The sequence below is a fragment of the Chryseobacterium sp. BLS98 genome (genome assembly GCF_001045445.1).
In the GTDB taxonomy this organism is placed as follows: Bacteria; Bacteroidota; Bacteroidia; order Flavobacteriales; family Weeksellaceae; genus Chryseobacterium.
Genome location: NZ_LFNF01000005.1, coordinates 461,372 through 519,042 on the forward strand (window position 1 = coordinate 461,372; position 57,671 = coordinate 519,042).

Here is a 57,671-nt window from a genome sequence, read left to right on the forward strand (position 1 = left end):
AGAAGTGTTGAGGAAAATAAAGCAATTGCTTATGCTTCATTAGTTCTTAAAAAAGATTCAGTAATAATCTCAGAAATCATATCCGACAGTATCGGCAACTATAAGTTCAGTAATCTTACTTCGGGACATTATACTCTTTACGGAAGTTATCTAGGAATTAATATCCAAAAAGAAATTAACCTTACACAAAATCTGATACAGGACATAAACTTTCCTTCCGGAACCAACCAGATAGAGGAAGTAAGGATGACAGGAAAAAAGGCTTTGATCGAGAGAAAAGTTGACCGTTTGATCTTCAATGTGGAAAATTCCACTGCTGCTGCGGGAGGTGACGTAATGGATGTTCTGAGAGTCGCTCCAAGAGTGAAGGTTCAGAATGACCAGATCTCAATGGTTGGTAAAAGCGGCTTATCCGTTATGGTGGATGAAAGAATCATCCAGCTTACCGGTGATGATCTCATCAATTATCTAAAAACCATAAAGTCTGAAAATATAAAGAGTATTGAAATCTTTACCCTGCCGCCTTCCAAATATAATGCAGAAGGAAACAGCGGAATCGTCAATATAAAAACGAAAAAGGCAAAATCCAATTCATGGAATGGGAATATCAGTACTACTTATAAGCAGGCAACATATGCTATAGGTTCAGGTTCTGCATCATATAACATGAAAAAAGACAAAATAACATTAAGCAGCTCGGTTTCATACATATACGGTTCGCTGGGTCCTGTAGAAAGCAATAAAATTTACTATCCGGACTTGATATGGCAAGAAACAAATAACAGAAAGGACCGGACTAATTCCGCTTCATTCAACCTGGGGCTGGATTATGAAATCTCCAAAAAATGGTCTATGGGATTTGTATTCAACCATGCCAATAACAAACCTGTCGTATTTGACAACAATACAAGTCAGCTGACTGATACAGCAGGCCGTACCATAGATTCACTTTTTATAACAACAGGTAGAAATGAAAGAAAAAGAATTTCCAACCAGTTAAACTATCATGCTGTTTATTTGATGGATTCTGTAGGTCGAAAGCTTTCATTTGATTACGACTTTTTTAATTATGTCAATGATTCTTATCGACCGTTTAATACAATAAAAACATTCTCGGGAAATTCGGTTCCTTTAACTTCTGCCATTAATAAAGGGGAACAGAATATCCGCAATAATTCCATCAATATCGATATGGAGCATCCGCTGGAGTGGATCAAGTTAAACTATGGCGCTAGAGCATCTTTTATCACAACTGAAAATGATTTTAAATACTTCAAGGTTAACGATAATAACACTGAACTTGATACTAATCAAAGTAATCTTTTCAACTATACAGAAAACACACAGTCGTTATATTTTTCAGGGTATAAAAAGATAGCTGATGAATGGGAAATTAAATTAGGAATGAGAATGGAAAACACTCAGACCGAAGGTATTTCCGCAACATTACAGGAAAGAAACAAAATGAAATTCACTAAATTTTTCCCAACTCTGTATGTTGTATACACCCCTAATAAAGACAATTCCCTTTCCATTAATTATGGAAGACGGATCCAAAGACCTTCCTATAATTTTTTAAATCCTTTCCGATGGATAACCTCACCATATATGTACTCAGAAGGAAATCCTTTTTTACAGCCTTCATTTACCGATAATATCGAATTGGGATACAGCTATAAAAATAATTATAACACAAATCTGTATTTTACTTATATAGATAAAGGTTTCGGGCAGGTTACATTTTTAGATTCAAGTACAAATATTCAGCGTATATATCCGATTAATTATTTAGTGAACAAAACGTTAGGTCTCAACCAGACATTTTCGATAAATCCTGTTTCCTGGTTAAGCGCTAATTTAATTGTTGATGTTTATTACAGTTATGCAAAGTCTGAGGTTGAAGCATTACTCCCATCACTAAAAGGCTGGAATGGTGAATTTACTTTCAACACAGATATTATTTTTAATAGAAACAAAACTTTTTTTGCAAACATTAATTTTTTATATGTCACAGCAGGAACACTGGGCCTTGATAAAAATACAGCTTATAATCAACTTGATATTTCACTTAAAATGCTCTTGCTAAACAAAAAGCTTGTTTTGTCTCTGCATTTAAACGATATACTCAGCTCCAACCGTCCTACATATACAACATATACCAACTCGATTAAAAATTCAATTACCAATTATTACGATGACAGATTTGTAAGGCTTTCAATGTCTTACAATTTTGGAAAATCTTTCAGTAATAAGATGAGAAAAGAAAAAAATACTGAAGAATTTAATCGGGTCAGATAAAGATATTTCTTGCAAGAAAAGACCCATAAGAGCTCCATGTCTATAAACTACAGCTCATAATTTTAATTTTAAATTTTATAACAATGAAAAACAAATCATTCAACGCAAAGAGTTTTCTAAATGCAAAAACTTTGTCACCACTAGACGAAAGCAAAATCAGAGGCGGATTATCTGCTGACGGAGTAAAGGTAAGTGTTAAAGAAACTGTTAAAGAAACAGTTACTGAGACTAACTAATCAGCTTTATATTCAGGGCAATAGAATCTTATATTCTATTGCCTTTTTATATTTATACTCAAATCAAAAAACAAAATAAAACTATGAACCTGGATAAACAATGGTGGGAAAATTTTACCCAGACCAATCAAAATTTTAGGAAAACATGTGTTATTAATAATGTTCTTTCTGCAGAAGAGGTTGAAGATCTGACTAATGCAATAAACGAAGCGTTGCTTGAAAAGCTGAAATCCGGAGAAAAGGGAGGGTTTCGTTTATATTTCCCCGAGGAAAACGCTGCCAAAGTAAACAATAAGTATAAGGACAAGATGTTTACGGATCATCCTCAGCCTGGTGAAACACTACAGGAGTATTTTAAAAGATCCTTTGGTCAGAAATTCGGTATCATATTTAATGCAGCGGAAAGATATTCCCCATATATTGCTGAAAAATTAATGATGTTTACCAAACCGCTGATTGATGCCATCGGTTTACCAGCTGCCGGAATGCATGCTACAGTATTTATTGGAGATTACGGATGGACTCCCCTTGGCATACACCAGGATCACAAAGGAGCCAATGTTATTCATTTTCATCTGGGACCAGGTGAAAAAACCATGTATACCTGGGAAGAAAATAAGTATAAAGAGCTTACAGGAGGAAAGCAAAATAACCACGATATAACCCCGCTTTTAGAAGAAGCAGAGGTATATACTTTTGGGACCGGAGATTTATATTATATGCCATGGGATCAGTTCCATATCGGTAAGAATGATGAATACTCGATTGGTATTACTTTCTGGTTCAACAATCCAACCAAAGCCACTTATTTTGACAATGTGATGAATACTTTCTATACTCAATATATTGATGATAATAATGAAGAAGTAATTAATCCGCAGAAAGAGTATGCCGAAAACCCAACCACATTTGATGATGTGATGGGACTTTTTAAGTCTGATGAGATCATGAGCATGTCTGTAAAAGATTTTTTTCAGCGTATCCACTCAGATTATAAATACAGCCTTATCAGCAACCATGGATGGGAAAATACTCCGCAAACACGTAAGCAACTTGATCAATATGAAATTGATGATTACGATCACCTAAAATCGAAAACAATCAAAGCTCCTCAGCCATTTAAAATTATTTACGATAATTCAAACGAAGATTCATTTGTATTTTTTGTAAGGGGGTACAAAATGGAAATCAGAAAAAGCAATTTCCTTCCCGAAATCATTGATAAAATAAATTCGTTTCAACACATAAATACCGAGGATTTGCTTGCCAATATAAATTCCGAGTGGCCTGAAGAAGCAGGACTCTATTTCTTATCCATGATTTACGATAAAAGAGGATTCGATGTAATACATTAAGCAGCATTTTTATACTGTGAAGAGATTTTAATACCCGACATTAACTATGCATTTTATTCCACAAAAAGATCAGATGGATTGTGGACCAGCATGTCTTGCCATGATAGCAAGACATTATGGTAAATCTTATTCTTTAAACTATTTACGGGATCATTCTTTCATTTCCCGCGAAGGGGTCTCTTTATCAGGTATAAGTGAAGCTGCAAAATCTATCGGTATTGAATCCTCATCTTACTCCATTTCATTGGATGAGCTGAATCAGCATCAGAGTTGCCCCAGTATTATTCACTGGAATCAAAATCATTTTGTAGTACTTTACGCTATCAGAAAATCTCTGTTTACGGGAAAGAAAATATATAAAATTGCCGATCCTTCCCATGGATTGCTTTCATTATCTGAGGACAGGTTCAAAAAATCCTGGATATCAACAGATAATAAGGAGGGTATTGCTATGTATCTATTCCCTACCGATCGTTTTTTTTCTGCAAAAGGTCATGATGAAAAAGAATTATCCATATCATTTTTATATAAATACCTCGTACCTCACCGGAGTAAAATAGTATTATTATTTCTTTTACTGCTCGTAGGTACACTCATAACACTGATATTTCCGATTTTAACGCAAAAACTAATTGATGACGGGGTGGAGCCAAAAAATCTCGAGATCATTACCTATATTTTACTTGGCCAGCTTGCTTTTTTCCTTGGAAATATAGTCCTCAGTATCCTTAGAAACTGGATTCTTTTAGCAGTGGGAACTCAAATTAATATCCAGATTATCTCAGACTTTTTCAAAAAACTACTGTTGCTTCCGGTCAAATTTTTTGATACAAGAATGATGGGAGACTTCAATCAGCGGATTCAGGATCACGAGCGGATTGAGCAGTTTTTAACGTCACAAGGTATCACTACCCTCTTTTCAATCCTTGTCTTCTCTGTATTCTTCGGAGTGCTCTGGTTTTATGATTTCCGGATTCTTGTTGTCTATGTAACCCTTACTTTTTTATCTGTAATATGGTCTTTAATCTGGATGAAAAAGCGTAAATCTCTTGATTATTTCCGTTTTCAGCAGCAAAGCCAGAACCAGCAGTCTAATTTTGAAATATTAAACGGGGTTACCGAGCTTAAGATAAATCAGTATGAAACATTAAAACTCCGCCAGTGGGAAGAAATTCAGCACAAATTATATGACATCAATATGCGGATCCTTAAAAATGATCAGATACAGGTAGCAGGGTTCGACTTTCTGAATCAGTTAAAAAATATTCTGGTCACTTTTCTTGCCGCATCATTTGTTGTAAGCGGAAAAATGACATTAGGTGGACTTTTGAGCGTTTCTTACATTATAGGGCAGATGAACTCACCGGTCGCTCAGCTGATAGCCTTCTTCCGGTCTTTACAGGAAGCCAAATTAAGCTTATCGCGTCTGAATGAAGTTCAGGATCATCCCAATGAGGAACAAGCCAATTTAAAACCATTGGATTTAAATATATCAAACTATAACGGAACTGAAGCAAAAAAGGGAATCCGACTGAATAATATTTCATTCCAGTACGAAGGTCCAAAATCTCCTTTCGTATTAAAAGACATCGATATTTTTATCCCTGAAGGAAAAATTACAGCTATCGTAGGATCCAGCGGCAGTGGAAAGACAACGCTTATGAAACTGCTTTTAAGATTTTATGACCCCACAGCCGGCGAAATCTTATATAACGATGATAATATACTTTCGTTATCTCCCAAAAGTATCCGGGAAAACTGCGGAGTCGTGATGCAGGACGGCTATATTTTTTCAGATACTATAAAAAGGAATATTGCAACGGGTGATGAACATATTGATACGCAAAAGCTTCATAATTCAGCCCGGATTGCGAATATTGAATCTTTTATTCAAAGTAATCCGCTGGAATATGAAACCAAAATCGGAGCTTCAGGAAACGGGATATCGGGTGGGCAAAAGCAGCGAATTTTAATTGCAAGAGCGGTGTATAAAAATCCTCATTACATTTTTTTTGATGAGGCAACGAGCGCACTGGATGCGGATAATGAAAAAATCATACACAATAATCTTCAATCTTTTTTCAAGGATAAAACAGTGGTTATTATTGCCCACCGTCTGTCAACGGTAAAAAATGCGGATCAGATTATTGTTTTAAAAGACGGGCAGGTTTCCGAGCTGGGACACCATAACTATTTGGTGGAAAAGAAAGGAGAATATTTCAGCTTGGTTAAAAACCAACTGGAACTGGGAGCATAAAATCGTATACCATCTTGCTTTCCGCGTTACATTATATTGATAAAAATATTTTTACAGATTTTCATAGGTCTGATCGACTAAAAACGATACTGCTTTTTTTATTTTTTCGCGTCCTTCGGGTGTATTCAGATCGATACCGCAGAAAATACTGCCATTTACTGAAGCATACATATTAAGATAATAAAGTCCTGAAACCATAATCGCCGCTATTGCGCGAAAATCCCAGGAGCGTTCACCAAAATAAGGGTCAATAATCAGCTTCAAAAGACTTTCTCCGCTTTCCTCCTGCATATTAGTCAGTTTCGTTAAAGATTTCCTGGATTCAGATAAACGCCAGAGCAACAGCTTCTGAAATTCTTTATTAGTATGTACATAGTCAAATTGCTGAAGTAACATTTTTTCCATAAAAAACTTTCCGCCATCTCCGATATCCGGCATTATCTGATCGGTAGTTACATTACTCCAATAGTCTTGTGACCTGATGTATTCATCCATCAGTCCATCCATTCCGCCAAAGTAGGTGTAAATCATTTTTTTATCTACTCCTGCAACGGCTGCAATATCATTTACTTTCAATGCTGCATATCCTTTCGATTTCAGAATTTTTCCAACGGCATCCAAAAACTTTTTTTTACTGCGCTCCTTGTTGCGGATACTGCCTGCTGCTGATTTTCTTTCCATTATTACAGATTCGATTATACAAGTTTAAGAAATTTTTAATTATTTTAGACACTTCATAGTGTCTTGTTTTGTATATTTGCACAAACTAAACCATTCTATATATATTTTTAAAAACTATTTATGTTTTGAAAACAACTAATGATGAGGTATTTAAAAAGGAAAAGTGATTATCATATACCATTTCAAATACCAAGTAAAGGTAAGAACACTAAATGTAAACAGCATCATTAAATGGTGCTGTTTTTTGTTTTTTTAAAACAAATACCCAATCCTCTTTATTTAAGTTAAACTTCAAAATCTACTGACACCCTCTTGTCACAACTTCACTTTAATTTTACAGAGTAATTTAAAATTTTAAAGAAATGAATTTGGTATCAATACGTATCATTACTTCCAGCACCGAAAGTTTAGTAGAATTTTATGAACAGATAACAGAAATTTCAGCAATACGGTACACCCCGGATTTTGCTGAACTGAAAACCCAAAATACTACTCTTGCTATCGGAAGTACTAAAACCCTGCAGTTTTTTGGCGGAGAAAGTGTGGCCCAACCTGCAGAAAACCGCACTGCAATAATAGAATTTCTAGTAAATGATGTAGATAAGGAATTTGAAAGGTTAAAGGATTTCCTGTCATCTAAAATTGTTCAAGAACCGACCGTAATGCCCTGGGGCAATAAATCATTGCTTTTCAGAGATCCTGATGGCAATCTGGTGAACTTCTTTACTCCGGCCACAAAAGAATCAATAGAAAAATTTACGGCTGGAAATGAGTGAATATTGCTAAAATAAAGCGAGAATATACCTTAATCCCGTTCAATAATTTGAATTTATATTCTTAAAACAAAAGTGACCATTTAGCAAATGGCCACTTTTATTGATCTGGTCAGCTGAAGGTATTAACTTAATAGAAAAATATATTTTTATATAAATGATTTGGTATTCATTAATGATCAAAATAGCAATACCCAGACACCGGACCAGGTTATCTCGAAACCGAATATTCTTTCTTACTGGAAAAAACATCGATCATTACCTTTGCAATTCTTTCTTTTTCCTCATCAGAAAGATTGGATCCTGAAGGCAGACACAAACTGTTTCCGAACAGCTCCTCAGCTACTTTTCCTCCGTAATACGGCGCATCTTTGAATATCGGCTGCAGGTGCATCGGCTTCCAGATAGGCCGGGATTCTATATCATCTTTCAGAAATGCCAGACGCAGGTCTTCATAATTTTTGGATGTCTTTGTTTCGTCTATTGTAATAACAGACAGCCAGTGATTGCTATAAAAATCAGAGCTGGGTTCTGAAAATAATTCTACTCCTTCTAAATTTTCACAAAGTTCAGCGTAAAAGCTGTGTACGCTTCTGCGGCCTTCCACTCTTTCTTCCAAAACTTCCATCTGCCCGCGCCCGATTCCTGCACTGATGTTACTCATCCTGTAATTATACCCTATCTGAGAGTGCTGATAATGCGGGGCTTTATCTCTGGCCTGTGTAGAGAGAAATACAGCCTTGTCTTTATCTTCCTGGGAATGACACACCAATGCGCCTCCTCCTGAAGTTGTAATAATTTTGTTCCCGTTAAATGATAAAATACCAAAACGCCCAAAAGTACCACAAGCCTTTCCTTTATAGGTGGAACCCAACGATTCGGCAGCATCCTCAATTAAAGGAATATCATATTTTGCAGCAATTGATAAAATTTCATCCATTTTTGCAGGCATCCCGTAAAGGTTCACCACAATAATCGCTTTCGGTTTTTTACCTTTTGAAATCCTGTCTTCTATAGCTTCCTGTAAAGCTTCCGGACACATGTTCCAGGTATCTTTTTCGGAATCGATAAATACGGGAACAGCTCCCAGATAGACAATAGGATTAGCAGAGGCGGAAAAGGTCATCGACTGGCAAATAACTTCATCTTCAGGACCTACATTGCACTCAATTAATGCCAGGTGTAAAGCAGCGGTTCCTGCAGAAAGTGCAGCTACCTTAACATCTTCATTCAAGAATTTCTCCAGATCTCGTTCAAAACCATCAACATTCGGCCCTAAAGGTGCTACCCAGTTAGAGTCAAATGCCTCTTTGATGTACTTTAATTCGCTTCCTCCCAAATGGGGAGATGACAGCCATACTTTTGATTTCATATTTCTACTTTTACTATTCTATATTTTTAAACTTCTACTCTTTATTACTTTACCGGGATTGCCTACTACGGTAGAGCCATCCGGGACATCGCTAATAATAACAGCTCCTGCACCAATGGTGCACCACTTTCCAATTTCTATTCCCTGTATTACGCTGGCCCCAATACCAATATGGGTTCCTTCGCCTACATATACATTTCCAGCCAGTGCCACATTGGGAGAAATATGGACAAAATCTTCCAGAATGCAGTCGTGATCAATGGAAGCATTGGTATTGATAATACAGTGCTTTCCTATTTTTACAGCCGCATTTACAGTAACGCCAGGCATTGCAACAGTACCCTCCCCGATTTTTACCCTTTTGGATATAACCGTCCTGGGGTGGATAAGGGTAACATAATTAAACAGCTCTCCTTGGTTTACTATTCTTTTGCGCGTTTTATTATTTCCTATAGAAATAAGGATATCTATTTCATGCTGGGGAACCTCATGAAGAACAGGATAGCTTAACACCCTCTCCTTCAAAGGATTTTCATCGATATAAGCTTCAATTTTGTAACCGGTTTCTTCAGCTACTTCGGCTACAACTTTGCCATGACCACTTGCTCCGTATAAATACATATTCTAACTACATTTAAATTAATTACTCCCATTAAAAATTTCTGCAGTTGCCTGCCCTGCCTGGTTGATTCCTTCTTTTTTTATTACTTTTTTTAAAGTAAGAAGGACTACCCTGCAGTCTGTTTTAAATGACAAATGATCTATATACCATATGTCTAATTCAAATTTTTTAGTCCACGAAATAGCATTTCTTCCATTCACCTGTGCCCAGCCTGTAATTCCCGGCCGTATATTATGTCTGCGTTTTTGAGATTCATTATATAAAGGGAGATATTGTGGCAGCAGGGGTCTCGGACCTATAAGTGCCATGTCTCCTTTCAATACATTGATCAGTTGTGGAAGCTCATCCAGGGAAGTCTGACGGATAAAACTTCCAACAGGGGTCAAGCGTTCCGAGTCGGGCAGAAGATTGCCCTTTTTATCCTTCCTGTCATTCATCGTCTTAAATTTGATGATATGAAATATCTTTTCATTAAGTCCCGGTCTGGCCTGAAAAAAGAATGGTTTCCCCTGGTTGGCAAAATACAGCAGGATGGTAACCACAATAAAAACAGGCGATAATAAGATCAGTCCTATTAAAGCGATCAGAAAATCTATCATTCTTTTAAAAAACAATTTATACACGATATTCTCTTTCTTTAACCAGTTTATTGTATTCTCCTAACAAAGCTTCCCAAACCAATGACTGCTCATACCGGGACTGAATCATAGATCTTGCATTGATTTTCAATTGATCATAATAATTCTGATCCGACATCATTCTGGCCATAGCTTCTCCAAGCTTTTCACTATCTTTTACCGGAACAATTACTCCGTTTTGATTTTCTATAATAATTTCGTTGCATCCGTTGATATCTGAGACAATACTTGGCAGGCCCATCGCCCCGGCCTGTATCACTACATTAGGGAAACCTTCCCGATAACTTGGAAAAGTCAGCGCATGGGAAACCGCGAAATAAGGACGGACATCCTTCTGAAAACCTACAGAAAGGATATCGGGATTATTTTCTATTTCTTTCAGGGTATCCGGATGCAGCGGATCCATTTCCTGTTCCAAAGGGCCTACCAGTAATAATCTGGAGCGGCGCTGCGGGCTTTCTGTCTTCTTCAAAAGGGAGAACGCATCCACTAATTCATTAATTCCTTTATCTCCTACCAGACGGCCTACAAACACAAAAACAAAATCTGTATCCTGTATGTTCAGTTCTTTTTTTAAATTCTCTTTCTGCTCTTCAGTAATTTGTTCAGGTGAGAAATAATTCAGGTCGATTCCATTCACATTTCCGTTCCCAATTACTTTTAAGGGTTTTGTGGTGATCCTGTAGTTGATCAAATCCTTTTTAACCCCTTCTCCTTCAGGATAAATATGGGTAGCCGCCCAGCATAACAACTGATCCATGCTGATAAGAAGCTTCTGCACAGCACCTTTCCTTGTCGGAAAAATAAGCCCCGTAAAAGTGTGGATACGGATGGGCACACCTGCAATTTTACCTGCCAGCATGGTCAAAAGTCCGGCTTTTGGGGTGATGGAATGCACAATGACCGGTTTTTCAACTTTTAAAATTTTATACAATCGGCATAGAGAAACAAGGTCTTTCCAGGGACTGATTCCTCTTTCCATATTGACTTCAATCGTTTTTATACCTTCTCTCTGCCTCAGCTCTTCAAGCAACTGCCCTTCAGAAGTTATTCCCACAACTTCATAGAACTCATTGAGGAACCTTAACTGTCCTTTTAACAGAACATTTAAAGACAATGGTATGGTTGATGTCCGAATTAGTTTCATAATCAGTATAAGGATTGAATGTCTTTTAACAATCTGTTTCTGCTTTCTGTAACCAGGCTCATCGACTGGTCCAGCTTCGATTTTATATGATCGTATTCTGAAATGGCCTTATCAAACATATTGATCAGCAAATCAGGCTGCACATCCTGAATCTGAACCACATAATCGTCAAGATTAAAATCTCCCATGATTCCCAGCGCTTTATTACCTCCATACCCTATGGCAATGGAAGGAACCAGAGAAGTCAGTGAAAATATAATGGAATGAAAACGGGTTCCCACGAAAAAGTAGAAATTGGAATACACCGCTTTCAGTACATCGCAGGATAAGTTCTCATTGATCCAGATGATATCAGGATCCTGAATCTTCTCAAGTAAATCTCTTATGGCATTACGGTCATCTTCATGGGAATTAGGTCCTAATGATTGGTTACACAGCGCAACTTTATATCCTTTATCTAGCAAATGCTTTGTAAGGGCTACCACTGAATCTATATATTTTTTATACAGTGCTTCCGGATTCGAAAGTCCCGGGAAGCGCCATGGACGGATGGTAACTCCGACGATTTTGTCTTCTTTTTTCAGATTATATTTCTGCAATATTTTCAGTGCTTCTTCCTGGCTTCCTTTTTCCAGGAAAAATCCAAGGTCCATTTCTACTGGGATATTTTTACCCAGTAATGCGCCTAAACTTTTTGAAGAAACATTTTCACGTGCATAAACCAAATCCAGCTGGTTGAATACTGTGCGTACCTGTTGTTTAACCGTCAGCCCAATAAAAGGCCCATATGAATTGGGCAGGAAAACAACTTTTTTGCCTAATGCTTTGGCAAGCCTTACATAAAACAAGAAATACCACATTAGGTAAGGTGCTGTTTTTTCGCCGTAAGCATGAATAAACCCTCCTCCTTTTACAAAAATGGTTTTTGCTTCGTGAAACTGTTTAACCGTCTGGTAAGTCTTATCATCAAAGTTTTTCTTTACTTTTTCCAGGTCATTGCATATTTTAATAAGATACCTGGTATTTTTAAAATCCATTCCTGCATTTCTAATCTGCTTTAAAAGCTCAAGTTTGGATTCTTTTATATGCTGGTCGGCCTTGTGCTGCCCTCTTCTGGGATGCTTTAAAATATTGGCTAATAACTTAAAACCATGATCTTCGGACTGTTTGCACAATAATGCTCTTTCTTCTTCATTTTCGCCTGCATCCAGTATATATACTTCATCATAAAGTCCGGTATCCTTTGCCAGCCTCCAGCTTTCCCAGACCAATGCCTGATCTCCTTTATTCAAATCCGTTACTCCCGGTACTATTATAGCATTATTCATTCTATATCAATTTTCCTTGTTTAATCCTGTGTGTATTTTGCTTTACCTTGCGGCTGATGTATACGTTCAGCAATATGCCAAAAGGAACGGCTATGAACGTATAGAACTTATTGGGTGAGCCTTTGAAAAAATTCCATTTTTTGGCAAAAAGACAAGAGGATATATAGTGTATTGAGTTCTTCAGTACTACTTTTTTATTAATCCCATACTTCATTTTTATTTTTCTGTATTCAATAAATGAGTTGGGGCTGTCTTTGTATCTTTTATACAATCCGTTGGACAATCCGTCCTGCTGGTATTCTATGATACAATATATTTCGTTCGAAAGAAGAAATTTATGATTCTGGTCAATCAGGGTAAAGATCCAGCTGACCTCATGAAAGATTTCGTTTTCAAAATAGGGATACGGGAGGTACTTTTTGTATACTTCCGTATCAAAAATATATTTTTTGTCACCTTTGATTTTGTAGAGGTCTACCAATTCCGAATAGGTGGATTCTTTTACATCAGGTAATTGCTCGCCAGCTACAGATCCGTCTTCATAAGCATCCAGACCGATAATTCCGGCAGAATTGTCTTTTTTATTGGCCTTCCAAAATCTCAGTATTTTTTCAACGGCATCATCCGGCATATAATCATCTGAATCGATGCATGTAAACAGTTCAGTATCAATATAGTTTAATGCTAAAATCTGAGCTGCCAGCTTTCCTTTATTCTTCTGATAGTAGTATTGTATCTCTATTTTGTCTTCTTCTATCCATTGCTGAACCTGTCCGGAAGTACGATCACCGGAGCCGTCATCCACAATGATCCATTTGAAATCAGAATTACTTTGATTGCACAAAGAGTTATAAAGTCTTGCTAAAGTCTTTTCTCTGTTAAAAGTTGGTGTAAAAATGGTGATAGACTTCATGATGTACCCAATTTTTTAAAGATTTTATCAAACTCTTCTACCTGGTTTTTCTTATCATAATTATTGACGATCAATGCTTTCCCATTACCGGCAATAAAATTATACAGGCCTCTGTCATCATACAGTTTACAGATATACTCATAATAATCATCTACATTATTATGGGTAGCGATATAGCCTGTAAAATTGTGCAGTATATAATCTGTTACTCCGCCCACCGGATTGGCAATAACAGGTATTTCAAATGCCAAAGCTTCCATGATTACACGGGGTAACCCTTCAGTATCGGATGGATGAATGAGAATGTCACTGCTTTTAAAAATGCTGTATGGATCTTTTTGATTAAGCAGAATTTCTACATGATTATCAAGTTTATACTGGCTAATCTCTGTACGGATCTTATTTAAAAAATTCTCTGAAACAGGGGTATCGTATACAGCTCCCATCAGGATGATTTTAAAATTAATGTTATTATCCTTTAATCTTCTGGCTAAAGAAATTGACAGATCCTGCCCTTTTGCCGGTAAAAAACCACCACAATGTAAAATCACCACAGGATCGCCTTCTTTATGCGCTCCTCTTTCTTTTTTGTATTGTTCAACTTTCGTTAAATCAATCGCATTGGGTACAACAAATATTTTTTCTAAAGGAGCTAAACCTCCTGTATAAATTGCCTGTCTTGTGGATTGGGATACCCCGATAAAATAATCGGAATTATACTTGAACATTAGCTTTTTGAAAAAGCCTATCGAATTATAAGCGAACCAGCCCCTTGCAAAATAAGCGATCTTATAGTCTTTCCCCTTCTTTAAAATCGAATTGGTTTTTATATTGTTGATAATAACCACATCCGGTTTAAAGGTGTTCTGAAATTTTTTAAATTCTTTTTTCAGCTTCACCCAATCCAATAAAAAAGAAATAATATTCATCCCTATTTTAAAGGGATTTTTGGTACTAAAAATCGCAATAGGGTTATCATTTTTCTTTAAAATCTGTATTGGGATTTTATTGGCCTGTACATCTTCTACAAACTCGCTGCAACTGCCCCAGAAATCTACGATAACCGAATTATGCCCCTCTTCATTTAGTCGTTTCGCCAATTCTATGGTACTTTTACGAGCACCACCATGAATTTGAACGGCTTCAAGGAAAATTATATTCATTTTATATCACTTTCATTATTGTTATATAATTGATAAAAATTGAGTTATAAGTTTTTTTTAAAGCTAAGTTTCACATGAATCAACAACCATCATATCTCCAGAGCAAAAAGCCTGAAAATGTTATGATTATTTTCAATAATTAAAATGATTTTTCTTCAGATCTGTGTGTGCAGATATTAATAGCGATGCAACAAAAAATTATCTTTAAAATAATGCAATTATTTAATTAATTTATTATAATAATCACATTATGAATGAATTTTCTCCTACATAAAACAAATATACAAAAAAATAATATGTCACAAATATTTGAATCAAAGATTATTTTCAATAACTTAAGCAAAAAATGAAAATTTACACTCAAATATTAAATTTATGTGAACTCATTTAAAAAATTCCGAACAATTTCATATTCCAGATTTACGTGAGATTCGTTCCAATTGAGGGCTGTATCGAAGAATCCCTGACATCTGTCATAAACATACGGCTGAAACCCATAACTGATTTCTACCATTAATGGCCGGTCTTCAGAATCAAATATAAAATCGTACGCAACGCATATCATTTTCAGCTGCCGGGCAGTTTTGAAAGCAATATCCACTGCTTCAAGATTAAATTTCCCCGGTGCAAATTCCAGCATACCACTGCCGGAAGCCCTGAAATCATTATCCCTGGTATTTCTTTTCAGATAATAGCACTTATCCCCAATTACAATAAGTCTTATATCATAAGTCAGTCCCGGGATAAACTCCTGGAAATAGACATAATTTCTCTGTTTTGGAAAAACCTTGTATTGTTTGTCTACAAAAATCCCTTTAAAACCCCATTTCAGGACCCTAAGGAAATTATGTGTTGTCTTCTGTCTCCAGAATCTTTCGATTGTATCGGTAAAAACGGTCCAGGAATCAAATGCAGCGAACCCGCGGCCAAATGCCTGATTTACAATTTTCCTTGCCTGGCTTTTCGTTTTAACAAGCTTTACATTAATAGATCCTGCCCCACCTTTTAATTTGAAGACTTTCGGAAAGGATGTCTTTTCTACATAATCTTCCGCTTCTTTCTTATGGTAAAAAACATCTGCCTTTACCAATGGCACCCCGAGAGCCTCAAGAAGGTACTTCTGAGCCACTTTATCATCAAAATGCCAATAGGCATCCTCACTTGGGAAAGTCTTTACACCGATTTGACTAATGGATCTGAACAGAGTTCTTGCATGCAGCATATCTTCATAATAATTCTGGTTGAAATGCCACATAAAGTGGGTTACCTTATGTTCTTTAACCTGCGCAATGATATCATTATCAAAGGCATTTATTAGGACATAAGGGATATTTTTCTCTTCCAGATACCCGATCCAGCGATCGGAAAAACTTCCTTTACGGTGATGTATTGCTATCTTCATTTCTTCTTTCTAAAAAATTTATAAAATAATCCTCCACCCATTACACATCTGGCTAATGACAAATTAATAGCAGCTCCCAAGACAGAGTAAAAATGAATCAGGGGATAGGCCAAAATAAAACCTAAAACAGAGGCAAACAAGGTATTCGTCATGACTAATTTATCCTGGCGGTGAACAATAAAATAATTGAGCCCGAAAATATTATAGAGGGTATAACCGAACAATCCTATAGCCAGTATCAACAGTATCCAAAATGCATTTTCGTAGTTCACATTCAGATACCAGAAGATTAATTTATTAAAAACCAGCACTCCGATGATCATGATGCTTATAGTGATCAGCATCATATTTTTATACCACTGGAAAGCATCTTTTTTGCGGTTTAAGAAAGGGAAGAACACACGGGAAAGGATTTCAATCAGGGTAACGATAAGATTCACTACCGTTAAAATAGCCTGATAGATTCCTACCAGCTTCGGCGTTCCTAAAATTCCCAGCAGGAAAGTACTCGTATTATTATACAGATTAGGCACAAACTGGTTGATGAAAATCGGCGAGTTCGTTTTTATTGTTTTTATAATCAGTTTATAAGGCAGGAAAATGAATTTCAGCTTATATTTCTTTACCAGCACATATTGCCCCACTAATCCAGCTCCTACATAACCTGCGCTTTGCAGCAGAGGATAGATCCAGAAGTCGCTTTCTTTTTTAATAAAAATGAAAACACACAGGGTAAAAAACAGCTTAATCCCCAGATTCAGATAGGTGATATAACGCATTTTTTCAATACCCTGGAAGAACCATTCCGGGAACAATACATAACCTAACAAAAGAAGGCTTGTATAAAAATAAATTTCTTTATTTTCGTAAAAAGGTGGATACAGAAAGACTGCAATGGCAATAATAAGCCACGAAAGCAGCAGGAAAAGAGTTTTAATCGTTAAAACTTTACTGTAAATAATATTGAGCTTTTTCGGACTGTCCCGGTAAATAGCCACATCGCGGGTAGCCGTGATCCTGAAACTGAAATCCGTTAAAGCCGTAAAATAAGCAATAAGGGATGCTGAAAAAACAATAACTCCGTATTTTTCAAATCCTATTACCCTTAAAATATAAGGCAGGGTAACCAATGGCAGCAACATTCCTATTAACTGCAATGCAGATAACGAAACGAAGTTTTCCAACAGCGCCTTTTTGTCTTTAGTATTAAAAATCTTTTTTATCCTGTTCACCATTATTTCAAGGTAATCGTTTCGGTGTTATTTTTAAATCTTTGATCATAGCCGTTTGCATTCCTGGAAGTTGCCCCCAGTTTTCCAAAGTCCATTTTCACATTAACCTGGTGTGAAGCGCCCTTAAATGACCTGAATTTTGCGGTTGCGTTATTCTGTGATGAAAAGTTACTGACCGTTATATTTCCGTTCAGCTGAGGGAAGCCTGCATTAGGTTTATCCCTGGTCATCGCCAGTCCGAAGCCTATTTTGGATCCGTTATCTTTAAAATTGTTGATGGCTACTGAAATGGCCTTCTGCTGTTTGCCCACCATATTTCCCGGAGAAATGATGAGGCCGTAGTTGCCGTTGTTTTCAGTTTCAATATTGTTAAGCTTAACATTTTTTACTTCGTAAGAATTGCTGTCCGGCTCAATGTCTATTCCGGCCTGAGGATTGGTTCCTGAGGTATTGGCAATGTAAGCGTTTTCCAATAGCAGGTTGACCACTCCTCCAATGGTTAATCCGTTTCTGCGGTTGTCTTTCAGGATGACATTCTTAATCGTTATATCTGAAGAATTAATGTTGTTCCTGCTTCCTATACAAATCCCGTCTCCCCAGTTGCTTTCGATATAAGATCCGGTAATATTGATCTGGCTGGATGATAAGATATAAATCCCCATTCCCCATTCTCCGGTAGTTGACAAGTGTTTATGCTTGTCTCCGGTGATCGTGGGATAATAAATATCTACATTCTGGATGTTGAACAAATTAAGCATCCCGTTGCGGTCTTTGCTGTTAGGTTTCATAATCAGCTTCGAATTCTTCTGGAAAAGGATTTTCTGATTAGATTTTAAAGCAAGTCCGTTTTCATTGATAAGAACCGGAAAATCAGGCATGATAAGGGTAGAATTCTCACTAATCCCTTTCTGGATATAGGAAGTATAATCCGTATCCCCTTTTTTAGAATACCCTGCCGGCAAATAAGCAGTCAGATCCTTTGCCTTTTGAAAATAGGTATTTTTAACTGTATCGTATCCCGAAAAACGGTCTTTAACATAATATTGACAGCTTCCTAAAAAATATATCAGTACGAAAAATAATAAGATCGGCTTTTTCATTTTGCTAGATTGAATTTGTTAATCATTGTAAAGAATGGTATAAACACAACTAAGTTGATAAATAACGTAGCGGAAAGGGAACCAATATTAATCATCATCGCCGTCGAACAACCAAAGGCTAGAATGATGTATAAGAAAAATAAAACCGGTGAATTTGTGCTATAAGCTTTTGTCTCGAATCTAAAGGCCAGGACAGTTAAAACAAAGATATAAATGTAAAAGAAATACATTGAAAAATGATAAAGTCCTGCCACAGAAACCGGCACAATCTGATCCCTGGAACGTCCTGCTCCGTAGATATGATTATTAAACTTAATATTCGTCTTATAATTATCATTTGAAAACTTCGACAGTACAGGTATATTCTGCGTAATATCGGATATGAAATAATAATATTTGTCAAAAGGATTCACCTGGTTCTTTTGATAGGAATCGTATCCTATAGCATAGTTGGCCACTCCTCCAAAATAAGCATTCAGCTGATGGAGCTTAAAAAAGCCTCCCACATCAGCACTTTTTGCATTGCTGGAAAATTTAGCAAGTGATGCTACTACTAAAATAAGTACGAAGAAAGAAGAGGTATAGGTAACTATCTTCCTCCTGTAAGCCGGGTAAAAATAAATAAGTAACAGGATCAAAGGAAAAGAAGCATACACAATACTGAAGCGGCTGATCCCGATAATTATGGTCGCGTTAATCAATACAATCAGTATCGAAAGCATTAGCTTTGCACCCTGCTTTATCTTAAATGAATTGATTAAGGAAAAGATAAAAAGAACAATATATGCCCTCATCACCGGGAACATAATACTGACTAAAGGAGAAACACTTTCCAGATCCCCGGAAACTTTAAGCTTTAAATAGGTAGCAATATCCCATACAAAACTTAATTTATGCAGGAAACTCCTGTTGGTTGCTATAATTAAGATAAACAGAAAGAAAAGGCCGGTGGTAACAGTATTTAAAGGTAAAAAATCCAATTTTCCTTTCTGCGGCTTCGGTTCTTTTGATAAAGTACAGATATGATAGGCAATCAGTATAAACAACAGCTCAATCAGCATCATAGAAACTGCATAAGCCTCATTAACCGTTGTGCTGCCGAATTTTAATTTGTCTCCGGTGATAAAAAGAAAAGGAATCACCACATACCGTATAATCTGCTGAATGGTAATGATCCAGAAAATAAAATAGGATTTGAGCTTTACAAATATGTTTGAAATAAATAAAGTGAAAAAGCCTAAACCTATGGGTAAAAAATAAACATCCTGATAGGAAGTATTACTGATCTTCCCATAGATAAAGAAACCTATAGAGAAAAACAAAAAACTTAAAGTGAATAAAACTAATTTATATGATTTATTTACCTCCATGCTCAATAGGCTGCTTACTTCTCAGTTTAAATAAATAGTATAATACGGTACAAACATTCTAAAACGAAACAAGTCCGGAAAAGCCGGAAAAAAAAGCAATCTGCCCTTCTCCCGGCTTTATTATATTACAGTCTGGAATCACATTCTTCCAAAACTCCCTTTACATCATAAATGATCCCTTCTTCCTTTAAATAATGACTCAGGTCCATATCCATAAATTCTTTGTGAGCAACCGTAAGGATAATGGCATCAAACTTTTCGTCCGGAATTTCGTTAACGACATTAAGACCGTACTCATGTTTTACCTCTTCAGGTTTTGCCCATGGATCAAATGTAGTCACGTGTAAAGCATAGTCCTCAAGACCGTGAATCACGTCTACCGCTTTGGTATTCCTTACATCAGGACAGTTTTCTTTAAACGTAATTCCTAAGTTTAAAACTCTCGCCCCGTTAATCGTGATTTTCTTCTTGATCATGGTTTTTACCAGCTGGGAAGCCACATACTGCCCCATAGAATCGTTAAGACGGCGTCCTGCCAGTATAATTTCAGGGTGATACCCGTTTTCCTGGGCTTTCTGTGCCAGGTAATAAGGATCTACACCAATACAATGCCCGCCTACAAGCCCCGGTTTGAAAGGTAAAAAGTTCCACTTCGTTCCTGCAGCTTCCAATACCGCATGGGTATCGATATCCAAAAGATTGAAAATTTTTGCCAGCTCATTGACAAAAGCAATATTAATATCTCTTTGTGAGTTTTCAATAACCTTGGCAGCCTCCGCAACCTTGATTGTCGGAGCCAAATGGGTTCCGGCAATGATCACAGATTTATACAGGTTGTTGACAATCTCTCCTATTTCCGGTGTAGAACCCGAAGTAACCTTCAGGATTTTCTCTACCGTATGCTCTTTATCTCCGGGGTTGATACGTTCCGGCGAATATCCTGCAAAAAAGTCCTCATTGAATTTCAACCCTGAAACTTTTTCCAGGACAGGAATACATTCTTCTTCGGTAACGCCCGGATATACAGTGGATTCATAAATCACAATATCTCCTTTGGACAATACTTTAGCTACAGTTTCCGAGGATTTATATAATGGAGTCAGGTCAGGGCGGTTATGCTTGTCTACCGGAGTAGGAACCGTAACAATGTAAATATTTGCATCCTGAATATCCCTGATATCTGCCGAACAGTACAACCCTTTCTCAGAGGCCTGATTAAAAGGATTTTCCTGCTTTAATACAGCTTTTAATATCTCATTTTCCACTTCCAGAGTATTATCTACCCCTTTATTCAGCTCCTCAATTCTTCCCTGGTTGATATCGAAACCTACCACCGGATATTGGGTTGCAAATAATCGTGCTAAAGGCAGACCTACGTATCCTAAACCGATAACGGCAATTTTATATTGTTTTTCCACAAAAAGTCTATTTAAACTTGTTTATTTTAAATTTTCCCAATACCAGCTGATGGCTTCTTTCAAACCTTTTTCTATGGTATGGGTTGGCTTATATCCTAATAATTTTTCTGCTTTTTCCACGGATGCCAGGGAGTGCGGGATGTCGCCTACACGGTTGGGTCCGTAAATGACTTCAACATCTGCAATTTTCTCATCGAATTCGCTCAAATATTTCTTAAGGTATCCGATCAGGCTGTTCAGAGTTGTACGGTCTCCTACGGCTGTATTATAAACCGTATTCACTGCTTCAGGATTCTCTGTCAGCATCGCTAGCTCATTCATCTGAATCACATTATCGATATAGGTAAAATCACGTGAATAGTCTCCCGTTCCGTTAATTGTAGGAGATTCATGGTTGATCAGTTGTTTTACGAACAAAGGAATCACAGCAGCGTAAGCTCCGTTCGGATCCTGTCTTCGTCCAAAAACATTGAAATATCTCAGACCAATACATTCCATTCCGTAGGTTTTCCCGAATACATCAGCATACAGCTCATTCACATATTTGGTAATGGCATATGGTGATAACGGCTTTCCTATTACATCCTCCACTTTAGGTAATGATGCCGAGTCTCCATAGGTAGAAGATGAAGCTGCATATACAAACCGTTTTACTTTGGCATCACGTGCAGCAATCAGCATATTCAAGAATCCGGAAACATTCACGTCGTTACTGGTAGCAGGATCTTTAATAGATCTCGGAACCGAACCTAAAGCTGCCTGGTGTAAAACATAATCTACATTTTCCACTGCTTTATGACAAACTTCCAAATCACGGATATCCCCTTCAATGAGCTTATAGTTCGAATTCTCCATAAAAGGCTCAATATTATGGCGGTGTCCTGTTGCAAAATTGTCCAGGCAAACAACATAATGTCCTTTATTTAGAAAATACTCCGTTAAGTTAGAGCCGATAAAGCCCGCTCCGCCTGTAATTAAAATTTTATGCATTTCTATGATTTAAAAATTTTCTTCCACCAGCTATTTTTATCCTTGGTCTGGCTGTAGCCATAGCCATAGCTATAATTGTATCCATATCCTCCTGCACGCCTTGAAACATCATTAATGACAAAGGATACATTAGAAAGCTTAGAATCTCTTACCAGATCGTTGGCAAAATCTATCAGTATATTTTTTGATATTCCTGATCTTACTACGTATAATGTTGCGTCTGCCGTATCTGCAATGCTCAGTGTATCTGAAACCAGCATCAGCGGTGCAGAGTCAATAATAATATAAGCATATCTGGATGACATCTGCTCAATAAGCTTTTGGTAGCGGCCGTTAGAAAGCAGCTCCTGTGGATTCGGAGGAATAGCTCCGGCGTAGATAACGTCACATGAAGGATTGGTGGTTGAAGTGTGAACAAGATCTTCCACATTCACCGAATCATCATATAAAAACTCTGTAAGACCTTTTCTTTTTACCGGCTCACTGTCGTATCTCTGGATCTGAGGATTACGGATATCCGAACCAATCAGAAGGGCTCTTCCGTTTTTATTCGCTATGGTAAGGGCAAGATTAACGGATACCAGGGTTTTCCCCTCTCCTTTTACAGAAGAAGTTACCATGATCACTTTAGCTGATTCTTTTGCCGGCAAAACAAATTTAAGGTTGGAAACCAGAACCCTGAATGCTTCCGCCAGTTCTGAAAAGTCGTTTTTCTGCACCAGGTGGTTTTCACTGTCTTTAAGTGACGGAATATCCACCAATACGCCCAGTCGGGAACGTTCTTTGATATCATCCCTGCTGTAGATTTTATCATCCAAAAGGAATAACAGATAAAAAATGGCAAAAGGAATTAAAATTCCAAGGAAAAAAGCACCGGGAAAAATAATATCTTTTTTAGGAGATACTACTGCATCTTCTGTAAATGCCGGGTTAACAATTTTCGCTTTCGGAACATCTACAGACAGATTAATTGCATTTTCCTCTCTTTTCTGAAGAAGAAATAAGAAGAGCTGTTCTTTAAGATTCTGCTGACGTTCAATTCCCCTGTATACTTTAGATTGTCCGGGAACTTTTTCTATAACGTTATTATTTGTTGTGATTTGGTTCTGAAGCTGGGAGATCCCAGTCTGTACGGTTTGTTTCTGCTCACGGATATTGTCACGGATCACATCCTTTAGAGAAGCAATTTCCCTGTTCATTTCTATGACAGCCGGGTTTTCATTCGTAGCCTGCTTCAATGTTTTGTTTCTGCTGATAATAAGTAAATTATACTGAGAAATGGTTTGTTCCAGCGAAGGATTCAGCCCAAGGTTTGAAGGCATTAGCTGGTTGTTGCTTTTAGAAGCTTCCGCCGACAGTGAATTGAGAAGATCCAGCTGAGCCTGCTGCTGAAGAAGCGCTTTGGTATTTTCGCTGGTATTCTGTAATGCCAGTTCTGCCTGGGCCTGTAAATCGACAATACGGTTGCGGTTCTGGAAATCTTCTTTCTGGTTTTCCACTCCGGAAAGATCTTTGGTGATCACTTCCAGTCTTTTGTCAATAAATTCCTGGGTATTCTGAGCCTGTAAATTTTTATCTCTCTGCCCGTCCAGGTTATATTGTTTGGTAACTTCGTTAAGAATGGCTTCGGATTTTTCAGGAAGAGTACCTATCAGGCTGATGTCCATTAGCATAGCCTTTTCATCCGGTAAATTGACCTGAATTGTTTTTTCAAGCTTTTTTACTTTCTCAATAGGATTCCAGAAGATAATTTTATATTCCGATTTTGCAGCAATTGGAGAGTTTCTCTGAAGAATAACTGTTCCAAAATCCAGCTGTACAGGAACATTGAATTTCCCTGTGAATTCCTTTTTTTTATCATTTTCAAGGGTAAACTGGTCTCCCTTTATTTCTGTAATAGAATAAGCGGCTGATACAAACTTTTCTTTGGTATAGGTTAATATCTTTGCCGTAATAGGTATTTTGGAAAATAACTGTGAATCTTTAATCTCCCCCGCACTGTAGTACTCTACATTAAGGTTAAGGTTTTTCACCACCTGCATAAGTATGGGTCTGGAATTCACAACAGCCGCCTCACTTTTAAGCTCATCTGAATTGCCCAGGCCTATTCCCAGGTTATCAAGATCTGCTAACGCTGAAGAAAGGTCGTTTTGTTTTTTATCAAATTTAAGAGTGGTTTTGGACTGGTATTTAGGCACACTATACCTCAGATAGATATAAGCACCTGATAAAAAGATCAAAATAGAGGCAATAAACCACGGCCATTTGTAGAGGTATTTGGAAATGGTTTTTCTGATGTTCAATTTTTCCTCTTTAGCCTGAAATTCTGTCTGCTGCATATTTTATCGTCTTGTTAAAGCAATAATAAGTGTACCTGCCGTCAGCAAGGCACCGATAATCTGGAACGTAAGCGCCCTGTTCGGGTTGGAATTCGCCTGCACCTGCTTATTTTTATCCGGCTGAACATACAATATGTCGTTTTGCTTCATATAGTAGTACGGTGAGCTTACGATGTCCGACCTGGTAAGGTCAATATTGACTACCTGATCTGCTCCGTCATCTCCGGTCCTGATAAGCTTCACGTTGGTACGGTCCCCAAAATCCGTCATATCCCCTGCAAGGCCAAGTGCCTGGAAAACATTAACCTTTTGGGAAACACTTACTTTCTGACCCGGCTCCTTTACTTCACCCAAAACACTTACATTGAAATTTTTCAGGCTGATGGACACCATAGGATCTGTAAGATATCTTTTAAGACGGGTTTCCAGCTCCTGCTTAAGCTGTACCTGTGTCATTCCTTTGGTATATACATTTCCCAATACCGGGAAAGATATGTATCCTTCTTCATTCACCAGATATTCACTTGGCTGTACATACTGGTTGATTCCCGTATTGGTATCACTTCCTACCTTATTTGTTGTATTAAGGTTGAAGGGCTTTACTGCAATTTCGTCAAGTGCAGAAACCAGGATAAGGAGAACATCTCCCTCCTGAATATGTAAACCCTGAAACTTTGCCCTGGACACTTCCTCTTCCATATTATTCTTCGACATGTATACCATATTCTGCTTGGGCTTACACGATAGTAAAATAACCGAAAACAGTATCAGATACGTAATAATAGTTTTATTCATATGTTTTTTTAATCTATTGTTTTAACGCTCAGCTTATTAGATTTTATCATATATGGAGCGTACTACGAATATTTTTATTTATTATCTAAATTTCACTTATACGTGAAAATCTATAACGTGCTCTATTATTTTAAGATTAATTCTTTTCGCAGCAATTTTCGTTCCGATTGAAATAAATTAGCAAAAATATTTAATTATTTTTATTTCTTTTTTTACATAATTAAAACTATGTTACTGATAGACTTCATGTTCCGGTGTTTTATCTAAAATTTCAAATTCTGAATTATTGCTTATAAATTCCGGAACAATCACTTTTAAAATTTTAACGACCTGCAGACTGTCCTTTTTTATAGCCGAACGCATGATCTGTTTGCATAAAAGCTCAATGTCCTCAAATTCCATCAACGGGTCCCTTGAGATCATTATTTTTTCATGATGGGTAGGAATGGTCGTGGAATTATCTGTTAAAAGCTCCTCGTAGAGTTTCTCACCTGGCCTCAAACCGATAAATTCTATTTTGATATCAACATCCGGCGTATACCCGGATAGCTTTATCATCCTTTTTGCCAGATCCAGAATTTTAATGGGTTTTCCCATATCAAAAACATAGATCTCACCTCCTTTCCCCATGGTTCCAGCCTGAAGCACCAATTCACAGGCTTCGGGAATCGTCATAAAATAACGGATGATATCGGGATGGGTGATGGTGACCGGACCTCCTTTTTCGATTTGCTTTTTGAAATGTGGAATAACAGAACCGTTAGATCCCAAAACATTTCCAAAGCGGGTGGTGATAAATTTCGTCATGTTTCCCGGAGAGTTTTGTAACGACTGCACAAAAAGCTCAGCCGCCCTTTTGGAAGCTCCCATCACGTTGGTAGGGTTCACAGCCTTATCTGTAGAGACCATGACAAAACAATCCACATTATATTGTTTGGACAGCAAAGCTAAGTTCTTAGTTCCTCCAATATTAACAAAGATAGCTTCATGAGGATTATCTTCTATTAAAGGAACATGCTTGTAGGCTGCGGCATGGTAAACTGTTGAAAAGCGGTACTGTTCAAATAAGCTTTCTAGCCTGTAATGGTTTGAAATATCTGCCAGCACAAACTTGAAGTTTTGATGGGGAAATCTCTCCAGCAATTCAAGCTTAAGTTCATATAAAGGAGATTCAGCCTGATCCACAACCACGATAAGCGATGCACCCAACCGGGCAACCTGCCTCACAATTTCACTACCTATTGATCCCGCTCCTCCGGTGATGAGAATATTTTTATCAAAATGAGCGCTTTTCACCTCTTCATTTTCTATTTTTATAGGCCTTCTTTCCAACAGGTCTTCAATCTGAAGCGGGCGGATACTTCCCACAAGACCTTCTTCGGTAACTTTGCTGATATCAGGCGCCTTCAGCACTTTCAAGCCTTTGTCCAAAGCAAGAGTAATCCACTCCTCCATTTTCGGTCTGCTCATCGTCTCCCTGATTAGAACTGCATCAAACCGGCTGGTAAGATGATCATTTTTAAGAAGTTCCGTTTTATTATATACCTTATAGCCCAGAAGCATTGCTTTTTTGGAATCAGGTCTGGCACTAAAAAAACCTGCTAACCTATAATCCTGCCCAGGACTGTGAATAATAGCGTTGGCGAGTGATACAGATTCATCTTCCACTCCGGCAACGGCGATCCTTAACCTGGCCGAGCCATTACCAGCCCGCATAAACATTTTAAAAAGCTTCTTGGTAACCATTCTGAAAAAGAACATCAGAAAGACAGAAATAAAGAAAAATAAAAAAAGCGCAGGGTACAGATACACAGGCTTTCCTAAAGTGACATGCGAAATATAACTCAACCCCAGCAATACCAAGAGAGTACTACCAGAAGACCACAAAATCCTGAAAAAATCAAAAAAGGTGGAATATCTTATAATTCCCGCATAAGTTTTAAAAAGAAGCATAAACAGAATATTAACAAGAATAACCACAAAAATTTTCTCATTGGAATATTCAGTAAAATTAATTTTTACATGCAGGTTTATTAAGAATAGATACGTAGTTAATACAGAAAAACAAACGATTGAAACATCAATAAAAAAAACCAGCCACCTAGGTATATATCTTAATTCTTTGATTTTAAAAACATTCACCATACTACAAAAGACCTAAAACGTTATTTTTTTGCTTAATTCAACATTTGGTGGTTTTTAATTTTAAGCAAATATAATTAATTATTAATGATATTTTTCAATAATATTTATTAATATATACATAATACATTACAAATATCACAATATAATTAACCTTTAAATATTCATATCTTATTGCATTACAATATTTTCAGCTTTAAATTCGTATAACAAAACGTGGATAATATTTAACATTTTTTAATAGTAATTGTAAATTTTCAGTAGCTTGAAAAGTGAAATATCAGATATTTAAAATTCCATATACATAAAAATATGATCATAGCATTGCAGACAAAAAACGAATAAAAAAAGAAAGAATGTTTATTTTTCTAAAAATTATTTGAATAAACGTTTAACCAAAATTTAATAATTAAGCTGAATTGATTAACAATTTATTAATATTAAAGCACATTACAACATATAAATAATTGAAAATCAATTTTTTATAATTTTAAATTAAAATCCGCCAAATTACATTTTTTTCTGAAACCACCAAAAAAATACAGCTATTGTTTTTTTACTATTTTCTGAAATATTTTTGTGCAATAATAAAATAAAATGAAAAGGTCTTCTATAAAAGATATTGCTAAACTGGCAGGAGTTTCCGTAGCCACCGTATCTTATGTTCTCAACAGAAAGGAAGGACAGCGTATCAGCGAGGAGACCAGGAAAAAAATTTTTGAAATAGCTGAAACGATTAACTACACTCCCAATAAGATCGCAAAAAGCCTTAAAACCAATAAGACAAAGCTTCTGGGACTGATCGTAGCAGACATCTCCAATGACTTCTATTCCCATATGGCCAGGAACCTGGAAGATAAAGCTCTAAAATTAGGTTATACCCTGATCATTGGCAGCTCTGATGAAAATGCAGAAAAATTTGAAAAACTTACTGAGCTTTTTTCACAGCAGCAGGTGGACGGAATGATCGTTGCTCCTGTAGCAGGATCAGAAAAGACCCTTGAAAACCTTATTCATATTAAATACCCTGTTGTAACTATTGACAGGTATCTTAAAGGGGTTTCTGTTCCAGGAATTACCATTGATAATCAGGAGATCGCAGAGAGTACAGCCCATCTGCTTCTTAATAAGGATTTTGATAAAATGATCTATATTGGCTATGAAACTGAGCTCCCGCACCTGCTTGACCGTCAGCATGGCTTTGAAAAAGCAGTAAGCTCTTCCAAAAAAACAGTTGAAATACAATATCTACTGATAGGATTGGAAAATATCGCACAGGAAGTACATTTACAACTTGAAAAGATGCTTGGGAAAACTCCTGAAAATACAGCGTTATATTTTTCCAGTAATAAACTTGCAGTAGCGGGGCTTTCCTACCTCGTTAAAAACAATATAAAAGTTCCCGAGCAGGTATCTGTAATCGCATTTGATGAAACTGATGCCTATGACCTTTTTCCTACAGAAATTACCTACATCCAGCAACCGATTGAAGAAATGGCAGAAGAGGCTATTAAGCTTCTGGACGGACAAATCACTAATTATACGGCAACCGGAAAAAGAATAACATTATCCGCAAAACTGGTTGCTAAAGCGTCTTTAAAAATTAATTTAACCTAAAACATTTTTTTTAAATATTAACTTAAACGTTTAACCTAATATGATAACAAATAAATACAACTATGTCGTTTGCTTTGGAGAAGTTCTGTGGGACGTTTTCCCTACCGGATCCAGGGCTGGCGGGGCACCATTTAATGTAGCCTATAATCTTTTTAAAATGGGAATTGATGCCAAAATGCTCAGCAGAATCGGGAAAGATGAATTAGGACACCGTCTTCTTAATCAAATTAAAGACTGGAGAATAACTACAGAATTCATACAGGTAGACCAGGAAAAAGCCACAGGAACCGTGCTTGCCGATTTTGATGAGCATGGGGAAGCTGTATATGACATTGTAAAAGAAGTGGCCTGGGACTATATTCAACCTCTACCAGAACATAAAGAACTAATACAGAATTCTGAAGCCTTTGTTTTTGGAAGCCTGATTACAAGGAATAAAACATCCCAAAATACGCTGCTGGAACTTTTGGACTATTCAAAATTCAGGGTTTTTGATGTCAACTTCCGCCCTCCTTTTATCGATTTTGAATTCATTAAAAAGTTATTGCATAAAGCTGATCTTGTTAAAATGAATAAGGCAGAACTTAGAACAATTCTTGAATATCTCGGTGAAGATTATGTGGATGAAGATACCAGCATCAGACATCTTCAGGCTTATTTTAATTTGAATGAAATCGTTCTTACCAAAGGAAGTAAAGGGGCCAGATATTTTGTGGGGAATACTGCTTATGACTTTCCGGCTGTTCATATTGAAATTGCAGACACTGTGGGTAGCGGAGATTCTTTTCTGGCCGGATTCCTGTCAAAGAGAATTCAGGGCAGATCACCGGAAGAGATCATGAAACAGGCAACGTCGCTAGGCGCTTTTATTACGTCAAAATCAGGAGCCTGCCCGGATTATACCTATGAAGAATTCAGAACCTTCAGAGAAAAAAACAGCTGTAAAACCCCTTAAAAACATACGATATGAATACTCCAAAATTTACAGATAAGAAATACTACATCATCCTGTCCTTTGTTACTTCATTATTTTTCTTCTGGGCCATTGCACTTACCATGGGTGATGTTCTGAACAAACATTTTCAGAATGTTCTTCATATTTCGAAGTCCAAATCAGGGCTGGTGCAGCTTTCCATTTTTGGGGCCTATGCACTTATGGGTATTCCGGCAGGCTTATTTATGAAAAGATTTGGTTATAAATTAGGCGTCATCTTAGGACTCTCATTATTTGCATTAGGATCTTTTCTGTTTATTCCGGCAGCCAATACTTCTTCATTTGACTTTTTCAGATTGGCTCTTTTTGTTCTGGCAATGGGAATGGCAACCCTTGAAACCGTAGCTCACCCTTTTGTAGCGGCTTTGGGTGATGAAAGAACGAGTGACCAGAGGGTTAACTTTGCTCAGTCATTTAACGGTCTTGGAGCCATTATCGGCCCTCTGTTGGGTGGATATTTCATTTTCGGAACTCCTGATTCCGGATCAGGATCTCTGGATTCAGTAAAAAATCTTTATACATGGATTGGGATTGTAATTCTGGCAATTACCCTGATTTTCAGTTTTATCAAAGTGCCGGATCTCAAAGATCCTCATGCGGAAGACATCATCATTTCAGAAAATGAAAAAGGAGAAGACCTGTCCGTATCCGATCCTCATGCACCGCTTTATAAACAGAGACATTTTATATTTGCAGTTATTGCCCAGTTTTTTAACATTGCCGCGCAGGGCGGGACATGGGCTTATTTTATTAATTACGGTGTCGAAAAAATGCATCTTCCGGAGATACAGGCTTCCTATTACTTTTCCCTGAGCATGGCGATGATGATGATTGGAAGATTTATCGGAACTTTCCTGATGAGATTTATTGCTCCCAACAGGCTGCTGGCTATCTTTACAGCATGTAATATCGTTCTGTGCCTGATTATTTCACAGAGTTTCGGATGGGTATCATTTATCAGCCTTATTTTGCTCAATCTGTTCCTGAGTGTCATGTATCCTACTATTTTCAGTCTTGGACTCAAAAGATTAGGGTCAAAAGTTCAGCAGGCCTCATCATTCCTGGTTATGGCAATGTTTGGAGGAGCTGTTTTCCCTCCGATCATGGGCAGAATTGCAGAAAAGGATATTGCCCATGCTTACCTTCTTCCTATTCTCTGCTATGCGGTTATTTTGTTATTTGCATTAAAGTTCTACAAGCCCAAAACACTTAAATAATCCCTATGAAAACAAGACTTTTATTAGTCTGGTGCATTTTACTTGTATGCATCAGCAGGGAAATTAATGCCCAGATCACGATAACCAACAAAAAGTTTTCCTTTGGTACAACCGGTAGAATCGGAGCAGGCTATTCACCAAATACCGATGGAAAAACAGGAAGACAGCTGAACCTGAACAACCAGGGATCGTTAGGAGGCAGAATGGATCAGGGAGATTATGTTGACTTTTTACCGGCTTTTCATTTCAGCCCGGTGGTAAACGGTGACAGCACAAAAAACACAAAAATCGACATGCAGGCAAGACTGAGCTTTTACTCTGGCGGAACTTTTCTGGGAAATGTCGATTCAAAATCCAACCAGGGGATGATTATTGCCTTACCGGAAGCTTTTGTGGAGGCCAGAAACATTATGGGAAGCGACTGGGATGTGTGGGCCGGATCAAGATGGCTGAGATATGATGACATTCACATTGCAGATTATTTTTATTTTGATGATCATTCGGCAACCGGTTGGGGTCTAAGACACAAAAATACAAGATTTTCTATGTTTTTCCCGGCGGCTATCGATACCGCGGCCAGTAACTCCACTCCCTATTCTTACACCAATGTGATCAGCGGATCAAAAAACCTGATCTACAGGCAGAGAGAAGTTTTTGTCCTGGAGCAGATCCTGCCATTTAAAAATACAAAACACAAACTGAAATTGCTGGCAGAATTTCATCATGTAGAAAAATCAGGGGGAAATTCCGTAGAGCAATACCCATCTGACCGGGGCTGGGTTTTCGGAGCTAAATTAAATACAGATATTACAACAACAATTCCGGGTTCATTCAATCAGCTTTCTGTAAGGTACGGAACCGGAATTGCCAACGGAGGCGATAATGGAAATACACAGACCTGGCGGACCTACGGAGCACCTGATGAAGTTACAAAAACCTATAAAGGAGCCTACTCTCTTACAATTGTTGAACATTTCCTCTGGAATATCTCCAACCGGTGGTCGCTTAATCCTTATGCGGTTTTCACCAAAAGTAAAGGAGGATCAACCGGTAATGATAAAGCTCCGGACTATTATAGCCGTGAAATTTTTAACAGAAAAACAGAATTTAATACGGGAATAAGGGCTACCTATTATTTTAACAACTGGTTTCATATCCTTTCTGAATTCCATTATGCAACACGAAAAAACGGAACCCAGGATGCAGCATCGATGATGAAGCTGGTTTTGGCTCCTACCATTGTTCCTACAGCTGAACGCAGTGTCTGGGCAAGACCCCATATCCGTTTTATTGCAGAAGTATCAAGGTATAATGACCAGGCTATGAACAGTCTTTACTCACCGTTTTTACAGCAGTCCGGAGCAAAAAGATTCGGGACGTATTTCGGAATACGGACAGAATGGTGGATTTTTTAAATAAAATAAAGAAAATATGATGAATATAAAATTGGGGGCTTCCCTACTCTCCTGGATCACTCCGTTATGGAATGCGGAATCAGGTAAATATGCCATAGAGAAAACCTCTAAAGCGGGGTTTGATCTTATCGAAATACTACTGCCGAATTCAATGGATTTTGATGCTAAAACGGTAAAAAAACAGCTGAAAGACAATCATCTGGAAGCGGTATGCTCGCTGAATCTTCCAAAAGATGCCCATATCGCATTCTATCCCGAAACCGCAGAAAAGCTTATCAAAAAAGCGATCGATAAAGTTGATGAACTGGAAACCACCCTGCTGGCCGGAGTTTTACACAGCGGAATTGGCGTATTTACCGGTAAACCACTTACAGAAAACGAAAAAGAAATCATTGCTGAAGTATGGTGCAATGTGGCAGATTATGCCCAGACCAGAAATATAGATATCGCCATAGAGCCTATTAACCGCTATGAATCGTATGCCTGCAATACGGCAGAAAATGTCATGGAACTCATTAAGAAAACGGGTAAAAATAATCTCTTCCTTCACCTTGATACCTTTCATATGAATATTGAGGAGAATAATTTTTATGATCCGATTATCAATTCCGGAAAAATGCTGAAGCATATTCATGTTACAGAATCTCACCGGGGCATGTTGGGAGAAGGCACCGTCAATTGGGAAGAATTTTTCTCAGCCTTGAAAGAAATCAATTTTGAAGGGAATCTGGTTCTTGAAAATTTCAGTTCCTCAATTCCAGAAATGCAGGAAAAGGTTTCATTATGGCAGAAATCACCTTATGATGCCCAGGAACTTGCTGAAGGAAGCCTTGCCTTTCTAAAGAAGCATATCAAAAATTAAATCACTATTAAAACAATGATTAACATTACAAACTGTTCCGGCAGAAGCTGACCTGTTTTTCCACCAATAGCTTATAGCAGGCTTTGACAGACCTTCTGCCGGTTTTTTTATCATATTCCTGAATTTAGTTGCAGCTCAGGATGTGATAAAATTCTATTATTATTAATTCAAAAGCAGGTAATCTTTAATCGTTTTCAGGACTCCAAAGCTGTCATTGGTACAGGCTTCAAAATTGGCTACCTGCTTTACGTTCGGATGGGCATTCTTCATGGCGTAAGAATATTTGGCATTCTTCAGCATTTCTATATCGTTCATATAATCCCCGAAAGCCATCGTATTTTCAGGAGAGATGCCCAACGATTTCTGAAGGATTTTCAGCGCATTTCCTTTATTGATATCCTTATTCATGACATCCAGCCAATATTCTCCGGAAACTACCACTTCCAGACCGAATTCTTCAAATCTTTTAAGAGCCGGATACAGATATTTTTCAGCTCCTTCAGAATGATAGACTGCTATTTTAAAGGCTGTATCGTCAATTTTTTCCGTAAGATCATCCTTCTTCATGTTTTCAGTATAATACTTAGAGAAAAAATCCACAAACTGCTGATCTTCGGTTTCATAATAAGCCATTTTTTTAGCTGACAATACGGCTTTGGCTCCCGGTATTTCGCGGATAGCCCTGATGATCTCGACAATATATTTGTATTCCAGTGTATCGGCAAAAAGCTCCTGATCTTTATAGACTACGTAGCCTCCATTTTCAGCAATAAAACCGATTTCGCTTTCTATCTCTCCGAAATAATGGGTAATGCCCGGCATCTGTCTTCCGCTTGCAGGTACAAACAGAATGTTTCTTTTCTTCAGTTCTTTGTAAATCTCCGAAAACTCAGGACTCATTTCATGGCTGGAATTGAGAAATGTCCCATCCATATCCGTCACAATTAATTTAATCTCTTCCATAATTTTATTGGGAAATGCAATATTCTGCAGGTATCAGAATCACAATTTGCTTATTCTTTTCCAAAGATATTGATTTTATTATTTTTTCTTGTAATGAATGGTGGGAAGGCTTTTTAATATTGCGGCACTTTGTTCCGGGGTAATATCCCGCTGAGGTTCTGCCAGCATTTCATATCCTACCATGAATTTTTTTATTTCCGCGCTTCTGAGCAACGGAGGATAAAAATGCATATGAAAATGCCATTCCGGGTGTTCTTTTCCATCTGTAGGTGACTGGTGGATTCCCGCAGAATAAGGAAATGATCTTTCAAAAAGATTATCATAAATCGTGGTCAGATCCTTAAGTACAGCAGCAAGAGATTCTTTTTCTTCTTCAGAAAATGCCGCAATATTTTCTCTTTTCTGTTTACTGATAATTATTGTTTCGTAAGGCCAGGATGCCCAAAACGGTACCAATGCAGTAAAATGTTCATTTTCTGTGACAATGCGTTCCCCAGCTGAAATTTCCTGCTGAAGATAGTCTTCCAGCAATGTTCTTTTATTCTTTTCAAAATAGGATTTCAACTGGCCCTGAGTTTTCTGAACCATAGCCGGGATTGAAGACTGTGCCCATATCTGGCCGTGCGGATGAGGATTACTACAGCCCATGATGCTGCCTTTGTTTTCAAAAATCTGAACATAGTTGATAGGGTCCAGAGCGGCCAGTTCGTTGAACTGCTCCTGCCATACATCCACCACATTCTTTATCTGTTCCACAGACATTTCCGGTAAGGTAAGACTGTGGTCGTCAGAAAAACAGACTACCCTGTTGATTCCGCGTTCCGGAAGAAGGGTAAAAAATCCGGAAAGTTCTTCAGAAAAATCAACTTCTTCATTCAGCAATGCTCCGAAATCATTATCAAAAACATATGTTCCTTTATAGGCAGGATTATGGCTTCCATTAGCTCTCTTATTTCCGGAGCACAGATAGCAGTCAGGATCGTAAGAAGGGCGGTCTTCTTCTGCTGTTTCCTCTCTCTGCCCCTGCCATGGGCGGTTTGCCCGTTGTGGAGAAACCAGTATCCATTCATCCAAAAGAGGATTGTATCTTCTGTGGGGATGCTTATTACGGTCAAATGATGTATTCATTGGTATATTCTTTTATCCCGTCGGAAATTTTAACCTGATAAACTTTCATCCGGATGTTGAAATGTTCAAGATATTTTTCACTGATGGTTCGGATCACTTCTTCAGCTTTATTTTCCTGAATAAGGTTGATGCTGCAGCCTCCGAAACCACCACCCATAATTCTTGCTCCCAATACTCCTTCCTGTCGCAATGCATTTTCCACTAAAAAATCAAGTTCATCACAACTGACCTCAAATTCAGTTGAAAGCCCGGCATGGGTTTCCGTGAGAAGAGTTCCCAGATATTCCATATTTCCTTCCGAAATAGCTTTTGCTGCCATTTCCACCCTCTGGATTTCTTTCAGCAGGTAAAGACATCTTTTGTATGAAACACTTCCCGTTTCTTCTTTTACATGCTCAAGCATTGCCAACGTAAAATCTCTGAATTTTTCAATTTCCGGAAAGTTTTTCCATAAAACTTTTTTCCCATGTTCAACATCTTTACGTCTTTCATTGTAGCCGGATGTCAAATGGGTATGCTTTACACAGCTGTCGAAAAGCAACAGGCTGTACCCTTTAAGGTCTGCATCAAAATATTGATGTTCCAGGGAATGGCAGTCGAGCATAATCACCTTGTTTTCCTTCCCGAAAACGGAAGCAAACTGATCCATAATTCCGCACTGGACTCCTGCAAAAGTATGTTCTGATTTTTGCCCGATCACTGCAATCTCTTTTTTGGACAGCCGAAGATCAAAAAGCTCATTGAGGATGTAGGCAAAACCACATTCAAGGGCTGCCGAAGAAGAAAGCCCGGATCCCATCGGGATGGTACTGCTGAAAACAATTTCCATTCCGCAAAATCGGTTTTCCGGCTTCTGCAACTGGCTGAAAACGCCCAGAATATAGTTCATCCACATCTGCCGAACCGGCTTTATCTCCATCGTGACATCAAATGTATATTCTTCTCCGAGGTCTTTCGCGATGATCGTACAAAAATGGGTCTGTGGCAGCTTGCGGACAGCAAAACAGATGTATTTGTCTATGGCAGCGGGCAATACCAAACCATCACTGTAATCTACATGTTCGCCGATAATATTAATTCTTCCCGGCGAAAGGAAAATGTGTTCGGGCTCTGCGTTGAATTCGGCCTTAAACTTTTTTATAGTTGGGTTGATTAACTGTTCATGCATAACCATCTTTTCTCTGCCTAATCTTATTTCATTTTTTGTGAATCTTTGATGAACTGTTCCAATCCTGAATCTGTCAGCGGATGTTTAAGAAGAGAAAGTATAGGAGCCAGCGGACAGGTCACGACATCAGCTCCGATCTTTGCACAATTAACAATATGCATGCTGTGTCGGACAGAAGCAGTCAGTATTTGTGTCTGAAAAGCGTAATTGTCATAAATTGTTCTGATTTCCGAGATCAGATGAAGCCCGTCTGTAGAAACATCATCCAGCCTTCCCAGAAACGGAGAAACATAGGTAGCTCCTGCTTTGGCAGCCAGCAATGCCTGCCCGGCAGAGAAAACAAGCGTACAGTTTGTCTTTATTCCTTTCTCAGAAAAATAACGGATGGCTTTGATTCCATCTTGAGTCATTGGAACTTTTACAACAATTCTCGGATGTAATGCAGCAAGCTCTTCACCTTCTTTAACCATTTCTTCGAAAGTAATTCCCAATACTTCAGCACTTACATCCCCGTCCACGATTTTACAGATTTCAAGGTAATGATGATGTATATTCTGTTTTCCGGAAATTCCCTCTTTCGCCATAAGTGAAGGATTGGTGGTTACCCCGTCCAGAACTCCAAGGACATGAGCTTCCTCTATCATTGCCAGATTGGCGGTATCAATAAAAAATTTCATAAATGTGACTATTATTTATAAGTGTTAAATTTACACTTATATTTTAATAAATCATCATGAGAATGTAAATTTTATTGCCTGTAGAAAATTATTCTGTGAAATAATTAAATTCTTTCCTGTATTGGGAAGGGCTTTTTTGGATATATTCTTTAAAGGTTTTATTAAAATAGCTGAAATTATTAAACCCGGATTCAAAGGATACTTCCGTAATGCTTAAAGGCTGTTCTGCAAGCAGCTTAAGGGCATGGGTAATCCTGTACTCGTTCACAAACCGGGTGAAGGTTTTGTTCGTAATTTTTTTAAAGTAGCGGCAAAAAGACGGTACTTTCATATGGGCAAGATCAGCCACTTCCTCCAAGGTAATGGCTTCTTTGAAATGATCTTTCACATAATTAAATATCAGATTGATTCTTTCATTGTCTTCAATCTGGATCTGCAGATAATATTTTCCTGCATTCAGGATCCTGTAATCCTGGGTAACGGACAGCTCATCCAATATCTTCAGAAATCTGCACAGCTTATCCAAAGAAGAAGCTTCATGCATCTCAACAATCTCTTTCCCTATTTTTTTCTTCATCTCTTCTCCGAATACAATTCCCGCTTTTGACTTTTCCAGCAAAGCCGAAATCCTTTGCATCTCCGGTATATCCCAAATTGGTTCTCCTAAAAAATCGGGTTTAAACTGGATCACCATCTCGTAATCATTGTAGGTATTTTCATTGGTGAGTCCGCAGTGGGGAAGATTGCTTCCTATCAGAACCAGGTCTCCATCTGAAAAATAGGTAATGCTGCTTCCGATCTGTCTTTTTCCGGAACCTTTGCAGACAAAAATCAGTTCAATCTCGGGATGGTAATGCCAGACATGGGATTTTATATTCTCATTGGCCAGAAATTTCAGGCTGGTAAAACTGCTTCCTATAGTCGGCCTGATTGCTTCAAAAGAAGGGTTTACATGTTTCATAGACCAAAAATAAATAATTCATATGCAAAATTAACAAATAACACACCAATAAGATTAAATTAAGTTAATATAGTACATAAATATGGGAATTTAATTATAGCCTGAGAAGTATTGCTGCCATAGCTTTGCAATAATAATTCTAAAAGCCTTAACCCATGAGCACATTATTAAAAGCCGTATTTTTTGCAGGAGCCTTATTGTTCTCAGCAAATGTAATGAGTAAGGACAGAGATTTTTCCCTTTCCTTTGGAAACGTACAAGCCAAAACTTTAAGCTTTGAGCTTTCAAATGCCAGAAGTGTATCTGTTTTTGTTTACAACAGCGCACATGACGAGTTATTCTCTGAAAATCTTGCCGATGGGGACCATGTGACAAAGACCTATGACCTTCAGGATTTTGAGCCGGGAACGTATTATCTGGTAGCAGAATCGGAAGTGAAAATAGAAAAATACAGAATAAAAATCACAGACGGAAATGAAATAGAAGTGGAAAAAACACCAGTAAGCGCAGTCAACAAGCCTGAATATTCCGTTTCCGGGCACATGGCAAAGCTGCGTATGTCTGATGTAAAAGGACCTGTAAGCATTTCGGTATATGATCTTTCCAATACAACTTATTATACTTCGAACAAAGAATATGCTGACGGCAAAGTGGATCTTACTTTTGACCTGGATCCAAAAACAGCAGATCAATACATTATCCGTGTTGAAGAAAAAGGAAATGTTTTTAATAAAATAATTTCTCTAAAATAAATTCACATTTTCAAACTAATTATATACCCATTCCGGATTATACGGAATACAATTTTCACGTACAGTTTTTTTTATGAGGCAGCTCTCATTTCCGATCAGGAAAAAGAGCTGCCTCATTTTTTTAATTGTGATGCCCCATGTCTAGCTTAACTTTCTTCAAATCTTCCAGTTCATGAACAGGACGTTCTATATCATAAGGAATAGGCTTTTTTGAAAAAGTCTGGAAATACAGCAGGCAGGCATCTTTCCACCATACCGCATCCCTGGACTGAATTCTGAACTTGGACTGAACATCGGCAAACCTCTGTCCGTCTATATAAGGCTCCATCTTGTCCCATATTTTCTGATAGTCCCTTACCTTTTTCACTCCAGAATCATACGTATAGCACAACTCATCCCACAACGTTTTCCCGTCTTTCATTGTATAATCCCATGGAACATGATGAAACCACAGAATAAGATTTTCCGGGCAGGTTGATATATTTCCATATCTTTCATTAAGCGGCGGAAAATACTGTGAGACAGCATTACTTCCTGTTTTTGTTCTGTCAAATCCTACTCCCTGAGCATCAGCCTGATGATAATAGACAGGTGACCAATCCGGTCTTCCTCCTTTATAATCTCCCCACGGTTCAGGACCATAGTGATGCCCTCCTGCAAAAATATGGTGCAGTCCCAAAGGCATCATATAATCTACAGCAGTTTCCCTGGAGGAAAGCATCATTTCCTTTACAGGATTCACAAAGTTTTGACCATCAGTAAACGTCATTTTAATCCATTCATCTGCAATCTGCTCTGAACTCAACTCGTGATTCCATGCTAATCTCCCGAATGCATACCAGTTGGCCTGTGCAAAATGATGACCCGTCCAGTTGGTATCTTCCCCGATATTGGCAACGGCTGAAATAGCTGTAATTTTGGCAGGTCTTAATGTCCCGTCCGTAATTTTCGCAATCGTGGATCCCTGACCGTCAGAATAGGTATCACTTTCCAGTGTTTCTTTGAATAAAGGAGCCAGAAAAACCAGATGATTTGAAAAGCCCAGATATTCCTGTGTGATCTGAAACTCTACCATTTCGGAAGTTTTTTTCAAAGCGCCGAAAAGTGGGTTAAACGCTTCGCGGGGCTGGAAATCAACAGGGCCGTTTTTGATCTGAATGATTACATTATCCCTGAATTTACCGTCCAGAGGAACAAATTCCAGATAAGCCTGTTTGGCTCTGTCATCTTTGCTGGGACTGTAGACAAATGCTCTCCACATTACGATTCCATGGTAAGGTTTCAAGGCATCAGCCATCATATTGGCTCCCTCTGCATGGGTTCTTCCGTAATCCTGAGGTCCCGGCTGTCCTTCGGAATTGGCTTTCACCAAAAATCCGCCGAAATCAGGAATCAGTCTGTAAATTTCAGCAGCTTTATCTTTCCACCATTTTTGTACGTCTTTATTTAATGGGTCTGAGTTTTGTAATCCTCCCAGGACTTTGGGTGAAGAAAAATTCACGGAAAGATATACCTTTATGCCATAAGGTCTGAAAATATCAGCCAGAACCCTGACTTTTTTAAGATAATCTTCCCTAAGCATATTGGGAGATGCATTGACATTATTCAAAACAACGGAATTAATTCCCACAGAAGCATTCGCTCTTGCATATTCTTCATAACGGGGAGATATTTTTCCGGGTAAATCTTCCCATTTCCAGAGTGATCTTCCGGCATAGCCTCTTTCAATACTTCCGTCCAGGTTGTCCCAATGGTCCAGAACCCTTACATCGTATGAAGGTTTTTCAATATTGTTTAAATGAGACAGATCGGCTTTTGTCTGCTGTAAGCGTAAAATATGGTAAACGCCATACAACAGTCCTATTTCTTTGCCTGCAGAAATAACGATTCTGTCAGGTGTAGAAACAATTCTGTAGCCGTCTTTCAGATTTTTGTCTTTATTTTCCGTACGAAGTTCCACCGTTTGTCCCTGCCAGTGGCTGCTCAGCTCTTTTCTGGCAATGTTCAGCGTAGGACTGTTCCCTTTGGAAATGATTTTATCTGCTGATATGCCGTTTTTTGCAGGAAACCGAAGCCATAGCTGACTTCCGTCTTCCGCGAAAATGAGTAACGGAATGGTCAGAAAAAATAGAATGTATAGTCTCAGATATCGCATTGAAAAATTTTAAATGATTAAAGATGACTATGACTGTCCTTCCAGACCTTCAATCGTTTTGATTTTGCCTTCGTTATCATATTCCAGTTCAATCATTTTCATACTTCTGAGCCATGTTTTGCCTCCACTTGGCACAGAATCATGAAAAAACAGGTACCATTTCTCTTTAAATTCCACAATGCTGTGATGGGTTGTCCACCCTACCACCGGAGTAAGAATTTCACCCTGAAAAGTAAACGGTCCGTAAGGATTATCCCCGGTTGCATAGCAAATCAGGTGGGTGTCTCCCGTAGAATAAGAAAAATAATATTTGTCATTGTATTTATGCATCCATGAAGCTTCAAAAAAACGGTGCTTATCGCCATGAAGCAGTGGTTTCCCGTTTTCATCGAGGATGATAACGTCTTTAGGCGCTTCGGCAAATTCAAGCATATCATCACTTAGCAGAGCCACCTTTGAGTGAATCGCAGGCTCATCATTTTCAGGAATTACAGCGGATTCAAGTGCTTTATTATCTCTGTAGCGCTGTAATTGTCCGCCCCAGATTCCTCCGAAGTACATATAATATTTGCCGTTATCTTCAAAAATGCAGGGATCAATGCTGTAACTTCCCATCATCGGATGTTTTTCAGGAATAAAGGGACCGTAAGGTTTGTCACTTACTGCAACTCCTATTCTGAAGATATCATTCTGATCTTTCAGAGGAAAATACATATAATATTTCCCGTCTTTAAAGGCGACATCGCAATCCCACAGCTGTCTCCCTCCCCATGGAATATCTTTTACCGAAAGTACCACACCATGGTCTTTTATTTCACCGCCGTCCATATCATCCATTGAGAAGACATGGTAATCATTCATATCGAAGTGATCTCCGTTATCGTTTTCTTCAATTCCGCTTTCACGGTCGTGAGAGGGATAGATATAGATTTTATCTTCAAAAACGTGAACGGAAGGGTCTGCCATATAATCTCCCGGAAATAAATATTTTGATTTTTTCATTAAGTAAAATTCTATTGGATTTTAATTTTTCTCTGCAAGCTTTATTATTTTTTGTACCAAAGGTTTTTCCTGGTCTTTCCTGTCAAACAGTAATGGATAATCTGTTCTTCCTTTCACCGGAAAATCGTTTTTCCAGGACTGCTTATCGGTAACGCCCCATAAGGTTACCCTTCTTATTTTATCCTGGTGCTTCAAAAACAAACCAAAAAAATCGAGGTAACGCTTTTCCCATTTCATTTCTACCTCATTGGGAAGTCCTTTTGTGTAAGGGTTCATTTCTTTCTGATAGGCAACAGTATCTGAAACATTAGCGGAGCTTCCCCATGGAGAAGGCAAAGCACTAATTTCCAGCTCGGTAATATTGACTTTAGCGCCTGCATTAGAATAAGCCAGTATTGCTTTTTCATATTCATCCATGGAAGGGGTATCCATGCCGACGTGGGCCTGCATTCCTACTCCATCAATACGGATTCCTCTTAATTTAAGCTTTTCAACCATTTTGATGACCGTTTTCACCTTTTCAGGATACCATTCATTATAATCGTTGTAATATAATTCGGCATTGGGATCAGCTTCCTGTGCATACTGAAATGCCAAAGGAATAAAATCTTCACCCAGGACTTCGTAAAATTTACTTTTTCTGTAAGATCCGTCTTCAAGAATGGCCTCATTCACCACATCCCATCCTTTGACTTTTCCTTTGTAACGGGAAACTACTGTTGTAATGTGGTTTTTCATGCGTCGTTTCAATACTTCCGGAGAAACGTCTTTTCCATTTTTATCTGAAAAAAACCATTTTGGAAGCTGCGAATGCCAGATTAAAGTATGCCCGATGATGAACATATTGTTTTTCATCCCGAAATCGACAAATTTATCGGCATCATCAAAAAAGAACTTTCCTTCCTGAGGTTGCAGAAACATAGATTTCATGCAATTTTCGGCAACAATAGAGCTGAATTGTTTTTTGATAATCGCTGTAGCTTTCTGATCTGTCCCGTCAATCTGGGGAAGGCTCATGGCGGTTCCGATGTAGAATTTATCCTGAAAAGCTTTTTTCAAGGAACCGTCAGATTTCTGCGCCGACAGCCCGGAAACGGTAATAGCTGCCAAACCAATTAAAATACGTTTCATATTGATAGTTTTTATTTTCTTCTTTCCGCCAGATCCTTTTCAATCTGAACTTCCATTTTTTTGTTGATCTTATACCCTAAAAGCAGTCCGCAGGCAATGAAAAACGGAATGGACGGGAAAATACTCACAAGCATTTTAGCCCCTGCTGCAACTGTTTCAGGCTGAATAACCTGTTCGTTCCCGTGTACGGAAATGTATCCATATTTTCCTATGATCATAGCTACCAGTGAGCTTCCGATGCTGAGACCTACTTTCAGTCCTACCATCATCGCAGAGAAAATAATAGCAGTTGCCCTGCGGTTGTTCTTCCATTCCGAATAGTCGGCCACATCAGCAATCATAGCCCATAAAAGCGGAGTGCTGATTCCGTAAAAGAATCCGTGTAAAATCTGTGATAAGAACATGATTCCTACCGCTTTCGGCGGATAAAATATAAAAGCCAGAATAAATAGTGTAGAGATGAATAATGAGGCAATAAAAGTGTCACGTTTTCCAAATCTGTCTGCCAGTCTTTTAGAGAAGGTAATCCCGACAATCATCATCACAATTCCTCCTGCATTAAACAATCCGAATCCTGCAGACTTTGGATCTTCTCCGAAGAAATTCATTCCCGCAGCATTAAAAAATGAGGTAATGGGTGAGATCAAACTTTTCAGTGCATTTTCATCCACATAATTGTTAAAATAATATACATAAGATCCTCCTTTCATGGCCAGCGTTATGAATATAAATGCGGTCACGGTAAGCATAATAATCCATGGTCTGTTTTGAAATAAGTCTTTTAAATCTTCTTTCAGACTTGATTTCTGTTCCGGTTTGGGAATGATTCTTTCCTTGGTGGTAAAAAAAGTGATCAACAACATTACTGATCCGATTACAGCCAGCCATGTCATGACGGTTTCAATTCCCTGTGCCTTGTCTCCATGTCCTACATATAAAATAATGGGAAGCATAAATACCTGCACAAAAAACTGGGCAAACATCACGGCAACAAAACGGTACGAAGAAATACTGTTCCTTTCCCCCATATCTCCTGTAATAACACCGCTCAAAGCAGCATAAGGTAAGTTATTGGAAGCATATAATAACAATAATAATGAATAAGTAATTGCAGCATAGATCATTTTACCCTGATAGGAAAAGTGAGGTGTGCTGAAAGCCAGCAGTGCTGCAATACCAAGAGGTACAGCTGTAAATAAAATCCATGGACGGAATTTCCCCCATCGTGAGCTTGTACGGTCTGCCAGTGCTCCGATAAGCGGATTAAAGCCAAAACCGGCAATTAAACCTACGGTAAGGGTGATCACAGAGGCATCCTCTGCTTTGAGTCCGTAAATATCTGTGTAAAAATAGGTCAGATAGGTAACTAAGGTCTGAAAAACAAGGTTGGCTGCCAGGTCTCCCAGACTGTACCCCACTTTCTCTATTACCGATATTTTTTGTGGCTGATTATCCATTGAATTTGATAAGGTTTTCTATGTTAAATTTAATTTTCTTCTGTTGTAAAAGGTGAAGCAGGAAGCCCGCTTTTGTTTTTAAGATTTCCATCAGGGTTATCTGCCCAATCGTAGCGTACATTAGCCGGGCTGGTTACCTGATCATTCCATACAATGACCTTATTACCTTTTGCTTTTGCTTTTGCCCATTGGTAACTGCCGCCTTTCTGCTGTATGGCAAAACCTTTCAGTTCTCCCTGTACCAGGTCATCTGTTTCAGGCTTAAAGGATAGAATAATGGTATTTCCTTCTGTTTTCATCGACTGGTAAACGGGACCGTCAGCAATTATTTTTTTGCCTTCCCCGATTTTCAGGGCCTGTAAAGCCAGCCTGTCACCCACTGCTTTTTTATTGAGCGGATGAATATCATTCCATTCTCCCAGATCAATAGTTACTGCCAGTCCTGCATAAGGAACATGAAGAGAAACCTGTCTCTGCTGTTCTCTCAGCTCAGCCCAGTTGCTTTCAAGGGGTTCATCTTTTTTCTCCATGAAATTGGCCAGCTGTACAATGAAGAACGGCAGATCGTTCTTGTTCCATTTTGAACGCCAGTCTGAGATCATCGTTGACAGCAAATCTCCGTATTCTTTTGGTTTTCCTGTATTGCTTTCACCCTGATACCAGATAAATCCTTTGATTTTATAATTGATCAGCGGATGAATCATAGAATTATAAAGTCCTACCGGTTTCCAGCGGATAAACGTTTGTCCGGGAGCCATTTTTTCCATTTTGGCTCCGATTTTATATTTCCACTCGCCTTTCAGATCTGTCTTTTGTCCGTCAATTTCCAGGTAATAGGGTTTATCAGCGATAAACTGTCCTTTTCCGCTACCATTGATGACTCTTACTGTAATGATATTCTTTCCTTCTTTTAAAACACCTTTTGGGATATCATACCAGCGTGGCGGATATTCATAGGTAACATTTCCTACTTTAATTCCGTTGATGTAAGTAACATCAGCATCTTTTATCCTTCCCAGATTTAAAAATGCTGTTTTCTGATCTGCTCCTTTGGGCAGAATAATTTCTTTGCGGAACCATACCGAACCATCAAACGGACCTTCCTGATCTTCCCATGACCCCGGCACCATCGTGGTTTTCCATCCTGAATCATTTGCATTATCTTTTTCCCAGTGCTGATTCAGTCCGATATCACTCTGATCAAGCTCTGCATACCATGCTTTGCTCAATGATCTTTCCTGGGATTCCGTAGATTGTATCAGGTCATCATTTTTCCATTTTTCTGCTTCAGCCAGATATTCCGGATATTTTTTTAAAGATTTTTCATCCATCCAGGCCTGAACCGGAGAGCCTCCCAGACTGGTATGAATGATGCCGACAGGAACTTTATTTTTTTCATTCAGCTCTTTGGCAAAAAAATAAGCAACTCCTGAAAAATTAAGAATAGTCTGAGGGTTCGTACTTTCCCACTTTCCTCCGTCAAGATCATTTTGCGGAGCTTTAAAATTGTATTTCTGCGGAACCGTGAAGAATCTTATATTCTGATTATTGACGTTTTTAATTTCATCTCCATAAAGAGGTGTCAGCCTGCGCATCGGAAGCTCCATATTGGATTGCCCTGAAGCTACCCACACATCACCAATAAGAATATCTTTAAGAGTGATCTCATTAATCGTCATGATAAAAGGACCGCCGGCATTAAGCTTTGGAAGCATGAGAGACCAGTTTCCATTTTGGTCAGCTGTAGTATTATACGTTTTATTGATGAACTTAATGGCAATTTTTTCTCCGGCATCTGCATATCCCCAGATCTTCAGATCCTGATTCCTCTGAAGGATCATTCCGTCTGAAACCAAAGCCGGAAGCCTTACTTTTGCATGAAAACTGCAAATGGCTGCCAGAAAAAATAATAAGTATAGGGTTCTGTTTTTCATGGGAAAAATCTGTTTTTAATTTTGGTTCAGCTTTATTTCTTTTCGTAATTTCCTTTCAACAAACGGACTTCGACAACCTTAGCGGTCATTTGTTTTTCTTCTGCCAGAAATTTTACGGTAAGATTTTCTTTATTTTTCTCTGAATCCGGTATCGGAACGACTAGATATTGAGGTGAGCTTCCGGATTTTCCTTCCAGGTTTTGAGTAATGATTTTTCTACCATTGATCTCAACATTTAGCGTGCGGTTGGTATTGGCGTCAAAATACAGCAGGTAAAGGTATGAAGCAGTTTTCCCGCTATTTTTCATCTGGTAGCTGAACCAGCCTTTGGCATCACGGAAATGGCGGTCTTCCATATATCCTGTGCCTGAGTCTTTGCTTTCTATAAAATGATCTGATTCCGGCTGCTGCTCTCCCAGCTGGATCTTATCTGCAGTGATCATATCCAGCTTTCTGATTTCCGCTTCCTCTTTTGCTCTCTGCTTCAATGTATTTTCTATTCCATTTTTATCAGCCTGCGGCCAGTACAGGATATATCTTTTTGCCTGAATACTGTAAAACGGCACAAGACGTAAGCCTTCTTTAAATTTTTCAGACGGGTAAAGTCCTGTAAGGATAAAATTCAGATTTTCATGATCCGGTTCAACATGATTGACAACCTCTGAAGGATTTCCAAGGATAACGGGAATTTCGTTTAAAGGGATCTGCGGACCGTGAGCAATATGACCGCCTCTGCTGTCATCAGCAAGAAGTCCCTGCTGGTTTTCGGTTCCGTATTCTGCGGCAAGCACTACAGGTCCGTATTTGAATGCATAATAATTGGAGTGGTCAGGTAATTGCTCTGCGGAAAGATGCATAGGTAAAGCCATTTTCACAACATCTCCTTTTTTCCATTTTTTAGTCAGTGTAAAATAGCCGTCAGAACCACGTTGTACTTTCTCCTGTTTTCCGTTGATCATAATTTTCACATCCGAAGGGGTCGTCCATTCCGGGCATCTCAGTTTTAAAGCAAATTCTGACTTTCCTACAGCATCAAAGATCAGTGTTGTTTCAGGAACTTCCGGGAAGTTATTGACCTGACGGAGTACTACTTTTTGCTGTTTCCATGTCAATGTGGAAGGGATAAACAGGTTCACATATAAATCCTTATCTGACCGGGCATAAATCATTTCTCCATATTTGGCATGATTTTCCATTCCGGAACCTACACAGCACCAGAAGCTGGTCTGAGGCTGTGAATAAACACGGTAGTGCCCGGGACGCATCGGGGTAAAGTAAACGAACCCTCCCTGATCATAATTTTCCGTAGAAAGGATATGATTGTATAATGCTTTTTCGTAATAATCTATATAGTAAGATTCGGGCAGCGTTGCATAAAGTTCTTTGGTCAGCTTGAGCATATTGTAGGTATTGCAGGTTTCCGGACCCTCAATACTTTTTATCATGCTGCTGAAATCATTGACGGGGTTAAAATGTTCACTGACACTGTTTCCGCCGATGACGGAGGATCTTTTCTCTGTAATATTATGCCAGAAAAAATCGGCGGCATTGCTCCATGATTTATTGTTTTCAAGATCAGCAATACGTTTGTATCCGATTACTTTCGGAATCTGCGTATTGGCATGAAGACCTGTAAGCTTATCCTCTCCTTCCAGAAGAGGATTAAGGATAGCCTGATGGGAAAAGCGGTGAGCCAGCTGCAGATATTTTTTATCGTGGGTAATATCATAAACGTCAGCAAAAACTTCATTGAGGCCTCCATGTTCACTGCGCAGCATATCCTGTATCTGTTCATCAGAAAGGCCTGAAACTTCATTCGCCATCCAATCCGTAAGCCTGATAAGCATTGCCTTTGCTTTTTCACTTTTTGCATACCAATAGGCATCGCGTAATCCTGCGTACAGCTTGTGAATATTATATAAAGGTACCCACCGGTCGTTCAAACCAAAGCCTGAAGCACGTATGTTTCCCTGTTTAATCTCTTTCCATATTTTTTCCCCACCCGGAATTCCTGACATATATCCGTCCGGAGATGCTTTCTGGCAGCGTTCCAGTTCACTGATCATATAATCAATCCTCTGTTTTATTGCAGAATCTCCTGTGGAGGCGTACATCAGGGATAAAGCGGAAATATAGTGCCCTCCTATATGGCCGTCCAGTCCTGTATTTTCCCAATTGGGATAATTTCCTGCCTTTGGTTTCAGTCCGGCTTCTTTAAGGTAAGGAGCCAGCAACCTATCCGGTTCTATCGCCATGAGATATTTCCGGTCTGCCACCATGGCTTTATTGAAAACACTCTCTGATAACCTGACAGTTTCCAAAGGAAAATAATGAATTTTCTCCTTAACCTGGGCTGAGGTAAATGAAGCAAAACACAATAAAAGAACCGAAAGTTTTGGAGTCATGGATAAATGTTAATTCAACATTTCTAAAATAACAGAAAGAATCAATATACGAAACATTATTTGAGCCCGTGCCATCCATTTTTTCATTTAAATCCTTTATTAAAGCCCTAAAAATAACAAAAAAAGCACACCCTTATCATAAAAAATAAGATAATCAATTTACAGAAAGATAAAACCATACAATCACGCGATTCCCTATGAAAATGATTTCAGGATATGTTTTAGCAAGAATGTCAACGATATAACAAATACCTTATCGTATTTTTAACGCTAAGCTATTTTGTTTGATTATTATTAACTCTGATTTTGATTTTAACACAATTTTAACATTCAATTCATGTACAATTAACCTGATTTCAGTGGTATTTCCCAGTTTCGATGACTACTTCAGCTCCCAAAATATCCTTTAACCATAATTTTAATGAAATAAATGATTCAGATTAAAAAGTGTATGAATCACATTTGTATATCCATAAAAGCTTTACCTTTGTATAAAATATAAAAGATGACTGAGGATTACTCTCAATATCCCAAACACCTTGTTGCCGTTGACTGTATCATTTTCGGTTTTGACGGCGAAAATCTTAAAATCCTTTTGGTAAAAAGAAATTTTGAACCGCAGATGGGCGAATGGTCGCTCATGGGTGGTTTTATCGGTAGTGACGAGACTTCTGATAAAGCAGCCAACAGGGTTTTGTATACGTTGACCGGTCTTGAGAATATTTATCTTGAGCAGCTGAAATGTTATACTGAAATCAAACGTGAGCCGACCGCCAGAATCATGTCAATTTCCTATTACGCGCTGATTAATATTGAGAAAGATATTCAGATCAATGAGCAGTACAGCGCAAAATGGGTTGAACTTCAGAAAGCACCTGAACTTATTTTCGATCATAATGAAATGGTAAAAGATGCTGTGGCCAGGCTGAGAAGAAGAGCTTCAACAGGGCCTATAGGGTTTGAGCTTCTTCCAGAAAAATTCACGATGAAAGATCTTCAGAATCTTTATGAAGCTATTTTTGATGAAAAATTCGACAAGCGGAATTTCACCAGCAAAATCAACAGCATGGATATCCTTGTCAATACCAATAAAAAGGATATGACCTCATCCAGAAAAGGTTCTTTTCTTTACCGCTTTGACGAAAAAAAATACAACAAGAAAATCTCACAGGGATTTATGTTTAAAATCTAACTGGTATAATCGGTTAAATTTCACAAAAAGTTTCAGAAAATTAGCAATTCAGAATTGGAAAAACTTCCGAATACACCCTATTAACACTATTAAAAATCTCACTGATCTGAGATTTTTTTGTGTTATTATGGAAAAATTTCACACAGGATTATAGTCATTCCATCTTTTTTAAAAAAAATCCTAATAAAAATTTATGATAAGGTTTTTTCTTTTCTCCTACCACAAAAAGCATTATAATTATATGGTTTATAACCCTATTTATGATATGTAATATTTTGTTAATTTTTAATAAAATATTGATTTATATTTAATAAATTATTTATTTTTATATAAAACTAATAACCATATTTAATAGTAATTCAATTTTAACAATCCCATATTTTTATGTATGGAAAAACCAAAAAGAGAAAAAGGTTCAAATTCGAAACTGAATAGAAAGAGTTCTATTCTTCTACCGAAACCAGTGATGAAGAATTAGGTAAAGAAATTTGGGAAACAAGAAGTTTAGCCAGTTTAATAGAAAAATATAACATCAATCCTTTTTTCAAATCCAGCGTCAATAAAATTAAAAATTTTCTTATCTGTTCAATATTTATGCGCAGGTAGGGAATAAATAAACTAATTACTAAAATATAAAACCTAAACCTTTAAATATATCAATATGAAAACAAACAAAATGTGGCTACTTCTGGCCTCTCTTCTGTTAATCATCCTTTCAAGCTGCTCCCGGATGGAAGAAAAGTTTTTACAAGAAGAATCTGAACAAAACCCAAGTGCCAACGCCAGCGCAAGAGCATTGGCAGCAACACCAATGCTGCATGTTGGAGGCAGATACCTTAAAGATCCCTGCGACAATAATGTTATCTTACATGGTGTTGCCATAACTCCCAGCCCCTGGTTCAACGGCTGTCAGTATGGTGCTAATTCCGGCTACTGTACCTGGGATAATTACAATGTACAGGGTGCTCTGAACTATAATAAGGCTATCATGAACAAGCTCAGCAGCGCTGCCGATGGCTGGTATCTCAATTACATCCGCCTTCATATTGATCCGTATTGGACCAATGATCCCGGACCGGCTATCCCTGAGAATGATATCTCAAGATTCAATTATAACCGTCTGGTTACTTATACAGATCAGGTGATAATCCCACTGATCAACCATGCCCGCAGCCTGGGAATGTATGTCATCCTACGTCCGCCAGGCGTATGCCCAAGTCGTATTGCGGTCAATGATGCGTACCATAGCTATCTCAAGACCGTATGGACTTTCCTTTCTCAGCATCCCGGATTAAAGAACGCCGACAATGTGATGTTTGAATTAGCTAATGAACCTGTTGAAATCCTGGGAACAAATGGTAATTGGGGCAGTACAGGAAATGAACATTTTGCAGCACTCAAAAACTTCTTTCAGCCATTGGTTAATATCATCCGTACCAACGGAGCCAATAATGTTTGCTGGATTCCGGGTACAGGCTGGCAATCACATTACCAGGGCTATGTTAATAATCAGATCACGGGTGGTAATATTGGCTATGCTGTTCATATTTATCCCGGTTACTGGGGTGGTCTCAGCAACTATCAATCCTTTCAAAACGCATGGAATGTCAACGTTAAACCGATTGCAGACATTGCACCGATCGCCATTACCGAGACCGACTGGGCTCCACAAGGATATGGTACCTTCGGCATTGGTAACACCGGTACAGCAGGCGGAAGCGGATTTGGTGCCAATTTAAAATACATCGTGGATCAATCCGGCAATGTAAGCTGGAATGTTCTTGCCCCGGATAATCTCCTCCACAAAGGCGATCCCAATGCAGGAACAGCCTACAACAACGATTGGGAAGCCTGCGCTGCCCCGGTTAAACAGTGGTTTCAGCAATATGCATCCTCCAACTACCCCGTTGCCAACTGCAACACAAACAATAGCCTGGTTAATAATGGTATTTATGAGATCGAATTTCAGACTGATGCCAACAAAGTGGTTGATCTGAAATCAGGAGAAGACGCCAATGGTGCAATATTAAGACCATGGACAAGGAATGGCGCTGCTGCACAGCGATGGGTTGCCATTGACGCAGGCAATGGATACTGGCGTTTTGTGTCTAAAGCCAGCGCAACAAACCGCTGCATTGACCTGGCCAGCAACAGCAATACACTGGGGACTTCAATCCGGCTCTGGCAGAACTATGGTAATGATGCACAGAGCTGGCAGGTAGTCGCTGCTTCCAATGGTTATTACAAAATCCTATCCAAGGTAGATGCCACGCGTGGCTGGGATATCCCCAACTGTACCATGGACGGTAATTCAAACTTACATCTTTGGGATTATTACGGTACATCCTGTCAGTTGTTCAAGTTCAAATTTATAGCGATGAACTAAGCGTCTTAGAAAGATCTAAGATCAATAAAAATAGGATGCCTTTTAGCATCCTATTTTTTATTATTTGTGAAGAGTCAATTTTGCTTTGCAAGTCAATAGTGAATTTTTAAAAATTGACAAGTGAAACGGATTCACAATTGACCATTCACTTTTGTCATGTACTAAATTATCTTTTACATGGAAAGTCAATTTTGCTTCGCAAACCAATGGTGAATTCTGAAAATTGACAAGTGAAACGGATTCACAATTGACCATTCACTTTTTGTCATGTATTCAATTCTACCAAAACCTCACATACAAGGCAGTCAGTAGAAGCAATGTCATCACAATCAAAACCAAAGTTCTGTTGTCCACTTTAAACATTGTTGCATCAATGGCAAAGGCTTTAGGGTTAATTTTAGGGCCTGCAAGACTGATCAGTATCATCACGATTATGGTGATAAAGAATGACCATCCCATATTGATCAGGAAAGGGATCTCGGTAATGGTATGTACTACTCCATTCTCCAGCTTTTCATAAGTGAATGCTGTATACATCCAGGTCTCTTTTCCGAAAATTTCTACGGCAAAGCTGTTGAAGAAGATCGCAAGGACAAAGCCTAAGATAACCCCTACCAAAGCCGCTGTACCAGTCGTTCTTTTCCAAAACATTCCCAGAAGGAACATGGCAAAAACTCCCGGGCTGATAAAGCCTGTATACTTCTGAATAAATGTGAATCCGCCTTCTCCTCCAATTCCCAAAACATCAGTCCAAGTGAAGGCCAATGCTGCCATCATTGCAATAATAATGACCCAGCGGCCTGTTCTCACCATCTGGATTTCGGTAGCATCTGTTTTAAGGTATTTCTTATAGATATCCAGGGTAAAAATGGTTGAGATACTGTTCACTTTTCCTGCCAGGGAAGCGACGATGGCTGCCGTCAAAGCGGCAATGGCCAATCCTTTCAGGCCTACTGGTAAGAATCCTAATATCGCAGAGTATGCTCCGTCTTTCACTCCGTTGAATCCCGGAAGATGCCCTTTAGAATATAATACATAAGCAGCGATCCCGGGAAGCATCACAATAACAGGCATGAATAATTTCAGGAAACCTGCAAATAAAATCCCTGTTCGTGCCGTTTTCAGATCTGCTCCCAAAGCTCTTTGCGTAATATACTGATTACAACCCCAATAATTCAGGTTAACAATCCACTGACCGGCAAAATACATGGCCAGACCTGGTAACACCACATATTTTTGTACCTCCAGATTCTGAGGCATTGCCAAAGTCGTCGTTGTGGTGGTCGGTTTTTCAAGAATCAGCTTAAAATGCTGTGGAGCCTCATTGATCAGGGTATTGAATCCTGCCAAAGCATTCCCGACAGCTGCTCCGTTAATTCTCTGGTCTACAATCTGCAAAGCCATATAAACCGTTGCAAAACCTCCGATAATAAGCACTGCGACCTGTATAACATCTGTATATCCTATCACTTTCATTCCTCCAAGACCGATCAGAAGGGCCATTAGCAAAAGGGCAATCATAATACCGTGAAGATGTTCTCCTCCCAACAAAGTATCAATGGCAAGAGCGCCAAGATAGAGAATGGAAGTAAGATTCACGATAACATATAGAAACAGCCAGAATACTGCCATGATCAATGAAACAGATTTGTTATACCTTCTCTCCAGAAACTGGGGCATGGTATAGATTTTATTTTTAAGATAGATCGGTATAAACCATACTGCAATGATGATCAGTGCAACGGCAGCAATCCATTCGTAAGCGGCAACAGCAATTCCGACAAAGAAACCTTCACCACTCATTCCGATAAACTGTTCAGCAGAAATATTGGAAGCGATTAAGCTGGCTCCGATCGCCCACCAGGTCAAAGATCCTTCTGCCAGGAAATAGTCCTTACTTCCTGTAGATTCAGATTTTTTCTTTTTATAGATCCATAATCCGTAGGAAGCTACCACTACGAAATAGATCAGAAATATGATGATATCAATAGTTGCTAATTTTCCCATGGTTTAGTTTTTAACGGAGAATTTATAGATGGTTTTAGACTGGTATTTCTGTCCGGGCTTCAGTTCTGTGGAAGGAAAAGAAGGCTGGTTGGGTGAGTCCGGGAAATGTTGTGTTTCCAAGCAGAATCCTGTTCTGAATTCATTTTTACCGCCGGTTTTGGTATCAAACTTTCCGTCAAGAAAATTTCCGGAATAAAACTGAACACCGGGTTCATCCGTGAAGACTTCCATCAGTCTTCCTGTTCCCTGATGATACACTTTGGCGATGCTTCTCAGACCTTTTCCGTTCAGTATCCAGTTATGGTCATACCCTTTTCCCTTTTTCAGCTGATCATCTTCTGCACTGATATCTTTTCCGATCGGTTTTGAAACCGTGAAATCAAAAGGAGTTCCTTTCACTGCTTTCTGCTCACCGGTAGGAATCAGGGTTTCATTGACCGGAAGGAATTGATCTGCATTGATCTGCAGTGCATGGTCAGTAATCGTTTTAGTGAAGTTTCCTGACAGGTTAAAATAAGAATGCTGGGTAAGATTTACCACTGTAGGTTTATCTGTTTCAGCTTCATATGAAATTTCCAATGCATTGTCGTCTGTAAGCGTGTAAAAAACGGTTGTTGTTAATTTCCCCGGATATCCTTCCTCACCGTCTGCACTGGTATAAGATAATTTCAATGTCGGAAATTTTGCATCTTTTACTGCTTCAATATTCCAGAATCTGGTATGAAATCCTTCTTTTCCTCCGTGAAGACTGTTAGGGCCATCATTTTTATCAATTTCGTATGCTTTATCCTCCAGTGAGAATTTTGCATTGGCAATTCTGTTGCCATATCTTCCGATCAATGCACCGAAATAATATGGATTGCCATTGAAATACCCTTCAGGTTTCGTAAAGCCGAGTACTACATCCTCGTATTTCCCGTTTCTGTCCGGAGCTGTTAAAGAAGTGATAATTCCTCCGAAGTTGATGACCTCAACTTTCATCCCGTTTTTATTGGTCAACGTGTATTTTTTAATAGAATCGCCTTTTGGTGTAACTCCATAATCTGAAGTATGAATCTTCTCCATTTTTTCTGAAATATCCTGTTTATTATTTTCTTTTTTGCAGCCGAAAATAATTAAAAATAATAAAATAAAAATGCCACTATATATTGTTTTTCTCATAATTATTTACATATTTTTTTAAAATTAATTAACGATAATACATTTCATTCCAACGAAGTGTATTTTTAAAATCACGCATTCTGGTATCTTCATCAATGACTAATGATTCAATCCCTGCTATTTCAGCAAAATCTTCCAGCTGCTCTGCTGAAATATTTTCACTGTAACATGTATGGTGTGCCCCACCTGCCAGTATCCAGGCTTCTGCAGCCGTATATAAATCAGGAAGAGGTTTCCATAAAACTCTTGCTACCGGCAGTTTTGGCAAGTCTTCTGTAATTTCCAATGCTCTGGTTTTGTTGATCAGCAGTCTGAAATGGTTTCCAAAATCCATCAGGGCAGCATTCAGAGAATCAATATTTCCTCTGGAATTGAATACGAGACGAACCGGATCTCCTTTTCCACCGATTCCCAGCGGATGGATTTCACATGAAGGCTTTCCGGCTGCCAGAACAGGATCTACTTCCAGCATGTGGGAACCTAAAATGGATGGATTGGAAGGGTCTAAATGATAGGTGTAATCTTCCATAAAAGCATTTCCTCCTTCAAGACCCTGCCCCATTGTTTTCATGGCACGTACCAATGCTGCGGTTTTCCAGTCTCCTTCTCCTGCAAATCCGTATCCTTTCTGCATCAGGCGCTGCACCGCAATTCCCGGCAGCTGCTCCAGCCCGTGAAGGTCTTCAAAAGTATCAGAGAATCCTTTGAATCCTCCATCCTTTAAAAATTTTTCAAGCCCTAATTCAATTTTTGCAGCGGTGTGTAGTGAATTTCTGTTGGCACCTCCTTCCAAAAGGGATGCTGCCATATGGTATGAAGATTCATATTCCTCGATAAGGCTTTTTATTTCTCCTTCACCTATTGAATTAATAACTCCAACAAGATCACCAATTCCCCAAGTATTAACTGAAAAACCGAATTTTGTCTCCGCTTCCACTTTGTCACCATCTGTAACGGCTACAAATCTCATATTATCCCCGAAACGTACAAATTTAGCACCCTGCCAGTCGTCCCAGCCGGCAGCAACACGGCTCCAGTCTCCGATCTGCTTCTGAACTCTTTCTTCTGACCAGTGTCCTACCACTACTTTCCTGCTCTTTCGGAGCCTGCTTACCATAAAACCAAATTCACGATCTCCATGAGCGGCCTGATTAAGGTTCATAAAGTCCATATCCATGGTAGACCACGGAATATCCCTGTTGAACTGGGTATGCAGATGCAAAAGAGGTTTCTGTAAAATTTTTAATCCTCTGATCCACATTTTGGCGGGTGAAAAGGTGTGCATCCATGTGATCACACCTATGCAGTTTTCTGCATGATTGGCAGCTGCAATGGTTTCAAATATCTCTTCGGTAGTTTTTACCGTTGGCTTTACAATGATTTTTACCGGGATGAAAGAAGATTTTTCAAGTTCTTCCCCAATTTTTTTTGAGTGGTCCGCTACCTGCGTCAGTGTTTCAGGTCCGTATAAATGCTGACTTCCTGTGATGAACCAGACTTCTTTGGTATTGAGAGG

General features: G+C 38.5%; 44 protein-coding genes (2 of these 44 running past the window's edge). 13 read left to right on the forward strand and 31 right to left on the reverse strand.

Annotation, left to right across the window (positions count from 1 at the left end):
* The 4 genes from ACM40_RS19495 to ACM40_RS19505 all read left to right on the forward strand — a co-directional run.
* Window positions 1–2,298 carry the 3' portion of a TonB-dependent receptor domain-containing protein gene (locus ACM40_RS19495; protein WP_048504433.1) on the forward strand. 81 nt of this gene lie to the left of the window's left edge, so only the last 2,298 of its 2,379 coding nucleotides appear in the window; its start codon lies beyond the left edge, outside the window; its stop codon occupies window positions 2,296–2,298.
* Window positions 2,299–2,381: 83 nt separating this feature from the next.
* The gene (locus ACM40_RS20695) at window positions 2,382–2,534 is read left to right on the forward strand and encodes a hypothetical protein (protein ID WP_155859094.1); all 153 of its coding nucleotides are present in this window, start codon (window positions 2,382–2,384) and stop codon (window positions 2,532–2,534) included.
* Between the two features lie 83 nt (window positions 2,535–2,617).
* The gene (locus ACM40_RS19500; RefSeq protein ID WP_048504434.1) at window positions 2,618–3,889 is read left to right on the forward strand and encodes a hypothetical protein; all 1,272 of its coding nucleotides are present in this window, start codon (window positions 2,618–2,620) and stop codon (window positions 3,887–3,889) included.
* Between the two features lie 46 nt (window positions 3,890–3,935).
* Entirely contained in the window at window positions 3,936–6,146 is a 2,211-nt protein-coding gene (locus tag ACM40_RS19505; RefSeq protein ID WP_048504435.1) for a peptidase domain-containing ABC transporter, read from the forward strand.
* Between the two features lie 51 nt (window positions 6,147–6,197).
* On the opposite strand, the gene ACM40_RS19510 is transcribed toward ACM40_RS19505, so the two are convergent.
* On the reverse strand, window positions 6,198–6,827 hold the full coding sequence (locus ACM40_RS19510) for a TetR/AcrR family transcriptional regulator (RefSeq protein WP_048504436.1): 630 nt from the start codon (window positions 6,825–6,827) through the stop codon (window positions 6,198–6,200).
* Window positions 6,828–7,189: 362 nt separating this feature from the next.
* Here ACM40_RS19510 and ACM40_RS19515 point away from each other — a divergent pair, with 362 nt between their 5' ends.
* The gene (locus ACM40_RS19515; RefSeq protein WP_048504437.1) at window positions 7,190–7,603 is read left to right on the forward strand and encodes a VOC family protein; all 414 of its coding nucleotides are present in this window, start codon (window positions 7,190–7,192) and stop codon (window positions 7,601–7,603) included.
* A gap of 208 nt (window positions 7,604–7,811) precedes the next feature.
* Here the strand turns inward: ACM40_RS19515 and ACM40_RS19520 are convergent, their stop codons facing one another.
* From ACM40_RS19520 to ACM40_RS19595, 16 genes are all read right to left on the reverse strand, one after another.
* On the reverse strand, window positions 7,812–8,972 hold the full coding sequence (locus ACM40_RS19520; RefSeq protein WP_048504438.1) for an aminotransferase class I/II-fold pyridoxal phosphate-dependent enzyme: 1,161 nt from the start codon (window positions 8,970–8,972) through the stop codon (window positions 7,812–7,814).
* Window positions 8,973–8,990: 18 nt separating this feature from the next.
* Complete coding sequence (locus tag ACM40_RS19525; protein WP_048504439.1) at window positions 8,991–9,593, reverse strand: acetyltransferase; 603 nt, start codon at window positions 9,591–9,593, stop codon at window positions 8,991–8,993.
* An 18-nt stretch (window positions 9,594–9,611) separates the two neighbouring features.
* Window positions 9,612–10,217, reverse strand: a complete 606-nt coding sequence (locus ACM40_RS19530) for a sugar transferase (RefSeq protein WP_048504440.1) — start codon at window positions 10,215–10,217, stop codon at window positions 9,612–9,614.
* Complete coding sequence (locus ACM40_RS19535) at window positions 10,210–11,379, reverse strand: glycosyltransferase family 4 protein (protein ID WP_048504441.1); 1,170 nt, start codon at window positions 11,377–11,379, stop codon at window positions 10,210–10,212. Before ACM40_RS19535 ends, ACM40_RS19530 begins: the two co-directional genes overlap by 8 nt.
* Before the next feature lie 2 nt (window positions 11,380–11,381).
* On the reverse strand, window positions 11,382–12,707 hold the full coding sequence (locus ACM40_RS19540; RefSeq protein ID WP_048504442.1) for a polysaccharide pyruvyl transferase family protein: 1,326 nt from the start codon (window positions 12,705–12,707) through the stop codon (window positions 11,382–11,384).
* A gap of 1 nt (window position 12,708) precedes the next feature.
* Entirely contained in the window at window positions 12,709–13,620 is a 912-nt protein-coding gene (locus tag ACM40_RS19545; protein WP_048504443.1) for a glycosyltransferase family 2 protein, read from the reverse strand.
* Window positions 13,617–14,783: a glycosyltransferase family 4 protein gene (locus ACM40_RS19550; RefSeq protein ID WP_048504444.1), complete on the reverse strand. Its 1,167-nt coding sequence runs from the start codon at window positions 14,781–14,783 to the stop codon at window positions 13,617–13,619. Before ACM40_RS19550 ends, ACM40_RS19545 begins: the two co-directional genes overlap by 4 nt.
* 373 nt (window positions 14,784–15,156) lie before the next feature.
* Complete coding sequence (locus ACM40_RS19555; RefSeq protein ID WP_048504445.1) at window positions 15,157–16,185, reverse strand: RimK family alpha-L-glutamate ligase; 1,029 nt, start codon at window positions 16,183–16,185, stop codon at window positions 15,157–15,159.
* A complete protein-coding gene (locus tag ACM40_RS19560; RefSeq protein WP_262483729.1) occupies window positions 16,182–17,369 on the reverse strand; it encodes an oligosaccharide flippase family protein in 1,188 nt (395 codons plus the stop codon). Before ACM40_RS19560 ends, ACM40_RS19555 begins: the two co-directional genes overlap by 4 nt.
* A 50-nt stretch (window positions 17,370–17,419) precedes the next feature.
* Window positions 17,420–18,517 carry a right-handed parallel beta-helix repeat-containing protein gene (locus ACM40_RS19565; RefSeq protein ID WP_048504447.1) on the reverse strand — a complete coding sequence of 366 codons (1,098 nt, stop codon included), beginning with the start codon at window positions 18,515–18,517 and terminating at the stop codon, window positions 17,420–17,422.
* Complete coding sequence (locus ACM40_RS19570; protein ID WP_131705394.1) at window positions 18,514–19,839, reverse strand: O-antigen polymerase; 1,326 nt, start codon at window positions 19,837–19,839, stop codon at window positions 18,514–18,516. The genes ACM40_RS19565 and ACM40_RS19570 overlap by 4 nt, the downstream gene beginning before the upstream one ends.
* A gap of 173 nt (window positions 19,840–20,012) precedes the next feature.
* The gene (locus ACM40_RS19575) at window positions 20,013–21,305 is read right to left on the reverse strand and encodes a nucleotide sugar dehydrogenase (protein WP_048504449.1); all 1,293 of its coding nucleotides are present in this window, start codon (window positions 21,303–21,305) and stop codon (window positions 20,013–20,015) included.
* A gap of 21 nt (window positions 21,306–21,326) precedes the next feature.
* Window positions 21,327–22,295 carry an SDR family oxidoreductase gene (locus tag ACM40_RS19580; protein ID WP_048504450.1) on the reverse strand — a complete coding sequence of 323 codons (969 nt, stop codon included), beginning with the start codon at window positions 22,293–22,295 and terminating at the stop codon, window positions 21,327–21,329.
* Between the two features lie 2 nt (window positions 22,296–22,297).
* Window positions 22,298–24,634 carry a GumC family protein gene (locus ACM40_RS19585; protein WP_048504451.1) on the reverse strand — a complete coding sequence of 779 codons (2,337 nt, stop codon included), beginning with the start codon at window positions 24,632–24,634 and terminating at the stop codon, window positions 22,298–22,300.
* Window positions 24,635–24,637: 3 nt separating this feature from the next.
* Complete coding sequence (locus tag ACM40_RS19590) at window positions 24,638–25,429, reverse strand: polysaccharide biosynthesis/export family protein (RefSeq protein ID WP_048504452.1); 792 nt, start codon at window positions 25,427–25,429, stop codon at window positions 24,638–24,640.
* A 231-nt stretch (window positions 25,430–25,660) separates the two neighbouring features.
* On the reverse strand, window positions 25,661–27,574 hold the full coding sequence (locus ACM40_RS19595; protein WP_048504453.1) for a polysaccharide biosynthesis protein: 1,914 nt from the start codon (window positions 27,572–27,574) through the stop codon (window positions 25,661–25,663).
* A gap of 594 nt (window positions 27,575–28,168) precedes the next feature.
* On the opposite strand from ACM40_RS19595, the gene ACM40_RS19600 reads away from it, so the two are divergent.
* Genes ACM40_RS19600 through ACM40_RS19620 form a run of 5 tightly spaced genes read left to right on the forward strand, consistent with a single transcriptional unit; the run spans window position 28,169 to window position 33,676 of the window.
* Complete coding sequence (locus ACM40_RS19600; RefSeq protein WP_048504454.1) at window positions 28,169–29,188, forward strand: LacI family DNA-binding transcriptional regulator; 1,020 nt, start codon at window positions 28,169–28,171, stop codon at window positions 29,186–29,188.
* Between the two features lie 40 nt (window positions 29,189–29,228).
* Window positions 29,229–30,143, forward strand: coding sequence for a carbohydrate kinase family protein (locus ACM40_RS19605; RefSeq protein ID WP_048504455.1), 915 nt, complete (start codon window positions 29,229–29,231; stop codon window positions 30,141–30,143).
* Window positions 30,144–30,154: 11 nt separating this feature from the next.
* The gene (locus ACM40_RS19610) at window positions 30,155–31,399 is read left to right on the forward strand and encodes a sugar MFS transporter (protein ID WP_048504456.1); all 1,245 of its coding nucleotides are present in this window, start codon (window positions 30,155–30,157) and stop codon (window positions 31,397–31,399) included.
* 5 nt (window positions 31,400–31,404) lie between these two features.
* Complete coding sequence (locus ACM40_RS19615) at window positions 31,405–32,814, forward strand: carbohydrate porin (RefSeq protein ID WP_048504457.1); 1,410 nt, start codon at window positions 31,405–31,407, stop codon at window positions 32,812–32,814.
* A gap of 16 nt (window positions 32,815–32,830) precedes the next feature.
* Window positions 32,831–33,676, forward strand: coding sequence for a sugar phosphate isomerase/epimerase family protein (locus ACM40_RS19620; RefSeq protein ID WP_228376224.1), 846 nt, complete (start codon window positions 32,831–32,833; stop codon window positions 33,674–33,676).
* Window positions 33,677–33,838: 162 nt separating this feature from the next.
* On the opposite strand, the gene ACM40_RS19625 is transcribed toward ACM40_RS19620, so the two are convergent.
* The 5 genes from ACM40_RS19625 to ACM40_RS19645 all read right to left on the reverse strand — a co-directional run bounded on the left by ACM40_RS19625 (window position 33,839) and on the right by ACM40_RS19645 (window position 38,573).
* Window positions 33,839–34,639 carry an HAD family hydrolase gene (locus ACM40_RS19625; protein WP_048504458.1) on the reverse strand — a complete coding sequence of 267 codons (801 nt, stop codon included), beginning with the start codon at window positions 34,637–34,639 and terminating at the stop codon, window positions 33,839–33,841.
* Window positions 34,640–34,717: 78 nt separating this feature from the next.
* A complete protein-coding gene (locus ACM40_RS19630; RefSeq protein WP_048504459.1) occupies window positions 34,718–35,767 on the reverse strand; it encodes a UDP-glucose--hexose-1-phosphate uridylyltransferase in 1,050 nt (349 codons plus the stop codon).
* Entirely contained in the window at window positions 35,751–36,935 is a 1,185-nt protein-coding gene (gene galK, locus ACM40_RS19635) for a galactokinase (RefSeq protein ID WP_048504532.1), read from the reverse strand. Before galK ends, ACM40_RS19630 begins: the two co-directional genes overlap by 17 nt.
* Window positions 36,936–36,958: 23 nt before the next feature.
* The gene (gene fsa / locus ACM40_RS19640) at window positions 36,959–37,612 is read right to left on the reverse strand and encodes a fructose-6-phosphate aldolase (protein WP_048504460.1); all 654 of its coding nucleotides are present in this window, start codon (window positions 37,610–37,612) and stop codon (window positions 36,959–36,961) included.
* An 88-nt stretch (window positions 37,613–37,700) separates the two neighbouring features.
* The gene (locus ACM40_RS19645) at window positions 37,701–38,573 is read right to left on the reverse strand and encodes an AraC family transcriptional regulator (protein ID WP_048504461.1); all 873 of its coding nucleotides are present in this window, start codon (window positions 38,571–38,573) and stop codon (window positions 37,701–37,703) included.
* Window positions 38,574–38,728: 155 nt separating this feature from the next.
* On the opposite strand from ACM40_RS19645, the gene ACM40_RS19650 reads away from it, so the two are divergent.
* Window positions 38,729–39,325: a hypothetical protein gene (locus tag ACM40_RS19650; RefSeq protein ID WP_048504462.1), complete on the forward strand. Its 597-nt coding sequence runs from the start codon at window positions 38,729–38,731 to the stop codon at window positions 39,323–39,325.
* A gap of 121 nt (window positions 39,326–39,446) precedes the next feature.
* Here ACM40_RS19650 and ACM40_RS19655 read toward each other — a convergent pair whose 3' ends face one another.
* The 6 genes from ACM40_RS19655 to ACM40_RS19680 are packed head-to-tail and all read right to left on the reverse strand — an operon-like array spanning window position 39,447 to window position 49,409.
* On the reverse strand, window positions 39,447–41,480 hold the full coding sequence (locus ACM40_RS19655) for an alpha-glucuronidase (protein WP_048504463.1): 2,034 nt from the start codon (window positions 41,478–41,480) through the stop codon (window positions 39,447–39,449).
* 27 nt (window positions 41,481–41,507) lie between these two features.
* Window positions 41,508–42,482, reverse strand: a complete 975-nt coding sequence (locus ACM40_RS19660; protein WP_048504464.1) for a glycoside hydrolase family 43 protein — start codon at window positions 42,480–42,482, stop codon at window positions 41,508–41,510.
* Between the two features lie 21 nt (window positions 42,483–42,503).
* The gene (locus ACM40_RS19665) at window positions 42,504–43,613 is read right to left on the reverse strand and encodes an endo-1,4-beta-xylanase (protein ID WP_048504465.1); all 1,110 of its coding nucleotides are present in this window, start codon (window positions 43,611–43,613) and stop codon (window positions 42,504–42,506) included.
* Window positions 43,614–43,624: 11 nt separating this feature from the next.
* Complete coding sequence (locus ACM40_RS19670; RefSeq protein WP_048504466.1) at window positions 43,625–45,070, reverse strand: MFS transporter; 1,446 nt, start codon at window positions 45,068–45,070, stop codon at window positions 43,625–43,627.
* A 29-nt stretch (window positions 45,071–45,099) separates the two neighbouring features.
* Window positions 45,100–47,004, reverse strand: a complete 1,905-nt coding sequence (locus ACM40_RS19675; RefSeq protein ID WP_083996907.1) for a sialate O-acetylesterase — start codon at window positions 47,002–47,004, stop codon at window positions 45,100–45,102.
* A 32-nt stretch (window positions 47,005–47,036) separates the two neighbouring features.
* Window positions 47,037–49,409, reverse strand: a complete 2,373-nt coding sequence (locus ACM40_RS19680) for a glycoside hydrolase family 127 protein (RefSeq protein ID WP_053077133.1) — start codon at window positions 49,407–49,409, stop codon at window positions 47,037–47,039.
* A 505-nt stretch (window positions 49,410–49,914) separates the two neighbouring features.
* On the opposite strand from ACM40_RS19680, the gene ACM40_RS19685 reads away from it, so the two are divergent.
* Both ACM40_RS19685 and ACM40_RS19690 read left to right on the forward strand, forming a co-directional pair.
* Window positions 49,915–50,601 carry an NUDIX hydrolase gene (locus ACM40_RS19685; protein WP_048504467.1) on the forward strand — a complete coding sequence of 229 codons (687 nt, stop codon included), beginning with the start codon at window positions 49,915–49,917 and terminating at the stop codon, window positions 50,599–50,601.
* A 661-nt stretch (window positions 50,602–51,262) separates the two neighbouring features.
* Window positions 51,263–52,987 (forward strand): RICIN domain-containing protein, encoded by a 1,725-nt coding sequence (locus ACM40_RS19690; protein WP_048504468.1) that lies wholly within the window; start codon window positions 51,263–51,265, stop codon window positions 52,985–52,987.
* 279 nt (window positions 52,988–53,266) lie between these two features.
* On the opposite strand, the gene ACM40_RS19695 is transcribed toward ACM40_RS19690, so the two are convergent.
* The 3 genes in view from ACM40_RS19695 to araA are tightly spaced (at most 28 nt apart) and all read right to left on the reverse strand, a layout consistent with a single transcriptional unit that may run on beyond the window.
* A complete protein-coding gene (locus ACM40_RS19695) occupies window positions 53,267–54,994 on the reverse strand; it encodes a sodium:solute symporter family transporter (protein ID WP_048504469.1) in 1,728 nt (575 codons plus the stop codon).
* 3 nt (window positions 54,995–54,997) lie between these two features.
* Complete coding sequence (locus tag ACM40_RS19700) at window positions 54,998–56,155, reverse strand: aldose epimerase family protein (RefSeq protein ID WP_048504470.1); 1,158 nt, start codon at window positions 56,153–56,155, stop codon at window positions 54,998–55,000.
* A 28-nt stretch (window positions 56,156–56,183) separates the two neighbouring features.
* Window positions 56,184–57,671, reverse strand: partial view of an L-arabinose isomerase gene (gene araA, locus ACM40_RS19705; protein WP_048504471.1) — the 3' portion only. 9 nt of this gene lie beyond the right edge of the window; 1,488 of the gene's 1,497 nt are visible here — the last part of the coding sequence; its start codon lies beyond the right edge, outside the window — the gene reads right to left on this strand; it ends in the stop codon at window positions 56,184–56,186.

Coding starts and splice junctions, on each gene's coding strand:
- ACM40_RS20695 (WP_155859094.1), top strand. CDS start 2,382: ATGAAAAACAAATCATTCAACGCAAAGAGTTTTCTAAATGCAAAAACT.
- ACM40_RS19500 (WP_048504434.1), top strand. CDS start 2,618: ATGAACCTGGATAAACAATGGTGGGAAAATTTTACCCAGACCAATCAA.
- ACM40_RS19505 (WP_048504435.1), top strand. CDS start 3,936: ATGCATTTTATTCCACAAAAAGATCAGATGGATTGTGGACCAGCATGT.
- ACM40_RS19510 (WP_048504436.1), bottom strand. CDS start 6,827: ATGGAAAGAAAATCAGCAGCAGGCAGTATCCGCAACAAGGAGCGCAGT.
- ACM40_RS19515 (WP_048504437.1), top strand. CDS start 7,190: ATGAATTTGGTATCAATACGTATCATTACTTCCAGCACCGAAAGTTTA.
- ACM40_RS19520 (WP_048504438.1), bottom strand. CDS start 8,972: ATGAAATCAAAAGTATGGCTGTCATCTCCCCATTTGGGAGGAAGCGAA.
- ACM40_RS19525 (WP_048504439.1), bottom strand. CDS start 9,593: ATGTATTTATACGGAGCAAGTGGTCATGGCAAAGTTGTAGCCGAAGTA.
- ACM40_RS19535 (WP_048504441.1), bottom strand. CDS start 11,379: ATGAAACTAATTCGGACATCAACCATACCATTGTCTTTAAATGTTCTG.
- ACM40_RS19540 (WP_048504442.1), bottom strand. CDS start 12,707: ATGAATAATGCTATAATAGTACCGGGAGTAACGGATTTGAATAAAGGA.
- ACM40_RS19545 (WP_048504443.1), bottom strand. CDS start 13,620: ATGAAGTCTATCACCATTTTTACACCAACTTTTAACAGAGAAAAGACT.
- ACM40_RS19550 (WP_048504444.1), bottom strand. CDS start 14,783: ATGAATATAATTTTCCTTGAAGCCGTTCAAATTCATGGTGGTGCTCGT.
- ACM40_RS19555 (WP_048504445.1), bottom strand. CDS start 16,185: ATGAAGATAGCAATACATCACCGTAAAGGAAGTTTTTCCGATCGCTGG.
- ACM40_RS19565 (WP_048504447.1), bottom strand. CDS start 18,517: ATGAAAAAGCCGATCTTATTATTTTTCGTACTGATATATTTTTTAGGA.
- ACM40_RS19580 (WP_048504450.1), bottom strand. CDS start 22,295: ATGCATAAAATTTTAATTACAGGCGGAGCGGGCTTTATCGGCTCTAAC.
- ACM40_RS19585 (WP_048504451.1), bottom strand. CDS start 24,634: ATGCAGCAGACAGAATTTCAGGCTAAAGAGGAAAAATTGAACATCAGA.
- ACM40_RS19590 (WP_048504452.1), bottom strand. CDS start 25,429: ATGAATAAAACTATTATTACGTATCTGATACTGTTTTCGGTTATTTTA.
- ACM40_RS19595 (WP_048504453.1), bottom strand. CDS start 27,574: ATGGTGAATGTTTTTAAAATCAAAGAATTAAGATATATACCTAGGTGG.
- ACM40_RS19600 (WP_048504454.1), top strand. CDS start 28,169: ATGAAAAGGTCTTCTATAAAAGATATTGCTAAACTGGCAGGAGTTTCC.
- ACM40_RS19605 (WP_048504455.1), top strand. CDS start 29,229: ATGATAACAAATAAATACAACTATGTCGTTTGCTTTGGAGAAGTTCTG.
- ACM40_RS19610 (WP_048504456.1), top strand. CDS start 30,155: ATGAATACTCCAAAATTTACAGATAAGAAATACTACATCATCCTGTCC.
- ACM40_RS19615 (WP_048504457.1), top strand. CDS start 31,405: ATGAAAACAAGACTTTTATTAGTCTGGTGCATTTTACTTGTATGCATC.
- ACM40_RS19620 (WP_228376224.1), top strand. CDS start 32,831: ATGATGAATATAAAATTGGGGGCTTCCCTACTCTCCTGGATCACTCCG.
- ACM40_RS19625 (WP_048504458.1), bottom strand. CDS start 34,639: ATGGAAGAGATTAAATTAATTGTGACGGATATGGATGGGACATTTCTC.
- ACM40_RS19630 (WP_048504459.1), bottom strand. CDS start 35,767: ATGAATACATCATTTGACCGTAATAAGCATCCCCACAGAAGATACAAT.
- galK (WP_048504532.1), bottom strand. CDS start 36,935: ATGCATGAACAGTTAATCAACCCAACTATAAAAAAGTTTAAGGCCGAA.
- fsa (WP_048504460.1), bottom strand. CDS start 37,612: ATGAAATTTTTTATTGATACCGCCAATCTGGCAATGATAGAGGAAGCT.
- ACM40_RS19645 (WP_048504461.1), bottom strand. CDS start 38,573: ATGAAACATGTAAACCCTTCTTTTGAAGCAATCAGGCCGACTATAGGA.
- ACM40_RS19650 (WP_048504462.1), top strand. CDS start 38,729: ATGAGCACATTATTAAAAGCCGTATTTTTTGCAGGAGCCTTATTGTTC.
- ACM40_RS19655 (WP_048504463.1), bottom strand. CDS start 41,480: ATGCGATATCTGAGACTATACATTCTATTTTTTCTGACCATTCCGTTA.
- ACM40_RS19660 (WP_048504464.1), bottom strand. CDS start 42,482: ATGAAAAAATCAAAATATTTATTTCCGGGAGATTATATGGCAGACCCT.
- ACM40_RS19665 (WP_048504465.1), bottom strand. CDS start 43,613: ATGAAACGTATTTTAATTGGTTTGGCAGCTATTACCGTTTCCGGGCTG.
- ACM40_RS19670 (WP_048504466.1), bottom strand. CDS start 45,070: ATGGATAATCAGCCACAAAAAATATCGGTAATAGAGAAAGTGGGGTAC.
- ACM40_RS19675 (WP_083996907.1), bottom strand. CDS start 47,004: ATGAAAAACAGAACCCTATACTTATTATTTTTTCTGGCAGCCATTTGC.
- ACM40_RS19680 (WP_053077133.1), bottom strand. CDS start 49,409: ATGACTCCAAAACTTTCGGTTCTTTTATTGTGTTTTGCTTCATTTACC.
- ACM40_RS19685 (WP_048504467.1), top strand. CDS start 49,915: ATGACTGAGGATTACTCTCAATATCCCAAACACCTTGTTGCCGTTGAC.
- ACM40_RS19690 (WP_048504468.1), top strand. CDS start 51,263: ATGAAAACAAACAAAATGTGGCTACTTCTGGCCTCTCTTCTGTTAATC.
- ACM40_RS19695 (WP_048504469.1), bottom strand. CDS start 54,994: ATGGGAAAATTAGCAACTATTGATATCATCATATTTCTGATCTATTTC.
- ACM40_RS19700 (WP_048504470.1), bottom strand. CDS start 56,155: ATGAGAAAAACAATATATAGTGGCATTTTTATTTTATTATTTTTAATT.